68 protein-coding genes (2 of these 68 cut by a window edge) are annotated in these 52720 nt (G+C 71.4%); 51 read left to right on the top strand and 17 right to left on the bottom strand.

The annotated features are described in order from the left end of the window. From ACLQ2R_RS03265 to ACLQ2R_RS03090, 36 genes are all read left to right on the top strand, one after another. Positions 1–48, top strand: the 3' end of a protein-coding gene (locus tag ACLQ2R_RS03265; protein ID WP_425957755.1) for a hypothetical protein. 120 nt of this gene lie to the left of the window's left edge; the window shows 48 of its 168 coding nt (coding positions 121–168); its start codon lies off the left edge, out of view; it ends in the stop codon at positions 46–48. Between the two features lie 101 nt (positions 49–149). Beyond that, on the top strand, positions 150–509 hold the full coding sequence (locus ACLQ2R_RS03260) for an HNH endonuclease signature motif containing protein (RefSeq protein ID WP_425957754.1): 360 nt from the start codon (positions 150–152) through the stop codon (positions 507–509). Positions 510–534: 25 nt separating this feature from the next. After that, positions 535–906 (top strand): hypothetical protein, encoded by a 372-nt coding sequence (locus ACLQ2R_RS03255; protein WP_425957753.1) that lies wholly within the window; start codon positions 535–537, stop codon positions 904–906. Positions 907–910: 4 nt separating this feature from the next. Continuing rightward, positions 911–1210 (top strand): hypothetical protein, encoded by a 300-nt coding sequence (locus ACLQ2R_RS03250; RefSeq protein WP_425957752.1) that lies wholly within the window; start codon positions 911–913, stop codon positions 1208–1210. Then, positions 1207–1446, top strand: coding sequence for a hypothetical protein (locus tag ACLQ2R_RS03245; protein WP_425957751.1), 240 nt, complete (start codon positions 1207–1209; stop codon positions 1444–1446). The genes ACLQ2R_RS03250 and ACLQ2R_RS03245 overlap by 4 nt, the downstream gene beginning before the upstream one ends. Before the next feature lie 128 nt (positions 1447–1574). Next, on the top strand, positions 1575–2096 hold the full coding sequence (locus ACLQ2R_RS03240; RefSeq protein WP_425957750.1) for a phage terminase small subunit P27 family: 522 nt from the start codon (positions 1575–1577) through the stop codon (positions 2094–2096). Positions 2097–2151: 55 nt separating this feature from the next. Next, positions 2152–3843, top strand: coding sequence for a terminase large subunit (locus ACLQ2R_RS03235; RefSeq protein ID WP_425957749.1), 1692 nt, complete (start codon positions 2152–2154; stop codon positions 3841–3843). A gap of 10 nt (positions 3844–3853) precedes the next feature. Continuing rightward, the gene (locus ACLQ2R_RS03230) at positions 3854–4150 is read left to right on the top strand and encodes a hypothetical protein (RefSeq protein WP_425957748.1); all 297 of its coding nucleotides are present in this window, start codon (positions 3854–3856) and stop codon (positions 4148–4150) included. Next, positions 4150–6213, top strand: coding sequence for a phage portal protein (locus ACLQ2R_RS03225; RefSeq protein WP_425957747.1), 2064 nt, complete (start codon positions 4150–4152; stop codon positions 6211–6213). Before ACLQ2R_RS03230 ends, ACLQ2R_RS03225 begins: the two co-directional genes overlap by 1 nt. Before the next feature lie 12 nt (positions 6214–6225). Then, positions 6226–6876 (top strand): hypothetical protein, encoded by a 651-nt coding sequence (locus tag ACLQ2R_RS03220; RefSeq protein WP_425957746.1) that lies wholly within the window; start codon positions 6226–6228, stop codon positions 6874–6876. A gap of 72 nt (positions 6877–6948) precedes the next feature. Continuing rightward, entirely contained in the window at positions 6949–8190 is a 1242-nt protein-coding gene (locus ACLQ2R_RS03215) for a phage major capsid protein (RefSeq protein WP_425957745.1), read from the top strand. Positions 8191–8230: 40 nt separating this feature from the next. Then, positions 8231–8641 (top strand): hypothetical protein, encoded by a 411-nt coding sequence (locus ACLQ2R_RS03210; protein WP_425957744.1) that lies wholly within the window; start codon positions 8231–8233, stop codon positions 8639–8641. A gap of 83 nt (positions 8642–8724) precedes the next feature. Further along, entirely contained in the window at positions 8725–9114 is a 390-nt protein-coding gene (locus tag ACLQ2R_RS03205) for a hypothetical protein (protein WP_425957743.1), read from the top strand. A 3-nt stretch (positions 9115–9117) separates the two neighbouring features. Continuing rightward, the gene (locus ACLQ2R_RS03200; protein ID WP_425957742.1) at positions 9118–9672 is read left to right on the top strand and encodes a hypothetical protein; all 555 of its coding nucleotides are present in this window, start codon (positions 9118–9120) and stop codon (positions 9670–9672) included. Further along, a complete protein-coding gene (locus tag ACLQ2R_RS03195; protein WP_425957741.1) occupies positions 9669–9998 on the top strand; it encodes a head-tail adaptor protein in 330 nt (109 codons plus the stop codon). The genes ACLQ2R_RS03200 and ACLQ2R_RS03195 overlap by 4 nt, the downstream gene beginning before the upstream one ends. After that, positions 9995–10354, top strand: a complete 360-nt coding sequence (locus ACLQ2R_RS03190; protein ID WP_425957740.1) for a hypothetical protein — start codon at positions 9995–9997, stop codon at positions 10352–10354. The genes ACLQ2R_RS03195 and ACLQ2R_RS03190 overlap by 4 nt, the downstream gene beginning before the upstream one ends. Then, on the top strand, positions 10351–10761 hold the full coding sequence (locus ACLQ2R_RS03185) for a DUF3168 domain-containing protein (RefSeq protein WP_425957739.1): 411 nt from the start codon (positions 10351–10353) through the stop codon (positions 10759–10761). Before ACLQ2R_RS03190 ends, ACLQ2R_RS03185 begins: the two co-directional genes overlap by 4 nt. Then, positions 10762–11175 carry a phage tail tube protein gene (locus ACLQ2R_RS03180; protein WP_425957738.1) on the top strand — a complete coding sequence of 138 codons (414 nt, stop codon included), beginning with the start codon at positions 10762–10764 and terminating at the stop codon, positions 11173–11175. Continuing rightward, positions 11172–11684 (top strand): hypothetical protein, encoded by a 513-nt coding sequence (locus ACLQ2R_RS03175; RefSeq protein ID WP_425957737.1) that lies wholly within the window; start codon positions 11172–11174, stop codon positions 11682–11684. Before ACLQ2R_RS03180 ends, ACLQ2R_RS03175 begins: the two co-directional genes overlap by 4 nt. Further along, the gene (locus ACLQ2R_RS03170; protein ID WP_425957736.1) at positions 11684–12076 is read left to right on the top strand and encodes a hypothetical protein; all 393 of its coding nucleotides are present in this window, start codon (positions 11684–11686) and stop codon (positions 12074–12076) included. The genes ACLQ2R_RS03175 and ACLQ2R_RS03170 overlap by 1 nt, the downstream gene beginning before the upstream one ends. A gap of 50 nt (positions 12077–12126) precedes the next feature. Next, positions 12127–12438, top strand: coding sequence for a phage tail assembly protein T (locus ACLQ2R_RS03165; RefSeq protein ID WP_425957735.1), 312 nt, complete (start codon positions 12127–12129; stop codon positions 12436–12438). Positions 12439–12459: 21 nt separating this feature from the next. Beyond that, positions 12460–14976 carry a phage tail protein gene (locus tag ACLQ2R_RS03160; protein WP_425957734.1) on the top strand — a complete coding sequence of 839 codons (2517 nt, stop codon included), beginning with the start codon at positions 12460–12462 and terminating at the stop codon, positions 14974–14976. Positions 14977–14999: 23 nt separating this feature from the next. Beyond that, complete coding sequence (locus tag ACLQ2R_RS03155; protein WP_425957733.1) at positions 15000–15233, top strand: hypothetical protein; 234 nt, start codon at positions 15000–15002, stop codon at positions 15231–15233. Beyond that, positions 15230–15676: a hypothetical protein gene (locus ACLQ2R_RS03150; protein WP_425957732.1), complete on the top strand. Its 447-nt coding sequence runs from the start codon at positions 15230–15232 to the stop codon at positions 15674–15676. Before ACLQ2R_RS03155 ends, ACLQ2R_RS03150 begins: the two co-directional genes overlap by 4 nt. 1 nt (position 15677) lies before the next feature. Next, positions 15678–16124 (top strand): hypothetical protein, encoded by a 447-nt coding sequence (locus ACLQ2R_RS03145; protein WP_425957731.1) that lies wholly within the window; start codon positions 15678–15680, stop codon positions 16122–16124. Positions 16125–16133: 9 nt separating this feature from the next. Beyond that, on the top strand, positions 16134–16637 hold the full coding sequence (locus tag ACLQ2R_RS03140; RefSeq protein ID WP_425957730.1) for a hypothetical protein: 504 nt from the start codon (positions 16134–16136) through the stop codon (positions 16635–16637). Between the two features lie 18 nt (positions 16638–16655). Beyond that, positions 16656–18440, top strand: a complete 1785-nt coding sequence (locus ACLQ2R_RS03135; protein WP_425957728.1) for a LamG-like jellyroll fold domain-containing protein — start codon at positions 16656–16658, stop codon at positions 18438–18440. 20 nt (positions 18441–18460) lie between these two features. Beyond that, entirely contained in the window at positions 18461–20296 is a 1836-nt protein-coding gene (locus ACLQ2R_RS03130; RefSeq protein ID WP_425957727.1) for a hypothetical protein, read from the top strand. Next, on the top strand, positions 20293–20697 hold the full coding sequence (locus tag ACLQ2R_RS03125) for a hypothetical protein (protein ID WP_425957726.1): 405 nt from the start codon (positions 20293–20295) through the stop codon (positions 20695–20697). Before ACLQ2R_RS03130 ends, ACLQ2R_RS03125 begins: the two co-directional genes overlap by 4 nt. Before the next feature lie 40 nt (positions 20698–20737). Continuing rightward, positions 20738–21040: a hypothetical protein gene (locus tag ACLQ2R_RS03120; protein WP_425957724.1), complete on the top strand. Its 303-nt coding sequence runs from the start codon at positions 20738–20740 to the stop codon at positions 21038–21040. Next, entirely contained in the window at positions 21037–21267 is a 231-nt protein-coding gene (locus ACLQ2R_RS03115) for a DUF7620 family protein (RefSeq protein ID WP_425957723.1), read from the top strand. The genes ACLQ2R_RS03120 and ACLQ2R_RS03115 overlap by 4 nt, the downstream gene beginning before the upstream one ends. Beyond that, the gene (locus ACLQ2R_RS03110) at positions 21264–21629 is read left to right on the top strand and encodes a hypothetical protein (RefSeq protein WP_425957722.1); all 366 of its coding nucleotides are present in this window, start codon (positions 21264–21266) and stop codon (positions 21627–21629) included. Before ACLQ2R_RS03115 ends, ACLQ2R_RS03110 begins: the two co-directional genes overlap by 4 nt. After that, positions 21626–22447, top strand: coding sequence for a peptidoglycan recognition protein family protein (locus tag ACLQ2R_RS03105; protein ID WP_425957720.1), 822 nt, complete (start codon positions 21626–21628; stop codon positions 22445–22447). Before ACLQ2R_RS03110 ends, ACLQ2R_RS03105 begins: the two co-directional genes overlap by 4 nt. Then, positions 22447–22800: a hypothetical protein gene (locus tag ACLQ2R_RS03100; protein WP_425957719.1), complete on the top strand. Its 354-nt coding sequence runs from the start codon at positions 22447–22449 to the stop codon at positions 22798–22800. Before ACLQ2R_RS03105 ends, ACLQ2R_RS03100 begins: the two co-directional genes overlap by 1 nt. A gap of 2 nt (positions 22801–22802) precedes the next feature. After that, positions 22803–23096, top strand: coding sequence for a hypothetical protein (locus tag ACLQ2R_RS03095; protein ID WP_425957718.1), 294 nt, complete (start codon positions 22803–22805; stop codon positions 23094–23096). A gap of 150 nt (positions 23097–23246) precedes the next feature. Next, positions 23247–23888: a hypothetical protein gene (locus ACLQ2R_RS03090; protein ID WP_425957717.1), complete on the top strand. Its 642-nt coding sequence runs from the start codon at positions 23247–23249 to the stop codon at positions 23886–23888. 62 nt (positions 23889–23950) lie between these two features. On the opposite strand, the gene ACLQ2R_RS03085 is transcribed toward ACLQ2R_RS03090, so the two are convergent. Together ACLQ2R_RS03085 and ACLQ2R_RS03080 are read right to left on the bottom strand one after the other, a co-directional pair. Further along, positions 23951–24208 (bottom strand): hypothetical protein, encoded by a 258-nt coding sequence (locus ACLQ2R_RS03085; protein ID WP_425957716.1) that lies wholly within the window; start codon positions 24206–24208, stop codon positions 23951–23953. Between the two features lie 302 nt (positions 24209–24510). After that, entirely contained in the window at positions 24511–24714 is a 204-nt protein-coding gene (locus ACLQ2R_RS03080) for a hypothetical protein (RefSeq protein WP_425957715.1), read from the bottom strand. 133 nt (positions 24715–24847) lie between these two features. Between ACLQ2R_RS03080 and ACLQ2R_RS03075 the strand changes: the two genes are divergently transcribed. Beyond that, positions 24848–25117, top strand: coding sequence for a hypothetical protein (locus ACLQ2R_RS03075; RefSeq protein WP_425957714.1), 270 nt, complete (start codon positions 24848–24850; stop codon positions 25115–25117). Between the two features lie 54 nt (positions 25118–25171). Here ACLQ2R_RS03075 and ACLQ2R_RS03070 read toward each other — a convergent pair whose 3' ends face one another. The 5 genes from ACLQ2R_RS03070 to ACLQ2R_RS03050 form a co-directional block, all read right to left on the bottom strand. Beyond that, on the bottom strand, positions 25172–25354 hold the full coding sequence (locus ACLQ2R_RS03070; protein ID WP_425957713.1) for a hypothetical protein: 183 nt from the start codon (positions 25352–25354) through the stop codon (positions 25172–25174). 145 nt (positions 25355–25499) lie between these two features. Next, positions 25500–27362, bottom strand: coding sequence for an FtsK/SpoIIIE domain-containing protein (locus ACLQ2R_RS03065; protein ID WP_425957712.1), 1863 nt, complete (start codon positions 27360–27362; stop codon positions 25500–25502). Continuing rightward, positions 27359–28414, bottom strand: coding sequence for a hypothetical protein (locus tag ACLQ2R_RS03060; protein ID WP_425957711.1), 1056 nt, complete (start codon positions 28412–28414; stop codon positions 27359–27361). The genes ACLQ2R_RS03065 and ACLQ2R_RS03060 overlap by 4 nt, the downstream gene beginning before the upstream one ends. A gap of 90 nt (positions 28415–28504) precedes the next feature. Continuing rightward, positions 28505–29041, bottom strand: coding sequence for a hypothetical protein (locus tag ACLQ2R_RS03055; protein ID WP_425957710.1), 537 nt, complete (start codon positions 29039–29041; stop codon positions 28505–28507). A 384-nt stretch (positions 29042–29425) separates the two neighbouring features. Continuing rightward, entirely contained in the window at positions 29426–29662 is a 237-nt protein-coding gene (locus tag ACLQ2R_RS03050; protein WP_425957709.1) for a hypothetical protein, read from the bottom strand. Between the two features lie 237 nt (positions 29663–29899). Here ACLQ2R_RS03050 and ACLQ2R_RS03045 point away from each other — a divergent pair, with 237 nt between their 5' ends. Further along, entirely contained in the window at positions 29900–30142 is a 243-nt protein-coding gene (locus ACLQ2R_RS03045; RefSeq protein WP_425957708.1) for a winged helix-turn-helix domain-containing protein, read from the top strand. A 2-nt stretch (positions 30143–30144) separates the two neighbouring features. On the opposite strand, the gene ACLQ2R_RS03040 is transcribed toward ACLQ2R_RS03045, so the two are convergent. Further along, a complete protein-coding gene (locus ACLQ2R_RS03040) occupies positions 30145–30333 on the bottom strand; it encodes a hypothetical protein (protein WP_425957707.1) in 189 nt (62 codons plus the stop codon). Between the two features lie 120 nt (positions 30334–30453). On the opposite strand from ACLQ2R_RS03040, the gene ACLQ2R_RS03035 reads away from it, so the two are divergent. Together ACLQ2R_RS03035 and ACLQ2R_RS03030 are read left to right on the top strand one after the other, a co-directional pair. After that, a complete protein-coding gene (locus ACLQ2R_RS03035; protein WP_425957706.1) occupies positions 30454–31305 on the top strand; it encodes a helix-turn-helix domain-containing protein in 852 nt (283 codons plus the stop codon). 8 nt (positions 31306–31313) lie between these two features. Continuing rightward, the gene (locus ACLQ2R_RS03030) at positions 31314–31523 is read left to right on the top strand and encodes a DUF397 domain-containing protein (protein ID WP_425957705.1); all 210 of its coding nucleotides are present in this window, start codon (positions 31314–31316) and stop codon (positions 31521–31523) included. A 590-nt stretch (positions 31524–32113) separates the two neighbouring features. Here the strand turns inward: ACLQ2R_RS03030 and ACLQ2R_RS03025 are convergent. Beyond that, positions 32114–32392, bottom strand: coding sequence for a tyrosine-type recombinase/integrase (locus ACLQ2R_RS03025; RefSeq protein ID WP_425957704.1), 279 nt, complete (start codon positions 32390–32392; stop codon positions 32114–32116). Positions 32393–32902: 510 nt separating this feature from the next. Between ACLQ2R_RS03025 and ACLQ2R_RS03020 the strand changes: the two genes are divergently transcribed. The 6 genes from ACLQ2R_RS03020 to ACLQ2R_RS02995 all read left to right on the top strand — a co-directional run bounded on the left by ACLQ2R_RS03020 (position 32903) and on the right by ACLQ2R_RS02995 (position 37547). Next, positions 32903–33553 carry a Panacea domain-containing protein gene (locus tag ACLQ2R_RS03020; protein WP_425957703.1) on the top strand — a complete coding sequence of 217 codons (651 nt, stop codon included), beginning with the start codon at positions 32903–32905 and terminating at the stop codon, positions 33551–33553. Then, positions 33550–33921, top strand: coding sequence for a type II toxin-antitoxin system PemK/MazF family toxin (locus ACLQ2R_RS03015; RefSeq protein WP_425957702.1), 372 nt, complete (start codon positions 33550–33552; stop codon positions 33919–33921). Before ACLQ2R_RS03020 ends, ACLQ2R_RS03015 begins: the two co-directional genes overlap by 4 nt. Positions 33922–34527: 606 nt before the next feature. Further along, positions 34528–35238, top strand: coding sequence for an ArsR/SmtB family transcription factor (locus ACLQ2R_RS03010; RefSeq protein WP_425957701.1), 711 nt, complete (start codon positions 34528–34530; stop codon positions 35236–35238). A 74-nt stretch (positions 35239–35312) separates the two neighbouring features. After that, the gene (locus tag ACLQ2R_RS03005; RefSeq protein WP_425957700.1) at positions 35313–36518 is read left to right on the top strand and encodes an MFS transporter; all 1206 of its coding nucleotides are present in this window, start codon (positions 35313–35315) and stop codon (positions 36516–36518) included. 247 nt (positions 36519–36765) lie between these two features. After that, positions 36766–37221 (top strand): SRPBCC domain-containing protein, encoded by a 456-nt coding sequence (locus ACLQ2R_RS03000; RefSeq protein ID WP_425957699.1) that lies wholly within the window; start codon positions 36766–36768, stop codon positions 37219–37221. Further along, on the top strand, positions 37218–37547 hold the full coding sequence (locus tag ACLQ2R_RS02995) for an ArsR/SmtB family transcription factor (RefSeq protein WP_425957698.1): 330 nt from the start codon (positions 37218–37220) through the stop codon (positions 37545–37547). The genes ACLQ2R_RS03000 and ACLQ2R_RS02995 overlap by 4 nt, the downstream gene beginning before the upstream one ends. Before the next feature lie 221 nt (positions 37548–37768). Here the strand turns inward: ACLQ2R_RS02995 and ACLQ2R_RS02990 are convergent, their stop codons facing one another. Continuing rightward, complete coding sequence (locus ACLQ2R_RS02990; protein ID WP_425958159.1) at positions 37769–38794, bottom strand: heparinase II/III domain-containing protein; 1026 nt, start codon at positions 38792–38794, stop codon at positions 37769–37771. Positions 38795–40101: 1307 nt separating this feature from the next. Continuing rightward, positions 40102–40515 carry a hypothetical protein gene (locus ACLQ2R_RS02985; protein WP_425957697.1) on the bottom strand — a complete coding sequence of 138 codons (414 nt, stop codon included), beginning with the start codon at positions 40513–40515 and terminating at the stop codon, positions 40102–40104. 117 nt (positions 40516–40632) lie between these two features. Between ACLQ2R_RS02985 and ACLQ2R_RS02980 the strand changes: the two genes are divergently transcribed. Genes ACLQ2R_RS02980 through ACLQ2R_RS02965 form a run of 4 tightly spaced genes read left to right on the top strand, consistent with a single transcriptional unit; the run spans position 40633 to position 43869 of the window. Continuing rightward, entirely contained in the window at positions 40633–41646 is a 1014-nt protein-coding gene (locus tag ACLQ2R_RS02980) for a helix-turn-helix domain-containing protein (RefSeq protein WP_425957696.1), read from the top strand. A 37-nt stretch (positions 41647–41683) separates the two neighbouring features. Further along, positions 41684–42055, top strand: a complete 372-nt coding sequence (locus ACLQ2R_RS02975; protein ID WP_425957695.1) for a YciI family protein — start codon at positions 41684–41686, stop codon at positions 42053–42055. Then, positions 42052–43317: an RNA polymerase sigma factor gene (locus ACLQ2R_RS02970; RefSeq protein ID WP_425957694.1), complete on the top strand. Its 1266-nt coding sequence runs from the start codon at positions 42052–42054 to the stop codon at positions 43315–43317. Before ACLQ2R_RS02975 ends, ACLQ2R_RS02970 begins: the two co-directional genes overlap by 4 nt. Positions 43318–43332: 15 nt before the next feature. Continuing rightward, the gene (locus ACLQ2R_RS02965; RefSeq protein ID WP_425957693.1) at positions 43333–43869 is read left to right on the top strand and encodes a MauE/DoxX family redox-associated membrane protein; all 537 of its coding nucleotides are present in this window, start codon (positions 43333–43335) and stop codon (positions 43867–43869) included. A gap of 66 nt (positions 43870–43935) precedes the next feature. Here the strand turns inward: ACLQ2R_RS02965 and lepB are convergent, their stop codons facing one another. The 6 genes from lepB to ACLQ2R_RS02935 form a co-directional block, all read right to left on the bottom strand. After that, complete coding sequence (gene lepB, locus ACLQ2R_RS02960) at positions 43936–44412, bottom strand: signal peptidase I (protein WP_425957692.1); 477 nt, start codon at positions 44410–44412, stop codon at positions 43936–43938. Then, complete coding sequence (locus ACLQ2R_RS02955; RefSeq protein WP_425957691.1) at positions 44409–46325, bottom strand: ABC transporter ATP-binding protein; 1917 nt, start codon at positions 46323–46325, stop codon at positions 44409–44411. The genes lepB and ACLQ2R_RS02955 overlap by 4 nt, the downstream gene beginning before the upstream one ends. Next, positions 46322–46870, bottom strand: a complete 549-nt coding sequence (locus ACLQ2R_RS02950) for a TlpA disulfide reductase family protein (RefSeq protein ID WP_425957690.1) — start codon at positions 46868–46870, stop codon at positions 46322–46324. Before ACLQ2R_RS02950 ends, ACLQ2R_RS02955 begins: the two co-directional genes overlap by 4 nt. 130 nt (positions 46871–47000) lie before the next feature. After that, positions 47001–47168 (bottom strand): hypothetical protein, encoded by a 168-nt coding sequence (locus ACLQ2R_RS02945; protein ID WP_425957689.1) that lies wholly within the window; start codon positions 47166–47168, stop codon positions 47001–47003. 527 nt (positions 47169–47695) lie between these two features. Next, the gene (locus ACLQ2R_RS02940; protein WP_425957688.1) at positions 47696–50653 is read right to left on the bottom strand and encodes an AfsR/SARP family transcriptional regulator; all 2958 of its coding nucleotides are present in this window, start codon (positions 50651–50653) and stop codon (positions 47696–47698) included. Between the two features lie 128 nt (positions 50654–50781). Beyond that, the gene (locus ACLQ2R_RS02935) at positions 50782–51408 is read right to left on the bottom strand and encodes a transcriptional regulator (RefSeq protein WP_425957687.1); all 627 of its coding nucleotides are present in this window, start codon (positions 51406–51408) and stop codon (positions 50782–50784) included. 17 nt (positions 51409–51425) lie between these two features. Between ACLQ2R_RS02935 and ACLQ2R_RS02930 the strand changes: the two genes are divergently transcribed. Beyond that, a protein-coding gene (locus ACLQ2R_RS02930) for a pyruvate, phosphate dikinase (protein ID WP_425957686.1) crosses the window boundary here: on the top strand, positions 51426–52720 show its 5' portion. Its footprint extends 496 nt past the window's final position; 1295 of the gene's 1791 nt are visible here — the first part of the coding sequence; its start codon is at positions 51426–51428; its stop codon lies off the right edge, out of view.

Below are 52720 nucleotides of genomic sequence, written 5' to 3'. Positions count from 1 at the left end.
AGGAACATGCGCGACGTGATCGACACGCATCGCCAGCCCAGAAGTTGACGGCTGATCATTTATCTGGCCTAATTCTGTGCCAGCAGAGCTATGCAAAAACCCGGCCAGGAGCGCGATCCGAGCCGGGTTTTCGCGCGTCTGGGGGCCGAATGCCGACCCGCGCACCCCGCCGATGCACTGCCGCCGGCTGCGGAGAAGACGCCGCGATCGGCGGCCGATGCGAGCGCCACCGCCACCCCACCCGCCGCGGCAAGGCCCAGCCCCGGCCGAGCTCCACCGCCCAAGGGTATGACCGCACCTGGCGAGCCCGATCCGAACGCATCCGCCGAGAACGCCCATGGTGCGAGGCACCCGGCTGCGGCCAGCCCAGCGAGCACGTCGACCACATCGACGGCGACAAGACCAACAACCAGGAGTGGAACCTGCAGGCGCTCTGCCGCTCCTGCCACTCCCGCAAGACCGTGAAACACGACGGCGGATTCGGGAACGAGCGCACGCCCAGGTACTGATCCTGCCTAGCAAATGGAGGCTTCCATGGTCAAAGACTGGCCGCACCCCACCGCTCCCACCCTCGGTGACTTCGTCCTCTACACACTCACCGAGCAGGACGCCTACGCGATCAACCAGCGCCGAACCGACGGGGACCGAGCCCGCGCCTCCGACGCGCACAACGGAGTCGTCATCCACAGCGGCAACTCGGTCATCCCGGGCGACGTCTTCCCGGCCCTGGTGGTCCGAGTCTGGGAGTCCTCGTTCAACAGCGTGAACCTGCACGTGTTCCTCGACGGCATCGACACGTACTGGGCTACCTCGAAGTCCGAGGGCGACGAGCCGGGCACGTGGGCCTGGTCTCGCTCCCCTGCCACGGTCCACGTCGAGAACCTCACGGTTAGCCCCGAGCACTGACCACATGACCAGCCGCCCCGATCCCCTCGTGGCCTTCGACATCCGCGACAGCCGTAACTGGTGGAAGGTCACGAACGACAGCGCGTACCACGAGAGCCTGCTGGAGTGGATGCGCGCGCAGGGGATGAACCCGTCCATCACCTACCGGCTGGAGATCCACCTGATCGACTGCCCGTCAGCGCGGATCTACGAGTACGACCTGAACAGCGACGGGCACCGCTACTCCGTGGGCAATGACCTGGCTCGGCGCGAGCCGTACGAGGTGATCCTGCCCAGCCTCCCGCCTGAGCGCACGCTCCGGTGAGCGAGCAGAACCGAGCGGACCTCGATCGCCTTGGTGCCGTGTTCAGCTTCATGCTGGCCGCCCGGCTCGACGCTCCTGCCTCGTCCTCGTGGCGTTGCAGCCATGTCCACGCCGTGCCGGTCCGATCGGTCGTCGATGACGAGCTCCTCGCTCGGCTGTGCCCCGACTGTGACGAGCAGCTTCCTGCCTCTGGCACCGATGCTCGCGTGCATTACGTCCTCTATCACGCATCGTGATCGGGCCTCGGGGGAGGGGGGTCAAGATCACCATGGGAGGGGGTGGCGAACGCGCGGGGGGGAGAGCACAGAGAGCGTGACAGGTTTCCGGGTCCGTTTTTCCAGCTGATCTTGAGGGGGTGGTGACGGTGGGTGCTCGCGGCCCAGCGCCGAAACCGACGAAGCTCCGGCTGCTGCACGGCGACCGCGCGGACCGGACCAACACCTCCGAGCCGGTGCCGGCCGACGTCGAGATCAAGCACCCGACGTGGCTCAGCGCCGCGGCCCGCACCGTGTGGCGCCAGTACGCGCCGGACCTCCAGCGGACCGGCGTGCTCACCGGCTGGGACGTCGAGAGCTTCGCGATCGTCTGCGACGCGGTGGTCCGCCGCCGGGCCGCGGTCAAGGCCCTGCGCGCCGAGGGCGAGGTGGTCGGGATCCCGCTGATCGGCGAGGACGGCGACGTGGTGCGGATGCCGAGCACCGGCGACAAGCCCGGCGCGATCGTCATGAAGCGCTGGGTCAAGAACCCGTGGACGCTCGTACTCAACGAGGCGGACGCGCAGATCCTGCGCTGGGGCGGCCGGTTCGGCATGACGCCGTCCGACCGCGCGCAGCTGTCCCTTGAGGGAGGCGGGCGACGTGACCCGGCGGAGGACCTCCTCACCTGAGCGGCGGCCGCCGAACCACGATCGGCGGTGGCGCCCCAACGACCGCAAAGGCCCGGTGTGCGGGTTCACCCTGCGCGGCAAGACCTGCCCCAAGAAGGGCGCGCACTACTGCGAGCCGCGCGCCGACCGGTTCGTGTTCTTCTGCGCCGAGCTGCTGGTCCACACGAAGGGCCCGCACCGGCGCCGCCCGTTCCTGCTGAAGTTCTGGCAGGAGCACGAGATCGGCCGGCCGCTGTTCGGCGAGGTCGTCTGGTCGGCCGAGTGGGAGCGCTACGTCCGCCGGTACCGGATCGCGCACATCGTCGTCGCCAGAAAGAACGGCAAGTCCGAGATTGCCGCGGCGATCCAGCTCTACATGCTGATCGGCGACGACGAGGAGTTCGCGGAGGTCTACTCCGCGGCCAAGGACAAGGGACAGGCCGGGAAGGTCTTCGAGCCGGCCATCCGGATGGTGCAGCTGTCACCGGTGCTGCGGGCCCGGCTGAAGCACCTCAAGGACGCCCAGCGCCTGGTCGACGAGAAGAGCCACTCGCACTACGAGGTCATCACCTCCGACGCCAAGTCAGAGCTGGGCCACAACCCGCACGCCTTCAACCTCGACGAAGTCTTGAGCCAGCTCGACGGGTCGCTGTGGGAGGCGATGACCACCGCGGCGGGCGCCCGCGAGCAGGAGCTGATGTTCACCACGACGACCGAGACGAACGACTCGGCCAGCTTCGGCGCCGTCATGATCGACGACGCTGAGAAGGTCCAGGAGGACCCGGCGCGCGCACCCCACGTGTTCACCTTCGTGAGGAAACTCCCGGCCACCCCGGAGGCCCTGGAGCGGCTGCAAAGGATCTTCGCTGGGCACCCGGACCTACCGGTCAGCACCGATCCGTGGGACGAGGCGAACTGGAAGTGGCCGAACCCCGCCCTGGACGACTTCAAGAGCCGCGAGGCGATGCGCCGCCAGGCCCTGGAGGCCCGGGGCAGCAAGATGAAGGAGAACGGCTTCCGGCAGTTCCAGATGAACAGCCGGGTCCAGCAGGCCACCCGCTACATCTCGATGGACCTGTGGGACGCCTGCGTCGGCGAGGTCGCCCCCACCCCGGACTGGCTGCTGCCGCACATCGAGGGCCGCCGCTGCTGGGGCGGCCTGGACCTGTCGAGCAAACTCGACCTCACCAGCTTCTGCCTGGTCTTCGACAACGGGTGGGCGCGCTGGCGGCACTGGCTTCCCGAGTCCATGGCGCCGATCCTGGCCGAGCACACCGGCGGGAAGTTCGACGAGTGGGTGGCCGACGGCTGGGTGACGCTGACCGAGGGCGACACGATCGACTACGACACGATCTACGACGCCATCGCCGAGGACAACGACCGGTTCCGCATCTCCGACATCACCTACGACAAGTGGTGTGGCGAGCCGGTCCGGCAGGCCATCGAGAAGCGCACGAACCTGACCATGCACGAGTCGAACACCACCTACGAACGCATGACCGACCCGATGAAGGAGCTCGCGAGGCTCCTCAAGGCGAAGGACGGGACGCTCCTGCACGGCGGCGACCCGGTCGCCCGATGGATGGCCGACTCCCTGGAAGCGAAGACCCCGACCGACGACCCCGACCGCTACCGGCCGGTCAAGCCGGACCGCGACAAGTCCGGCAAGCGCATCGACGGCATGGTGACCCTGCTCTACGGGATCGACGGCCGCCGCCGCCAGCCCGCCGCGAGCGTGTACGAGACGCGCGGCCTGACCGTGCTGTGAAGGGGGACGCATGACCATGCTGCCGACGCGGCCGGGCCGCCTGGCGGTCGCGGCCGCCGCCGTCGGCCAGGCCGTGATCGATCTCGACCTGGACCGGTGGGATGTGATCTGCACCCTCGGAATGGTGAGCCTGTTCGCCGGGCTCTGGGTCTGGGCCGGGCTGGGCATCGCGCTGAGCGCGGGCGGCGCGCTGCTGCTGGCCCTCGGCATCGCGGGTGCCCGGGCGTCGGCGGCCGCCGACACCCGCGCCCTGGCCCCGGCCACCCAGCCGGCCACCCAGCTGGCCGCGGCCCGCCGGAGCGTCTGATGGGACTCATCCGCTCCGCGATGCGCGCGAGCACCCTGCCCTCCGACGAGCCGGGACGTCCCTCTGAGACCGCGCTCGCCGGCGGCTGGTGGGCGGGCGGGGACACCTCGGCCGGGGTGTTCGTCTCCGAGGAGACCGCCCTGCACTACTCGCCGTTCTTCGGCGGCGTGCGCGTGCTCGCCGAGGACGTCGGCTCGCTGCCGCTCATCACCTACGAACGGCAGCCGCGCGGCAAGAGACGGGCGACCGAGCACTCCTTGTACGGGGTGCTGCACGACCAGCCCAACCCGTTCATGTCGAGCGTGAAGCTGCGCGAGACCCTGCAGGGCCACGCGATCACCTGGGGCGACGGGTTCGCGTCGATCGTGCGCAACGGCGCCGGCGACGTCGTCGAGTTGTGGCCGCTGCACCCGGGCCGGATGCGGGTGGAGATCACCCGCCTGGGCCGGGGCCGGATGACGCTCATGTACCGCTACACCGACCTGACCAACGGCATCGCGGCGCTGATGTTCCCGGACGAGGTGCTGCACGTGGCCGGCCTGGGCGGCAACGGCATCCGCGGCTACAGCATGGTCGGCCTGGCCCGCCAATCCATCGGCATGGGCCTGGCCACCGAGGCCTACGGCGCCAAGTTCTTCGGGTCCGGCGCGCGGCCCGGCGGCGTGCTCAAGCACCCCGGGACGCTCGGCCGAGATGCCAAGGCGCGGCTGCGTGAGGACTGGGAGGACATGCACCGCGGCCTGGACAACGCCCAACGCGTCGCCGTGCTGGAGGAAGGCCTGGAGTGGGAGTCGATCGGCATCCCACCCGAAGACGCGCAGTTCCTGGAGACCCGCCGCCACAACGTCACGGAGATGGCGCGCTGGCTGCGCCTGCCGCCTCACAAGATCGGCGACCTGCAACACGCGACGTACTCCAACATCGAGCACCAGGCGCTGGACTACGTCACCTCCTCGCTGCGCATCTGGCTGGTGCGCTGGGAGCAGGCCATCACCACCCGGCTGCTCACCTCGAGTGAGCGGGCCCGGTTCTTCGCCGAGCACCTGGTGGACGGGCTGCTGCGCGGTGACATCAAGAGCCGGTACGAGGCGTACGCGATCGGCCGGAACTGGGGCTGGTTGTCTGCGGACGACATCGCCGAGATGGAGAACCGCAACCCGCTGCCCGATGAGCGCGGCTCGGTGTACCTGGTGCCGCTCAACATGGTGCCGGCACCGTCTCCGAAGGAGATCGAGGAGGCCAAGGAGGCGGCGAAGAAGGCCCCGCCGCCGGCGCCCGCTCCGGAGCCGCCGGCGCCGCTGCCCGAGGACGAGGACGAGCCGAAGGAGCCGCCGCGGCGGCTGGGACTGCGCGGCCGCGGCATGGAGGGGCGCCAGCGCATCGCGCAGCGGTTCGCCGCGCTCCTGGCGGCCGCCGACGCCGACCTCGCGACATGGGAGGAGGCGGAGGTCGCCGCTCTGGCCGAGCGGCACCTGCCCGCCAACTCCTCGGCGTTCCTGGCCGCGATCGAGGAGCTGTACGGGGTCGGCGGGCCGGTCGCCGAGCGCACCACGGCCGCGTGGGCGCCGATCTTCGCCGAGTTCGCCGCCGACATCGCCGAGGACGCCGCCGCCGACGTCGCCTACACCGAGCCGGTCGACCTGGCCGACTGGGTGACCTCGTACGTGGCCAGCCACGTCGGGTACCGCATCGCCTCCGAGCTCGGCCAGCTCGCCGCTCAGGTGACGGCCGCCGATCCGCTCGCCGCGGTGCTGGCCCGCCTCGCGCGCTGGGTGGTCGAGCGTCCCGGGCAGATCAGCCGGTGGCAGGGCACCCAGATGGCGGCGGCCGCCGCCCGGGAGACCTGGCGGGCCGCCGGCGTCGAGTCGCTGACGTGGGTGACGTTCGGCTCCGACGACTGCTCGCTGTGCGGATCCCTGGACGGCGCCGTGGTCGGCATCGCCGAGCCGTTCGTCGCCAAGGGCTCCGACGTCGGTGACGGCGAGGAGAAGCTGACGGCCGCCCGCTCCATCCACCACCCGCCGCTGCACGTCGGGTGTGACTGCCAGATCGTCCCGGCCTGAGAGGAGTCAGATGTGAAAACGGTTCACGTACGTGGCTACGCCGAACTCGAGCGCGGAGCCGCCGGCGACGGCCCGGTCCCCTTCGTCGCGGCCACCGCCGGGGCGAAGAAGGACGGCCTGGATCTGCAGATGAGCGGCGTCGACCTGGAGCGCTACCTCGCCAACCCGGTGATCATGTACGACCACGAGTACTGGGGGCGCAACGCGCTGCCGATCGGCCGGGCCGAGAACGTCCGCGTCGACGGCGACGCCCTGCGCATGGACATCGTGTTCGACGTCGACGACGAGTTCGCCCGCACCGTCGACCGCAAGGTCCGCGGCCGGTTCCTCAACGCCGTGTCGATCGGCTTCGGCGCCTACAACATCGACGACGCCGGCGTACCCGAGCGGTGGGAGCTGTACGAGACCAGCGTGGTCCCGCTGCCCCTGGACCCGAACGCGATCGCCGACCCCGACCGCGCCGCGGCCGCCAGGCAGCTCACGCTCGCCCGCGCGCTCGGCCTGGCCGGTGGCCGCATCCCGGCCCTGGCCGACCTCGACCCGGACACCGTCCGCCAGGCGATCGCCTCCCTGGAGGCACTGCTGCCCACCACCCCGCCGACGCCGGCCCCGGCGGCCGCCGACCGGGCCCGGCGGCTGCGCCTCCTTGAGGCATCTCTCTAACCACCGATCTCCGCCACAGGGCCGTCCCGGTCCTGCGCTGGCGGCTGTCCGCATCACGAACAGGAGACAGGCGTGGACATCAACGCCATGCGACAGGAACGCGCCCGGCTCGCCGCCGCCGCGCGAGGCATCATGGACGGCGCCCAGAGGCTGGCGCGCGGCCTGACCAGCGAGGAGGAGACCGAGTTCGACCGGCTGATGGCCGACGCCGACACGCTGGAGCGGACCATCGAGCGCGAGGAGCGGCTGCGCGAGCGCGAGCGGATCATCGCCGACCTCAACCCGCCGACGAACCCCGACGACCCGGGGCCCGGTACGCGGACCGCCCACGAGCTGCAGACGGAGGCCTGGCGCTCCTACCTCCTCAACGGGCGCAGCAACCTGTCCACCGAGCACGCCCGCGCGCTCAACATGGGCAGCGACCCCGAGGGCGGCTACCTCGTCGCCCCGCAGCAGTGGGTGCGCCAGCTGCTGCAGACGCTCGACGACCAGGTCGTCATCCGGCGCCTGGCCACCGTCATGCAGCTCACCGAGGGCGAGTCCCTCGGCGTGCCGACGCTGGAGACCGACCTGCTCGACGCCGAGTGGACCTCCGAGGTCGGCACCGGCTCCGACGACGAGGCGATGCGCTTCGGCGGCCGCGAGCTGCGCCCGCACCCGCTGGCCAAGCGCGTCAAGATCAGCCGCACGCTGCTGCGCCGCGCGGCGATGGACCCGGAGAACATCGTCCGCGACCGCCTGGCCTACAAGTTCGGCGTCACCGAGGAGAAGTCCTTCCTGACCGGCGACGGCAACCAGAAGCCGCTGGGCCTGTTCACCGCCTCCTCCCAGGGCATCTCCACCAACCGCGACGTCGTGGTGGGAGACATCTCCTCCGATGCGTGGGACATCAACGCCGAAGGCCTGATCGACGCGAAGTACACGCTCAAGGCCGGCTATCACGCCCGCGCCCGCTGGCTGTTCCACCGCTTCTCCATCGCGCGGATCCGCAAGCTGCGCACCGACGCCGGCGCGGGCCCGGGGACGGGGGACTTCATCTGGCAGCCCGGCCTCACCTCGGACCGGCCGGACACGATCCTGGAAGTCCCCTACGAGATCAGCGAGTTCGTGCCGTCGACGTTCGCCGACGGCGCCTACGTCGGGATGATCGGCGACTTCTCCTACTACTGGATCGTCGAGGCCCTGCGCCTGGACGTGCAGCGCCTGGTGGAGCTGTACGCCGAGAAGAACCAGGTGGGGTTCATCGCCCGCGCCGAGGTCGACGGCATGCCGATTTTCGAAGAGCCTTTCGTCCGCCTGAAGGTCCAGGCCTGATTCCGCAATCACGAATCTCACGACGTAGGAGGACAGACCCGTGTCCAGACTGGACCTGAGGAACAACGCCGCCATCAGCCGGTCGCTGGCGCCGGCCAGCGTGGCCGACCCGAGCGTGCCGGTCAACGGCACGTCCGTCGACCTGGCGGGCTACGACGACGCCCTCGTGGTGATCAACGCCGGCACTATCTCCGGCGCGAGCGCCTCGCTGACGTTCGAGGTGCAGCACAGCGACGACAACTCGGTGTTCGTCGCGGTGCCCACCGAGGAGCTCGACGGTGCCGAACCGGTCGTCGCGGCCGCGAACGACGAGCAGCTCCACACCATCGGCTACAAGGGCATCAAGCGCTACGTCCGGGTGTGCATCACGGCCAAGGCCGGGACGGCGCCCACGATGATCTGCGACGCCCTCGTGCTGCGCCAGCGCGGCCGCAAGCTGCCCCGCACCTGAGCCCCCGACCCTGACCCCCGCGGCCGGGCGGGCCCCTTCTGCCCCGGCCGCGGGCACCACCGATCACGCACGAGGAGGCACCCATGTGGGTGGAGATGATCCGGCAGTACGCCGACGCTGAGCGCAGCCTGGCGCCCGGCGACCGCGCGATGTTCCCGAACGCCGATGCCGAGGCGATGATCCGCGACGGCGCGGCCGTCCAGATCGACGGGCCCGACGGGGAGCGCACCGACCGGACCGAGCTGCGGACCCGGCCGGTGCCGCAGCCGCCGCGCGGCCGCCGCGCCCAGGCGCCCAAGCAGGAGGGCCAGGGCGACGGCGGCGCAGCCGGGCAGGACGGCCAGGGCGACAGCACCGGCACCGGCGGCGACGGCGACACCGGCGGCGACGGCGCGGTCAAGGACCCCATCGGCCCGGCCAGCAAGGGCCCGTCGAAGGACTCGGCCGGCAAGACCACGCCGCCGGGCAAGTAGCCGATGGCCTACGCCACCGCCGAGCAGCTCGGCACGCTCATGGGCCGCGGCCCGGAGGGCCTGGCCGCCGACGAGATCGCCCGCGCCCAGCTGCTGCTGCAGCTGGCCGCCGGCGTGATCGACACCGCGACCGGTCAATCCCTGACGCTGGCCAGCGGTGAGGTCACGCTGGACGGCAACGGTGGCCACCGGCTGCTGCTGCCGCGCTGGCCGGTGGTGGCGATCACCTCGGTGACCGTCCTGGACGAGCACGAGGAGCCGACCGAGCTGGAGCACGGCACCGACTACCGGTGGACCCGGTACGGGCGGCTGCGCCGGGTCGGCGGCCGCTGGCCGCATCAGGAGCAGTCGATCATCGCCGACGTCACCGCGGGCTGGGACCCGATCCCGGACGACGTGGTCGGCATGAACCTGCGCCTGGCGCTGGCCGGGTGGGAGAACATCTCCGGCAAGGAGTCCGAGCGGCTCGGCGACTGGAACGCCAAGTGGGCCGTCCCGGGCATGCTGCCGACCACCGGCGAGCTGAACATGCTGTCGGCCTACCAGGCCCGCTCGTGATCGCCCACCTGCTCAACCGGAACCTCGGCATCGAGCGCCGCGAGGAGATCGCCGACGGCGGCGGCGGCCACTCCATCACCTGGCTGCCGGCCGGGACGGTCCGAGGCCGCCGCTCCCAGCCCACCAGCACCGAGCGCGAGAGTGGCGACCAGCACGGCGCCGACCTGACCGACGTGGTCTACCTGCCGCCCGGCGCTGACGTACACCGCGGCGATCGGCTCCTGGACGGCGCCGAGGTGCTGGAGGTCCTGGCCACCTACAGCCCGTCCGTCGCCAAGTACCTGCGCGCCGACTGCAGGTCCCGCGACAGGGAGGAAGAGGCGTGAACGTCGACGTCGACGCCCGCGCGCTGCGCAGGCAGATGTACCGGATGTTCCACGACGTCGACGCCGCGGGCGCCGACGTCGCGACCGAGTGGGCCGACCACGTCCAGGCGCACGCCGTCGCCGACGTCGCGGTGGACACCGGCTGGCTCGGCGAGCACATCGACAAGAAGGTCAACCCGGGCCGCATGACCGCCTCCGTCGGCGTCTTCGACCCCAGGGGCTACTACGGCGAGTTCATCGAGAAGGGCACCGAGTCCATCACCGCGGATCCGTTCCTGGAGCCCGCGGCCGAGGACGGCAACCGGCGCCTACCCGAGCTCACCCGGCGGGCGCTGGATCGGCACCTGCCCTCATGAGCGCGCTATGGCCGGTCCAGCAGGCCCTGTACGCCCGCATGACCGCAGACGCGCCGCTGGTCGCGCTGGTGTCGGGCATCTACGACGAGGTCCCCGAGAAGGTCCCCGCCGGCAAGCCCTACATCGCGTTCGCCGAGCTCACCGAGAAGGACATCAGCGACCACGGCCGCCGCGCGTTCGAGGTCATGGCGACGCTCAACATCTGGTCGGCCTACCGCGGGTTCGCCGCGAACGCCCGGGTGCTGGCCGAGCTGGACCGGGTGCTGCACCGCGTCGCGCTGGACGTGCCCGGCTGGGAGCTCATCAGCATCGCCCGGATCGCCGACGGGGTCCGGCGGGTCAACGATCCCAACATCCGACAGGGCCAGGCGCGCTTCCGCGTCTGGGTGCAGGAACAGGAGATGTAGATGGCCGGAGTGGACGGGTACGGCTGCCAGCTGCTGCGCAGCGACGGACAGGTGACCCCGGTGTTCACCGCGATCGCCGGGGTGACCAACCTGGGCGGCCCGGAGATCGAGCGGGAGGCCTACGAGTCGACCCACCACGGGTCGCCGGACGGCTGGCGCGAGTACGTCGGCGGCCTGAAGGACGGCGGTGAGATCTCGATCGAGGTGCGCTACGACCCGCGCGTCCACGACGCCCTCGTGGACGACTTCGAAGACACCGAGGCCCGGGATTACCGGCTGGTGTGGCCGGCCATCACCGGCGCGCAGTGGGACATCTCCGCGATCCTGACCGGCTTCAGTCCGGAGGGCCCGCACGATGACCTGCTGGCGGCCGAGCTCACGCTGAAGGTCACCGGGAAGCCGGTGCTGTCGTGACGCTGCAGACCAAGGTCATCGTGTCGATGAACGCGTTGCTGACCGGCGTGCAGGACCTGGCCTCGGCCGAGGTGCCGCTGTCGCTGCGCCAGGCCCTCGTGCTCGCCGACGGCGCCGGCGCCGGGATGGCCGACAGGATCTTCCACGACCGGCGCACCATCGCCGCCTCCGGGAGCGACTCCCTGGACCTGGCGGGCGGGCTGAGCGATCCGCTCGGCGTCTCGCTGTCCTTCGCCCGCCTCAAGGTGCTGCTGGTGCGCGCGGCCGCCGCCAACGTCAACCAGGTCCTCGTCGGCGGCGCGGCCTCCAACGCGTTCGCCGCCCCGTTCGGCGACGCGACCGACAAGATCAAGATCCCGCCGGGCGGCACCCTGCTGCTCGCCGCCGGGCAGGCCGACGCCACCGGCTACGCCGTCACCGCCTCGACCGCGGACCTGCTGCTGATCGGCAACGGCGGCGCCGGGTCCTCGGTCACCTACGACATCGTCCTGATCGGAGCATCCGCCTGATGGCAACCACCTCCAGCCCCGCCGCCGACACCACCACCCCGGCGTTCCTGACCCGTGACCAGATCCTGGACATCTCAGACCGCCGGGTGGAGCCGGTGGCGGTCCCCGAGTGGGGCGGCACCGTGCGGGTCCGGTCCCTGACCGGCCGCGAGCGCGACAAGTTCGAGGCCTCGCTGTTGGACAAGCAGGGCAACGCCCGCCGGACCCTGGACGCCCGCGCCAAGCTCGCGCAGCTGTGCATCGTCGACGAGCGCGGCCAGCTGCTGTTCGGCGAGGACGACATCCGCGCCCTGTCGAACAAGTCGGCGGCCGCGCTCAACCGGGTGTTCGAGAAGGCGCAACAGCTCGCCGGCCTGACCGAGGAGGACCTGGAGGAGCTGGAGGGAAACTGAGGCGGCGCCCCGAGCGCCGCTTCTACTTCCGCCTGGCGAGCCATCTGGGGATGACGGTCGGCCGGCTGCTCGGCGGGATCGACTCCCGGGAGCTGACGGAGTGGATCGCCTACGAGCAGATGACCGGGCCGCTCGGCCCGGCCCGCGGTGACCACCAGGCCGCGCAGATCACCGCGACCCTCCTCAACGTCAACCGCGGCAAACGCCGGCGCCCCCGGACCATCAGCGACGTGCTGATGCGCTGGGACGACCAGGAGCCGGTTACCCCGCAGGAGCTGTATGCGAAGGCGCAGCAGCTCAACGCCGCCATGGGCGGCACCCTCCGCGAGCGCGAACCCGTCCACGACGACGCGCCTTCATAGCTGGTCGGAAGGGGGTGGACGGTGGCCACCCTCAAGACCCTGCTCGTGCGCCTGGGCATGGACACCAAGCAGTTCAAGTCCGGCGTGAACCGGGCCCTGGGCGGTCTGGACTCGCTGGTCGCCGGGGCGTCCAAGCTCTCCAGTCTGGGCAAGGGCGCGGGCCTGGCGGTCATGGCCGGGCAGGCGATCAACCTCGGCGCCGCTCTGGCTCCGGCGGCCGGTGCGCTGCTGGCGCTGCCCGCGGCGATGCTCGCGGTCAAGGCCGCGAGCCTGACGGCCAAGGTCGGCATGACCGGGGTGGCCGAGGCCATGGCCGCGGTCGGCGGCAAAGACGCGGCCGCGGCGAAGGAGGCGCTGGACAAACTCTCGCCGAGCGCGCGCGCCTTCGTCACCGAGGCGGCGAAATTTTCGGCCCCACTGAAGTCGATCAAGCAAGCCGTCCAGGAGGCCATGTTCAGCGGCCTGTCCGGACAGCTCAAGCCGCTGCTGGGCATGTTGCCCATCGCCAAAAGCGGCATGGTCGGCATCGCCACCGGTCTCAACGGCATGGCACGGGAGGCCATGGCGGCAGCGAGCACGCCGTTCTTCTCCGGCAAACTCAAACAGATCTTCTCCGGCACCCAGGGCATCATCACGACCCTGACCGGCGCGGTGCGGCCGCTGCTGACCGTGGTGATGACGCTGGGCGCGGCGGGCATGCCGCTCGCGCAGCGGATGGCCGAGTGGGCCACCAACGGCGCCAAGGCGGCGGCCGCGTTCCTGACGAGCGAGGCGGGCGCGTCGAAGCTCGCCGGGATCGTGCAGCGCGCGGGCGACACCCTGGCATCCCTCGGCCGGACCGTGAAGAACGTCGCCATCGGCCTGGGCGGCCTGTTCTCCGGGGCCACCACCGGCGGCGGCAACCTGTTGACCACGATCGAGCAGCTGAGCGCGCGCTTCGCCGCCTGGGCGCAGTCCGCGCAGGGCCAGCAGCAGATCGGCAACGTCTTCCAGATGCTCGCGCAGACCGGCGCCGCGCTGGGGCCGGTCCTGGGCATGCTCTCCGGACCGCTGACCACGATCGCCGGCCTCATCACCTCGATGCCGCCCGGCGTCCAGGACACGGTCTCCAAGTTCCTCGCCTTCAGCGTCATCGCTGGGGTGCTCGGGTCGAAGCTCGGCCCGGCCATCGCCGGGATCCGCCTCCTGGCCACCGGCATCGGTGGCATCCCCGGGGCGGTCGCCAAGATCGGTCCCGCCGCGACGGCCGTCGCGGCGTTCGGCACCCGGGTCGCCGCGGCCGCCACGGCCACGGCGGCGGCCGCCGGCCGGATGGTCGTCTCCATGGCCACCGCCGCGGCCGGGATGGTCGCGAGCGCGGCCACCATGGTCGCCACCATGACCGCGACCGCCGCCCGGGTCGTCGCGGGCTGGGTGCTCATGGGCGCCCAGAGCCTCGCCCAGGCCGCCCGGGTCGCCGCCGCGTGGGTCCTCGCGATGGGCCCGATCGGGTGGATCACCGCCGCCGTGATCGCTCTGGTCGCGCTGATCGTGGCGAACTGGGACACGATCAAAGAAGCGATCGGCTCCGCGTGGGAGTGGGTGCAGCAACAGACGGCCGCCGTCTGGAACAGCATCACCTCGACCCTGTCCGGCATCTGGAACAACATCAAGGCCGCGGCGGCGGCGACCTGGGCGTGGATCAAGTCCAAGATCGACGCGTTCGTCTCCGGAGCCATCGCGATCTTCCAGAACTTCACTCTCCCCGGGCTGATCATGAAGCACTGGGACAGCATCAAGGCCGCCGCGGCGGCGGCCTGGAACTCGCTCGTGGCGCAGGTCAAGACCGCCGTGGCCAACATCATCGCGGGGGCCGAGCTCCTGGCCTCGCTCCCGGGCAAGGTCCGGGCCTGGTTCGCTGAACTCGTCAAGGGCGCCATCGAGAAGGCCATAGAGCTGGTGACCTGGATCAAGGGCCTGCCCCCCAAGATCGCCGCCGGGCTCGGAAACGTCGGCACGCTCCTCCTGCAAGCGGGCAAGGACGTGATCAGCGGCCTGATCAACGGCGTGAAGGCCATGGCCAATCAGGCGATCGACGCCGTCAAGGGCGTCGTCGGCGACGCGGTCCAAGGCGCGAAAAACCTGCTCGGCATCAAGAGCCCCTCGACGGTGTTCCTGGCCATCGGCCAGCAGACCATGCAGGGCTGGATCAACGGCGTGATGTCCCAGGAGTCCCTCGCGGTCACCGCGGTGCGGCAGATCATGGGGGCAGCGCGGGCCGCGGCCTCAGCCGACCCGTTCGGCGACAACCGCGTCGGCATCGACAAGGCGATCAGCGCGGCCGAGAAGAAGGCCTCCCAGCAGTCGGTGGAGATCAAGGGCTCCGCGTACGGCACCTCCGGCGTCGCCCTGGAGGGCGGCGGCGGATGGGGCAGCCCCTCCGGAGGCGCGGGCGGGGTGACGGTCAACATGCACGGCACCACCGTTCACGAGGCCGCGGACATTCCGAAGATCGGCGCCCAGTTCGGCTTCGAATACTCGCTTCGCGGCGCCGTCTAACCCCACACGAGAGGTGGTTCCCGATGGGCCTCAAGGGCTACGGCCCCGCGGACCTGGCCCGGCTGGCCAGCGTCCAAACCAACGCCGGCCGCACCGTGCCGAAGGTCATCGAGCGGCGGGTCGGACTGCGCATGGTCCGCCTCATCCGCAAGACGACCGACAGCGGCGCGATCGTGCTCACCAAGGAGTACTGGCGGCGCGGTGACCACAAGGACGTCACCGTCGCTCCGCCGCACCTGATCGGGAGGATCGGATGAGGGATCGTACGGCGCTGCGCGGCCGGGCCCGCCGCGAGCTGGAGGTCCGGGCCGCCTGCGAGGCCGAGGAAGATGCGCTCCTGGCGGCGAAGGAGGCCGCGGCCGCGGACCCGTCGCCGGAGAACGTCGCGGCCAAGCGGGCCGCGATGGAGTCCTACGCCGAGACCCGGGCGTGGCTGCGCGCGGTCGCCCGCATCGCCCAGGCCCGGCGGGAGGTCGTCACGTACGCGACGGCGACCGACGCGAAGGGGACGGCGAAGCGGCTCAAGGCGGAGGCGGACCTGGAGCGGCTGCCCCGCCTGTACGGGCCGCTCATCGCCGCCATGGAGGAGCTGGCCGGCACCTCCCCGGCGGTGGACCCGCCGGACGAGCCGCCCGGGTCGGTGGCTGTCACCCCGGCGCGCGCCCGCGGCCGGGGTCGCTTCGGAAAGGACGGTGCCTGAGATGGCGTGGACCGCACCGGGCTGGTTCGTACAGACCCACATCGACCAGTGGGACCCCAGCGCCCTCTCGATCGACCTCACCTCGGACAGCGACTTGAAGGCGGCCTTCTGGGGGCCGAGCATCACGCCCGCGTACGGGACGGACACCGCGTACGGGACGGCGCCGTGGAACAGCGGCGAGTCCAACGGCGCCGGCTACACCACGGGCGGCATCGCGGTCGTCGGCACCACCCTGGCCGTCGTGTCGGGGGCGATGAAGTTCGACGCCGACAACTTCAGCATCCCCAACAGCACGATCGAGGCCGAGGGCTACGTCCTGTACGACGACACCACCGGCGACCGGCTGGTCCTGGCCATCTGGTTCGGCGGCCCGGAAGAGACGCAGGACGGCACGTATCTGGTCACGCACGACGCCGCGGGCATCGCCTCGCTCGACCTGACCCCATAGGAGGCGCCCGTGTCCACCGTGAAGCAGCTGCTGCTGCCCGAGGAGTCCATCGGCGCGGCGGCGACGTTCGCGCCGGTCGACGTCATCCAGGGCACGAACTTCCCCGTCCCCCGGCTGCTGTTCGACGCGGCCACCGACGAGGCGCGGCACTGGAAGACCACCGCGTTCAACTTCGGGTCGGGGTCGTGGACGTTCGACATCATCTGGTACGCCACCAACGCGACGACCGGCACGGTCCGGTGGGAGATCGCGATGGCCGCGGTCACCCCCGAGAGCGACAGCCAGGACATCGAGGCGAAGGCGTACGCGACCGCGACGACCGTCGATGACGCGCACCTGGGCACCACGTCCAAGAGGTTGCACAAGGCCACGGTGGTCGTGTCCAACACCGACAGCGTCGCGGCCGACGACGACGTCCGGATCCGGCTACGACGCATCGGGTCCAACGGCGCCGACACCCTCGCCAACGATGCCGCCGTGGTCGAGGTGCGGGTCTCCTACAGCGACACCTGACCGGGAGGTTGAGCTGCTGTGGCGGTTCGTTTCAGTGCTGACAGCCAGGACTACACGCGGGCCCTGTCGCTCGGCGCCGTCACCCAGTGGAGCATCTCGTGCTGGGTGAAGATCAGCGTGGACCGCAACGCCTACAGCACCATCTGGTGCCTGGACGGCGAATCGGGGGCGAGTTACTACCTGCTGCAGACCGACACCGACGGCGTGAGCCTGCAGGTGTACACCGACGCGGTCAGCGGGATCAACCCCACCGGCGGTGTCCTGACCGCGGGGACCTGGTACCACATCGGGGTCAGCGTCAACGGCGCCAACGGCACCGCGGTCATCCGCGCCGCCGGGGCCGCGGCCTCCACCGTCACCACGTGGAGCACCGGCGACGCCTCGACCAACATCGGTACCCTGCGTCTGGGCGAGTCGTCCTTCAACGGCGAGTGGCTCAACGGCGCCATGGCCGCGTTCAAGATGTGGACCGGCGCGACCCTGACGCGCGACGAGCTCGATCAGGAAGGCCTTTTCACCGCGCCTCGCAGGACGGCCGGGCTGCGCGTCTGGTATCCGTTCAGCCAGGCGGGCACCGCTGACGCCTCTGGTCTCGGCAATACCCTGTCCGGCGGCACCGGGGCCGCGACGGAGGACGGCCCGCCGATCGCCTGGCGGCCCGCGCGGCGCCGCACCTGGACCCGCCTGTCGCTGAACGCCGACCTCACCCCGCCCACGCTGACCGGCACCACGTCCATGCCGACGCCGGCGGTCTCGACCGGGGTGACGGTCGGCCCGTCCCTGCTGACCGGCACCACGTCCATGCCGACGCCGGACGTGTTCGTCGGGTCCTCGCCACCGACGAACGTGCAACCGGGCCTGCTGGCCGGCACCACGAGCATGCCGACGCCCACGGTCACCACCGTGAAGAACGTCACCATCACCCCGGTGCCGCTCATCGGCCGCGCCATCATGCCGATGCCGGATGTCGGTGTGCCCATCAATCCCGGCGACGACCTCGACTCCCCCGGGCAGCTCACCTACAACGGGTTCCGGATGGGGTCCGGCACCCCGTACTCGTGGAAGCTGCTGACCGGGTGGTGGGTCGACATGCCCACCCTGGACAACGGCGACACGGCCGACCCGACCGCGCACGGCGCCATGCCCGGCGCGAAGTACGCGCAGTCGCGGATCGTCACCTACGAATCCCTCATCACGGTGCCCCGCGCGGAGATCGAGCAAGTCGCCGCCGACTTCCTCGCGGGCCTGCCGGTGCCGGACGCCGACGAGCAGCTCCCCATCGCGGTCCGGATCAGAGATCAGATCCTCATCGGGTACGGGGCATGCACGGCCAGAGCGGCGCCCATCGACGTGTACGAGAGTCTGGGCATCCTCAAGGCGACCGCCCAGTTCACATTGGCCCGGCCCGAGTTGTACAGCCGGGAGCTGTTGTCGGCGACCATCGACGACGGCGGGTTCGTCGAGGTCACTAACCTCGGCAACACCCGCACCAAGCCGCTCCTGCGCTGCCCGGGGCCCGCGAACGGCCCGCAGCTGATCGTGGAGCGGATCCTGCCGGACGGGTCCACGGACCTGAGGGTCATCGAGTTCGACCTGGAGGTCCTGGCCGGGGAGATGCTGATCATCGACCCGGCCAACGGCACGGTGACGATCGGCGACGTCTCCAAGCTCCGCACCCGCACCGGCGCCTCGGTCGGGGTCCCGGACTTCGTGCTCGGCCCCGGGGTGTCTGAGCTGTCCTACAGCACCGCCGACGGCGATGCCCCGGCCGCGACCGCCCTGTGGCGCCACGCCTACCTGTAACCACCGTGAGGAGGTGAGCTGTGGCCGCAACTCCCCGCTCCGTCGCCGCCAGCCAGGTTGACGGCGAGACCGGCACCGCTGAGCGCGGAGACGCCCAGCCCGGCGACGTCCTGCTCGCCTTCCACTCCGCGGACGAGCTCGGCGGCCTGGCCGGGATGACCATCTCCGGCGGCGGCACCTGGACGCCGCTGGAGGAGCTGGCGGCGTCCAACTGGTCCGGGTCGCGGATCTGGCGCAAACCCGTCGGCGGCTCCGAGCCTGACGAGTACGACATCGCGCAGGGCACCGCCGACACCGCGGGCGTCGTCATCATCCTGGTCATCCGGGGCGGCGACCCGAACAGCATCGTCGTCACCAAGCAGGTCGGCTCTGTCGCCCCGGCCGCGACCCCGGCGTCTGCGTCGGGCCTGGAGATTCGCTACAGCGCGGGCGCCCCCTCGCTTCCCACCTCGTGGGCGCAGCATCCCGGCTATGACGGCCTGGACGTGCAGAACGGGGCGTTCACCACCGCCGGTCTCGCGGTGCGCCCGTACCTGTCGTCCGGCGCGGTCGGCGAGCTCGACATGGCGCCCTCGCCCCCGCTGGACGACGCGCACTCGCATGCGTTCACGCTGCTGATCCGGTCCCTGGGCGGGTCCGCGCCGGGCGGCGGCGAGATCCCGACCCCGCCCTCGTTCCCTGCGTTCACCCCGACCAAGGGCGTCGCGAGGACGTCGTACACGGTGCACGACGTCCTCACCGGCTCCTACGTCGGCGACATTCACCCGGCCGCGGGCCTGGCATACGACCGGCGCGACGGGGAGGCCGGCGGCTGGTCCGGCACCCTGCCCATGCCGAACCGGCGCGAGGCCGACCGCATCGCCGAGATCATCCCCCGCGACCCCGAGGACCTGTCGTCCGGGCCCGGACGCCTGGTGATCCACTCCTGGCGGGAGGGTGTCCCGTGGGGGGTGCACTGGCTGCACACCACGGAGGTCACGCGCACGGCGCGCGGCGGCCTGGCCATGCAGCTGCAGGGCACGACCCTGGACGGCTACATGAACTCGGTGTCGCTGGAGGAGGACGTCGCGTTCGGCGACGACCAGATCGTCAACGCCCGCGACTTCATCGCCCACATGAGCGCCGACTCCAGATCCAACCCCGGGTTCGCCCTGCAGGGCGGCACGTCCGGGCTGGTGCGGCCGCTCATCGCCGCCCAGGCCGACAACACCACCTACGGCCGCGTCCTGCGGGACTACTCCCAGGTCGACGGCGGGTTCGGGTACGTCATCGACCCGACCCTCGTCGGCTCCACCCTGGAACGGCGCTGGCGGTGGGGATCACCGCGCCTCGACCTCGACCAGGAATGGATCTTCACCGAGAGCCGGGAAGGCGCCGGCGAGATCACCGGATGGCGGGAACTGCGGTCCGCGCTGTCCGGCGGTACCCGGATCGGTGTCATCGGCGGGGTCCCGGAGGCCGAGGACGCCACCCAGGACCGTACCGCGGTGCGCTCCGAGCTGATCGAGACGCCGCACCTGGCGGCCGGGTGGCCGATCATCGACCTGCGCCTCAATCGTGCCAGCACGGATCTGACGGAGCTGGAGCGGTACGCGCTCCGGTACGCCGCCACCGCGGCCGGGGCGCCGCGCGTGTTCAGCATGGACGTCATCCTCGGCAAGGGCAGTGACTTCGATCCGAACGGGATCGGCGGCTGGGTGACGGCCGTGATGAACAACGACTGGCATATCCGCACCGCGAGCGGCGGCGCGTTCGCGATGCCCGCGCAGCGGCTCATCGGGTGGGCGCTCACCCCGGGCGGGCGCGGCGCCGGCAAGGACCGATTGCAGGTCGTCACCGCACAGGAGGCCGCGTGACCCCGGACCAGTTCCCGCCCGACCAGAACCGCATCATCGCCGCCCTGGAGCGGCGCATCGCGGACCTGGAGGGCCTGGTGCGGCAGACGAAGGGCGCCCCGGTCACGAAGGCGAGCGGCCCGTTCTTCCTGCCCAACAGCGGCACCCCGGACAACCCGGTCGGCGGCGCCCTGATCTACGCCTCCGGCGGGGACCTGCGCGCCCTCACCGCCGGCGGGCAGGTCCTGCAGATCCCCGGCCAGGGCTACGCGGTAGCGGATCCGGCGTTTCCGTTGACGAACGCCACGCCCACCTACACCCAGGGCCAGGTGCAGACGATCGTCAACACCGTCGACAACCACCAGACCGCGATCTTGTTGCTGCTGGCATCGCTGCGCAGCGCCGGGCACATCGACACCTGATCGCCGTCCCCTTTTCCAATTTCCTAGTGAGGAGGTGTCGGTGCCAGACCTCGCAATCCCCGACCCCGGGCCGCTGCTCGACTACGGACTCGTCGGCATCATCTTGTTCCTGATCATCCGGGGATGGCTGGCTCCGAAACCAACGATCGACCAGCTCAAAAGCGAGGTCGCCTACCTGCGCAAGCTGCTCGCACAGAGCGAGGCCGCGCACGAGAAGACCAGAGAGGCCCGGCACCTGGAAGCGGCCGGCGCCAACGCCGCGGCGCTGGCCACCGCACGAGCCAACGAGGTCCTCCTGACCGATCTGCGGGATCTCCACGGCGATCCGGAGGAGCCGACATGACGTGGTGGCGACGCGAGACCGACGACGATCAGCCCGAGCTCGACGAGCTCGCCGCACAGGTGCAGCGCTCCGACGAGCAGGCCGACCAGGCGCTGGCCGACGCACACACGATCGCGTCGCACGCCTACGCCGTCGCCTCCAGGCTCGACAGGTTGACCGCGGCGAACGGATTCGGGGACTGGGTGCTGCGCCGGGTCGCGGCCGCCAGACGAGAGGGGGAACGGTGATCATCGCCACGGTGCTGCTGTGGGTCGCGCTGATGCTCGGCATTGGGCCGATGCTGTGGTTCAGCGCGCAGTTCCGGCCGAGCCGGCCGAGGGCTTGGCCGATCCCCGAGGAGCGATGGCCGGCCTGGATTATCTGGGTGCTGGTGTCGGCGCTGCTGCTCAGCTACCTGCGCATCGCCGTGGTGCTCGTGCTGCGCACCGGTGGCATCTCTCAGGCGCACGGCTGGGTGGACGCCGCGGCGTCGGTCCTGCCGCTGTTCGTCATCGACGCCGCGATCATCCCGCTGCTGCTGCTCGCCCGTAAGTACCGGGCCTACTGGGCGGCCTACCGACAGACCCCTGACGACAAGGAGCTGCCATGACGACGATGGTCACCCGGGCCGGGTGGGGCGCCCAGCGGCCGACCCGCGCCCTCACGCCGCTGCCCCGGGCGCGCGGCGTGAAGGTCCATTACACCGGGGGGCAGGTCAGCCCGAAGATCGTGACCGATCACGCGATCTGCCTGCAGCTGATGCGGACCTTCCAGCATCAGCATCAGCGGGTCAATGGCTGGTCGGACTTCGCCTACAACCTCGCCGCGTGCCCGCACCGCCGCCTGCTGGAGGGGCGCGGTCTCGGCATCATGAGCGCGGCCAACGGCGAGGGGCAGAACAGCGGCCACTACGCGATCCTCGCCCTCGTCGGCTCCGCGGGGTTCACCCGGCCGACCGACGACCTGCTGCACGCGGTGCGCGACGGGATCGAGCTGCTGCGCAAGCACGGCGCCGGCACCGAGATCAAGGGCCACCGCGACGGCTACGCGACGAGCTGCCCGGGCGGCCCGCTGTACGCGTGGATCCAGCGCGGCGCCCCCCGCCCCGCGGCGGCCGCGGCGAAGCCCAAGCCGAAGCCGCCGGCCAAGCCCACCCCGAAGTCCACCCCCACGGAGGCCCTGGTGAAGAAGCTGCCCACCCTGCGACTCGGCGACGGCCGGGACGGCAAGGACATCCGCTGGCACGTCAAGACCATGCACTACCTGCTGCTCGCCCGCGGCTACGGCGGCCTGGACAACCTGCAGGACGACACGGTGTTCAGCCCCGAGCACGAGGCCGGTGTGAAGGGCCTGCAGGACGCGGCCGGGATGAAGCCGACGGGCGTCGTGGACGACGCCACGTGGGCGCTGCTGCTCCGCGTCGCGTAATGAGACGTACCGACCCCACCCGCGCCGGCCTGTCGGTCGAGCGCTCCCAGAACCCCCCGCCGTGGTGGCGGGCCGTCCCCAAGGAGGGGCACATCATGCACGGAGAACCTGTCACCGAGTCGCGGCCGCCGATCGAGCGGAAGGTCACCGCGAGCACGGTAGGCGCCTACTTCGGGTCCGTCGCGGGCCTGGCCGTCCTCCAGGCGCTGGGCGCCGACGTGTCGATTCTCGGCCCGCTGCCCGACCTGCTGGAGTCGCTGATCGTGTCGCTGCTCCCCGGCGGCATCGCGTTCATCGCCGGGTTGAAGGCCAAGCACACGCCGCGCCCGGACCTCCCCCAGTCGCAGCGATAGCTGTGCGCTGGAACCTCTTCCGCACCCTCGCGGAGATCCACGACCGGCTCGCGGACATCGAGCTGGCGCAGTTTCACCTCAACAGGAAGGCAGAAAAGATCATGGCCAAGCAGGACACCCTCAACGCCCTCGTCACCCGCATCGACACCGCCGTCACGGGCCTCAAGGCCGACATCGAGGACCTCAAGGCGCAGCACGAGGACGTCGACTTCAGCGGCCTGGAGGCTCGCGTGCAGGGCCTGGAGGGCCTGGACGCGGAGTACCCGGTGGCCGCACCGCAGGAGCCGCAGGAGTAACCCGGCAGGAGCCGGACGCCCCGCCGCCCTCCGGGGTGGCGGGGCCTCTTTTTCATCACATGCCCGGCGTGCCCCTGCGCGGTCCGGTTCCCCCCTGCCACGGTGGTCACGCCGCGCCACGGCCCCATCCCACTCTCCAGGAGTCCCCTGATGCGTTCCACCATGCCCGCTGTGCTGGCGACCGCCGTGCTCGCGGTCGGCCTGACCGGCGTCACCCCCGCCTCGGCCGCGCAGGCCGCCCCCGGCGACGTGGTCCACGCCTGCGTCCACAAGCAGACGCGCAACGCCCGGATCGTGAACGCCGGCGCGAAGTGCCGGACCACCGAGACCCGGATCTCGTGGGGCGGCGAGGGGCAGAGCACGGTCGCCGGTCCCGGCGCCCAGGGCCCGCAGGGCGAGCGCGGCCCGGTCGGCCAGGCCGGCCCGAAGGGCGACACCGGCGCCCAGGGCGCGCGCGGCTTCCGTGGCCTGCCCGGCAAGACCGGCCCCGCCGGACCGGCCGGGGCGCCCGGCAAGAACGGCGTCGACGGTAAGAACGGCACGGACGGCAAGGACGGCAAGGACGCCGCCGCCCTGCAGTACCTCACCATCGACCTGGCCGTCCTCGGCATCCCCGGCGTCAAGGGATCGATCACCTGCGTCGACGCGGCCGCCGACCCGGCCGTGTTCAAGATCAAGGCCGACAAGTGCACGAAGGGCGACGCGCCCACCCCGACGAGCTCGCCCACCCCGGCGCCGTCCTCCTCGTCGACCGGCGGCCAGGGGATCCCGACCCCGGTCCCGGCGCCGTAGCCGGTAGCCGCGCACACGAGAGCGCCGCCCTCCCCTGCCGGGAGGGCGGCGCTCTTTCGTGTTCAGCGGTAGCCGAGGGCGGCGAAGAACTTGGTAGCGGCGGGGGCGGCGAGGGCGGCGGCGACGGTGCCGAGGCGAATGATCTCGGCGTCGGCGGTGAGGTGCTGGCGCTCCTGCGCCTCGTGGAAGTCGCGCAGGATCTCCGCGGCCTTCTCAGCGTCGCGGGCGGGGTAGGTCTTGGTGACGATGCCCTCGGCGGTGGTGAGGGTGCCGCGGACCGCGAGGCGGGCGATGGAGGTGGAGGTGGCGGTGGCGGTCATGTCGGGCTCCGTTCGTCGTTCCTGCTGTCACGTATGACTGTACTAGAAAAACGACGATGACTGTACTAAAAAGTCTAAGTTCGAGCCGTCTGTTACTCGACTGTGACTGTCACTTATCCGGCACGCTCGTCGCTGCTGGACGGGGCACCTGTCCAATGAGACGACAGGGGGTGTCGCCTCATTGGACAGGTGCCCCGTCCGGTGATTCCCCGGCCCAGGCACCGCCCGCGGCCGAGAGGAGCGCCGCACCGGCCGGGCCGGGACCGCCCGCCCCGCCGTGGTGGCGGGGCGGGCGGTGGGGGTCAGCCGCGCAGCTGGGCGATCAGGGCGGCGTAGTTCGGGTCACTGGGGTGGGTGACCTTCAGGGCGGCGTAGGCGCGGGCCTGCTCGACCGTGCCGGGGTAGGAGACGCGGTGGAGGGGCCGGCCGGTCCTGGGGCAGATGACGTGGACCTTCTGGATCGGGTAGCCGGGGCGGATGATCTCGGCGGGGACGGTGGTGGTCATGTCGGGCTCCGTTTCTCGTTCCTGCTGTCATGTATGACTGTACCGGAAAAATGACAGTGACGGTACTGAAAAAGTGAATGTCGGGTCATCTGTGACCTGATCGTGACTGTCGTTTATCTGGTACAGTCGCCGCATGGCAGACACCGCACTCGACATCGTGGGAGCCCTGGAGATCGCCGCCAGGGCCCTGGAGAAGCACGGCGTGGACGTCAAGGTCGGCACCGTCCGCAGCTGGGAGAAGCGCCGCGCCGCCTGGGTCGAGGCCGGCCGCCCCTCCCGCAACGCCTCCCGCCCCCGCGAGGAGCCGATGCCCGACCCGCTCGGCGAGGTCAACGGATCCCCGGCGTGGTCCTGGGCCGTCATCGAGCCGTGGATGCGCCGCTCCGGCAAGCTCGACAAGTAGGCCCCGGACAGCACGACGCCCGCACCTCGGCCGAGGTGCGGGCGTCGTCTCGTCTCAGCGGCGCACTTCCCCCCTGCCCGCGCACCGCCGGCAGGCGCCGTACGCCTGCCCGTTCCAGCTCGACATCTTCCGGCCCGGGTTGGACCGGCAGGCGCGGCACCGCTTGAGCGGGTGGCGGCGCCGGTCCCAGCTCCACCAGATCACGGCCGCCGTCATCCCGGCGAGGAACAGTTCCATGCGTGTCCTTCCGCCCCCGGGCGGGCGCCTGGGGGGCTGTTTCAGGGGGTGGGGGAGATGGCCCTACCGCCCCTACCGCACAGGTCAGGCGCGGTAGGGGCGGGGTAGGGCCTGCCGGGCGGGTAGGGGCCCGGTAGTGCCAGGGTCAGACCCCGGCGAGGGCGGCCGGGATGTCCTCGCGCCGGTAGCCCTGCAGGACCCGGCCGTCGATCTTCACCGACCGCGGCGCGATCCCGTACGGCTTGAGCACGGCGGCGATCCGCTCCGGCGTCCACCCCTCGCCCAGGGCCTCCATCAGGTCGGCGGTGTGCAGCCGCCCGACCCGCTCGATCGCGGCCAGGATCTCCTGGGCCGGGTCGACCTCCTCGGCCTCGGCCGCCGTCGACGTCTCCCGGGCGGGCAGGGTGCCGGCCGCGCGGCGCAGCTCGTAGGCCACCGCGGCGACGTCGACCAGATCCGCATCGTCGAGGTAGTACGAGCGCAGCCGCGCCGGGTCGGCGCCGTCGGCGTCCAGGATGCCGACGCCGCGGTGGCTCCGGGGGATCTCCGAGGCGTCATACCCGGCGCCGACCGCGCCGGGGCCGAGCACGGCGTTGGAGGCGGTGCTGTCGGCGCACCGCATCGCCCACCGCAGCGAGCAGACGCCCTTGAGCGCCGGCGGGATGCCCTCCTTGGTGGTCCGCTGCGTCGCGAGCACCAGGAGCACGCCGGCGGCCGGGCCGCGCGAGGCGATGTCCACCAGCGCGTCCACGATGTCGGGCCCCTGCGGGGAGGCGACGTAGTAGCGCGTCTCGTCCACCACCGTGAGCTCGATGTCGATGCCGAGCTGGCGGCACAGCTCCGGGGTCAACTTCGTCGAGCCGCCCGCCTCGTCGAGCAGGTCGAAGACGCGTTCCATCTGCGCCTGCATCCGCTGGAGGTGCGCGAGCAGCCCAGCGGCGTTGCGCTTCTGAGCAGTGTGCGCAATCTTCCTCCACGGCCGGTGGTCACCGGCGCCCTTGCCGTCCCACAGATGGATGCGGACGGTGGGCGCCAGCGCGGCGGCCGAGAGCAGCCCGTTGACGGCCGCGCTCTTCCCGGCACGCGGTTCGCCCGCGACGATCAGGGAGGCGTCGACGACGCGCAGCCACTCCTCGTCCCCGCGGCCGTTGCGGCCGGCCGGGACGCCGGTCCAGAAGTCCCACGGCTCGGTGCGGCCGATCAGCGGGTGCGGGTACACCTTGAGGAACGGGTCGGTCTTGGCGACGAACACCGACAGCTGCCCGGCGTGCTCGTCCAGGGCCCGGAAGAACACCTGGCTCTCGCCCGTGCCGAGGGCGCTCGCGAAGTTGCCCTCCTTGCCCAGGCAGGCGCGCGCCTTGTCGCCGCCCGTCAGCTGCAGCACGGTGGACCAGCCGCCGTCCTCGGCCAGCACCGGCGTCGCGAGCTTCATCCCGTCGGGCCGGCCGAGCTTCGCGTCGACGGCGGCCTTGACGACGACGCCCTCGGCCGGGGTCCGGCCGGTGCCGCCGAGCCCCGGGAAGCGCAGAGGCGTCGGGCGGGCCTTGACGCGGCGGTGAACCTCGGCCGCCGTGCCGACGCTCACGACGGCGCCGGCCGCCAGGAGCGCGGCCGACCCGCCGACGGTGTAGGCGCTCATGGCCGAGGACAGGACGTACCCGCTGCCGACCCACCACGCGGTACGGCGCCGCCGGGTCCGTACCCGCTCCAGGAACTCCAGGCTCTCGGCGCCGGCGTACTCGTCCGCGCGTACCCACCGCCAGTACCGGCGAGCGAGCAGGGCGGTGCCGTCGACGGGCGCCGTACCCGCCCGCCACACGACCCGCCCGGCGCGTACCCCGTACCGGCCCTGCCGTACCTGGCGCGTGGTCGTGCGTACCCGCACCCACGCCTGGCGAGTACGCCCCCGGGTACGGGGCTGCCAGACCTCCGGTGACGTCCGCGGCCGGACGAACTCCTCGGTCGGCGCGGCCAGGGCGGCCGGCCGCTCGATCGCGGGCGCGCTCACGCCTCCACCTCGCTCCGGGTACGGGCGGCACCGCGCGGCTTCTCGACCAGGTCGGTCAGGTACGCCTGCACCCCCTGGGCCCGGGGCTGTCCGCACCCGAGCGTCTTCTTGATCGTCTGGATCGGCGGGACCTCGGCGAGCTCACCGCCGGGCGCGAACGTCTTCACGGCGCGCAGGTACAGATCGCGCGGCTCCGGGACGTCCAGGGGGAGGGTGTCCGGCTCCTTCGGGTCAGCGGGCACGCGGTCCGCGGAACGATCCGGAACGTCCGGGACGGCCGCGGTCCACTCCGGAGCGGCGCCCAGGTACGGCGGCGCGTCGTCGGGCGCGGGAGGCGCGGGGGCGTACCCGGGCGGGTACGGGCCCGGCTCGGCGACCGGCGGGGCGAGGTCCTCGCAGAGCTCTCTCCACAGGGCGTCGACGTCCAGGGCGGCCGGGACCGGGGCGACGCCGGACGGCAGGAGTACGGTCGGCGCGGGCGCGAGTACGGCGGGCGCCTGGCGTACCTCGGCGGGCGCGTCCTCGGGTACGACGTCGGGCGCGCGTACCTCGGCGGGTACGGGGCCGGGTACGTCGGTGCGGCCGATCATGCCGAGCAGGTGGACCAGGCCGCCGAGCGCGATCGGCGGGATGACGGATACGGCGACGATCAGCACCCACGCGTGGGTGCCCAGGACGATCACCTTCGCCGCGAGGAGGTGGTAGATCGCGTTGCCGACGATGCTGACGGCCACCGCGGCGAGCGCGTGCCAGAACGCGTGTCGGCGTACCTCGGCGCTGTACCTGTCCTTGTTCGTAGAGATCCTGGCGGCGCCGACGCCGTAGGCGTCCACGCTGAGCGGCACGAGCCAGCTCATCGGGACGTCGGTGCCGGCCACGTCGAAGACCTTCGTCCAGCCCGCCAGGAGGCCGAGACCGGCCAGCGCGGTGAAGGACGCGATGACGGTGGAGCTGGCGACCATGCCGACCGTGATGATCACGGTCCAGTCGCGGCGGTATGGGGTGGTGCGAATCGGTGGCGCGGTGCGGGCGCCGTGCTGTACCTCTTGCATGCGGTTTCGGGCTCCTCTTATCCAGGAGGTCGTGATCGTGAGATGGGGAGCCCCCGCCTGGCCTGTCCGCCGGGCGGGGGCTCTACTGCGTCAGGGGGCGGTCTGGTCGTCGTCGTGGCCGAGGCGCTCGACGAGCGCTCGCATCGGGCCGTCCGGGTGAGTCTCCATCTCGTCCAAGAGGGCCTGGACCATCGCGTCGGCCTCCTGAGCGTGGGCCAGGGGATCGGCGTCGGGTTCGGGCACAAGACCTCCAGCGGGCGTGACGGGCGTGACGGGTGAGAGAGGCCCCGCGCTCTGCCCTCCAGAGCGCGGGGCCCGCTGATACCGGCTCCTGGCGGCGCGCAGCGCCAGATGCAAGAGCCGGGCCCGGCAGGCAGAGGGGGGCCTCCGCCTGCCGGACGCCTGTGAGGGGGGCTGGTCCTGCGGGCGTAGCTCCCAGGGCCCGCCGGGGAGGCGGCGGACCACGATGGCGTCGGGGACGCGATGCGGGAGGAGCGAGAGCTGCACGCGCCGCAGCGCCCTGGCCACCTCCTCGGCATGGGCCTCGCTGCCTAGCACCCGGGTGATCCGCTTCTTGCCGTGACCAGGTGTGCGCTCGACCGCGTACTCGTAGTCGTCGGTGCTCATCCGCTCCTCCGCTGTGTCTCGTTGGGTCGGCGGGGCCCCCACCCCTGTCGGGGAAGACGAAGACAGGGCAGGGACCCCGTGGCGCTCCAGAACCTCGCCGCGCCTGGAGAGGATCTGGAGCTCGACCCCGCCGGCGCAGGCACCTGCCGTGCCTGCTGCCGGGGGTCTGCACCGGCCGCCGCCACCGTGATCGGCAGAGGCGACCGGCTGATCATGAGCGCCGGGACGGCCGCGGTTCGTGCGTCCCGAGCGGGGCGCCTGGGCGAGGGCAGCGCTCGCGGTCGGGAGCGGCGAGGTTCCACGCGAGGTAGGCCAGCCCGTGCAATCGCCGCCTCACTTCAAGCGCACCACCGCAGTGGCAGCAGGTTGCGTGAGGCTCGCTGATCATCCCGCCGCGCGCCGCTGCTCGTCCTGGTCGAGCTTGGCTCCGAGTTCCCAGGGGTGATCGGCGCACTCGGTGTGTCCGGGCTGGGTGCCGTACCAGGCGCCGGGGCGCTCGCCGCCGTCGCTGCGCCAGATTCGCCACCGCTTGAAGCGCTCCTGCAGGAGCATCTTCCAGTCTTCATCAGTGAGCGGGGGTGTGCCGGCCGTCTCGTTGGTCGGATGAGCGGGAGTGATCATGTAACCCTCCGGGTGTGTGGGTGGCGGCCCCTTCGCCGGGGACGAGCGTGGGGTCTCGTCAGGGGCCGCCACAGTCCGATCTGTCGCCCATCTGCATGAGGGGCGTAAGGGCGGCAGATCGGACAGTTTTTGAGCGCATTTGCTCCGGTTGGATATGGGCCTGCCTGGGCCTGCCTGGACATGCCTGGGCCGGTCCCGGCGGGGCGGGGGCGGCTGGGGCCCACTACGGTCTGCCACATGATCAACTGGGAGCCAGAGCGCCCCATATGGGAGCAGGTGGCCGAGATAATCCAGCGCCGCATCGAGGACGGCACCTACCCGCCTCGCACCCCGATCCCGAGCGTCGAGAGGCTGCAGCAGGAGTTCGAGGTGGGCCGGAACACCGCGCGGCACGTGGTGAAGCACCTGGCGGACGAGGGGTTTGTGCGGCCCGTGCCCAGCCTGGGCACCTTCGTCCTGCCGCGCGCCGACGAGGAGTAGCGTCACCGAGCACCTCCGGCGATGCCGGATGTCGCGATCTCGGCCAGGGCCTGATCGAGATCGCTCAGGCTCGCACGGCTCAGCGCGAGGTCACCTCGCTTGGCCCAACAGGTGCCGGTGGACAGCCGCCAGATCAGCCACTCCGTGTGAACGGCACGGAGGCCGTCCGGCGTGAGCAACGATCCAGTCATCGGGTCTACACTCCCTGTGAGCGGTGGGGGTTCCTATGTTGCCCGCCAACAAGCTAGGTTGCAAGACCTAAATCTGCAAGACTGAAATGTCTTGTTTGGCCTCAACCCCGGGAGGCGGCGGTGACGACCCACAGCCCGACCGTGAGACGCCGGCGCCTGAGCTCGGCCTTGCGCCGAGCTCGCGAAGCTTCCGGCATGACCGCCGACGCAGCGGCCAAGCAGCTCGGATGGACCCCGTCGAAGGTCACCCGGATCGAGCGGAACGAGTGGAGACGGCCGACGGTCTCCGACGTGACCGATCTGCTCGACGTCTACGGGGTCACCGACGATGCCGTTCGACAGGCCATGGTGACGCTGGCCCGCCAGGCCAAAGAGCGGGGTTGGTGGGAGGACTTCCGGGAGGAGCTCGGCGGGAGCCTGGCGGAGTTCGAGACGGAGGCCTCGCGCATCAGGACCTTCGAGGCCTTGCTGGTCCCCGGGTTGCTCCAGACCGCGGCCTACGCCGCCGCGGTCTTCCGCGGTGGGGAGGTCACCGACGAGGCGGTGGTCGAGCGGCGCGTCCAGGCCCGGCTCGCCCGTCAGCGAATCCTCGACCGGCCGGCCCCGCCGATGCTCTGGGCCGTGATCGACGAGGCGGCGCTGACCAAGCACGTCGGCGGACCGATGGTCATGAGAGCTCAGCTGTACCATCTGGCCGAGATGGCAGCCCGCCCGTACGTCGGCATTCAGGTGCTCCCTGATGCCGTTGGGGCGCATGCTGCGATGGTTGGGCCGTTCACGATCTTGTCGTATACAAATCCGGACGACTCGGATTTGGTTTACGTCGAGACCGGAGCGCAAGGTGACCTTTACATGGAGAGCCCTGAAGAGGTAGCCCGATATACGCTCCGGTATGACCACGTAGGCGCGGCGGCATTGAGCGCAGCCGACTCTCAGTCCTACCTGGTTGACCTGGCAAAACAAATGGAATAGAGGCGATCATGGACCTTACCCAGTCCCACGATCTCACTTGGCGCAAGTCGTCCCTCTCCTCAGCCGATGGAGGGAACTGCGTTGAGGTGGCTGCACTGCCCGACGGCGACCAAGCGGTGCGCGACAGCAAAGACCCCAATGGTCCGGTGCTGAGATTCACCCAGGCCCAATGGGGCGCATTCGCAAATGGAATACGTCACGGCAAATTCGAGGTGTAAAAGCGAAGCGGGCCCCAGCTGTTACGGGACCCGCTTCGTTACCTTACCCAGGTGAGAACACAGTATCTCCTGACAGACGTGACTGTGATCCTGTGTAAGAAGAGAGGGCCGTCCGCGGCCGGCTCCCCACGAGCCCCCGGCGGACGGCCCTCTCTCCCTCGGCCTCCTAGCAGGTGGAGGCCTCACGGCCTTGCCCCTCATGGGCGGTGCCACTGGTATGACGCTTTCCAGGCCCAACCGGTGTACTGGACCACCTGTAAACATCATGTGTCTTCGGGGGGTTCCGGTGGGGGGAGTGGGGGTCACCAGGGGGGCACAAGACTCCCAACGATTCCCATGAACGGCCATGGTCAGCCATAGACGGGATCGTCCCATCGGCCCTGCTGTGCAGCAGACTCAACGATTCCCAACGATCCTCATGGGTCAGCAATGATCATGGTGAGGAGACTGCTAATGCGGTTTGGGTTTACCGCCCATCCGGGGTTCAAATCCCCGAGCCTCCGCAGATCAAAGGCCCTCTCCCGAGACTTGGGAGAGGGCCTTTTTGATCTCTGAGGGCTTCATAGTTGCAGTCCTAGTGCAACGAGGGGTCAGGACTCCCCCCAGAGCGCCGCGGCCAGACGTTCGCCGGCGTCGCGCATGAGCGGTGTGGACACATGTGCATAACGCTCGGTCGTGGTCACCCTCGTGTGGCCCAGGACCTCCTGAACGACCCGGATGTTCACCCCTTGCTCGATGAGCAACGTCGCGGCGGTGTGGCGAGCGTCGTGCACCCGGACGTCTCGGAACCCGGCCTGCTTGAGGATGGTTTTCCACACCTTCCAGTCCTCGGTGCGCTCGATCGGGCCGCCGTGGCGGGTGGCGAACACGAGGTCGTGATCTTCTCAGCGGTCCCCCGCCTTGAGACGCTCCGCAGTCTGGTTCTTGCGGTGCGAGGCAGGCAGTCAGTTGATCACCTTGTCCCGACGGGCTGACTTCTTTCCACTCCCCATGGAGGGACGCTACCGGCGCACTCCCGCCATGTAGGGGTTTTTGCAGGTGGCATGCCTGCGCGCGATCGCGGCCCGGGTTCGACCGGCGCTCACTATCAACGACACCCGAGAGGATGCAGCGGCCCTCATGAACCCCTCAGTTGGAGCTTCAGGTATCGACGATGGCAACCACGAGCGGTAACGTCACGTCCAATTTTCGCCAAGAGATGAGCTGTTCAGAGGTTCGCCAGACTGATCCCCTAGTCATGTGAAAGAGTTCACCAGCTTTCCGTGGACGGGTCGTCAGGGCCCGAGAAGGCGGGAAAACAGAACTATCGGGGGCGATAGTGTCTACACCTACCGCCAGAAGGTAGTTTTATGTCGAGATGGAGAATGCGAGGAGGGGGCATGGACCTTCAATCCCAGCCCTCCGGCCCCTTGGTCTCCTCCACCCTTGCGATCTTGAAGGCTGCGCGTGAGTACGGCTTCGAGATCAACAAGACGAAGCTCGCCAAGCTCCTGTACATGGCCGACCTGTCCGCAGTGGAAAGTGACGGGGTCCAGTTCACCGGAGCCACCTGGCGCTGGGACAACTACGGCCCCTACGACTCGGCCCTGGCCCGTGTCGAGTACGAGCTGAGCAACAGCAAGATCATCGAGCGCAATGATCATCGCCTGTCCGAAGACGACGGTGGTAGGTGTGAACTCGCCCTGGTTGTCGACATCGATGATCCACTTCCCGCTGGCCCCATGCAGATCATCAGGGACATCGTTCGCCGCTACGGCAACAAAAATGCCACCGGCCTTCGGGAACTGTCTTACAAGACCGCACCCATGATCGAGGCGCAAGCCGGACGAGAGCGGGGAGTGTTGCTGGACCTCAGCAGGGCGCGCCGCCGCAAGCAGGTGAGAGCGATGCTCATGCGTGCTGGCGCTCGTCGCGCCAAGCATCCTCCGCAGGGATCTGACCCCGGGGTCTGCGAGCAGCTACGTGCAGAGTTCATCGCTGATACCGAGTCCATCCGTCGCGCAAACGAGAGGGTACTCGGCGACCTGTGAAATCAGTCATCCGGAAGGGTGGCGTCTACTGGGTGTCCGACTCCTCTCTCACCCTGCCCCCCAACGATAAACGCAAGATCAAACCACGTCGGCCGGTCCTTGTCTTGAGCGGTGATGCGACGAACGAAGATCCACAATGGCCGATTGTGCTTGTGGCACCGATCTCAACGTCTCCGGCGATGAAGACAGACTTCTGCCTGAAGCTCGGGGCGGGGACTGCGAATCTTCCTGAGAAGGGATGGGTCCGGATCGTTGCGTTACAGCCGCTGGTCAAGGAGGACATCGCTGACTACGTCGGCCACCTCCCTGCAGCCATGTTGGCAATCGTGGAAGAGAACCTGTTCGCATACATGGAGCTCATTTCATAACTAGGTGAAATATCGAAGAGCTCCGTTCTCCCAGAGGAGAACGGAGCTCTCGTGTTTTCCAGGCGCTTCGGTGACAATGCGACGGATCTACTTGTAGAGGGGTTACCCCTGCGGGCGTGGGTGGAGTACCGCGTCGGCTGAGCCCGCAGCACGAAGACGCCCCGCTGGTCCGAAGACCAGGCGGGGCGCTCTCACCAGTGACGGAGTATTACTCCTTAGGCGCCTGCAGATAGTTGCCGTGGTCACGTCCAGCGAAGTGGTGTGTAAGCCGATCTCGCGTGATCCTGTTTCTGCGGGTTTATCAGTAGGTGTCTGCGGAACCGGGTGCTGCTGCGGTGTATCTCCGTCGGCGGTGTCCTCGTCGGAAGGGGTGCGTACTCGCGAGGCCGTACGGAGAGTGGTGGGGTTCGCGTTCGTGAGCACGTCGGCTTTCTGACGCCGTCGCTCGCGCAGGGTTTGGCGCTGGTCCTGTCGTGTCGCCACCTTCCGATCTTGTTCAAAGATCGATCGGCGGTGAGCGGGGGCATTGCGAGGGTGGCTCGGATCGCGAAGACTTGTTTGCGAAGGAGTCTTTGCGAAGGAGTCTTCGCGGTTTAGGGTCACGGTATGACTGATCCGAACGAGAGGCCGAACTGTCCGCCGACCGAAGCGGACGCGGTGGTTCTGGATGCCAAGGGGTTGCGCGCCCTGGCGCACCCGGTACGCGTGCAGTTGGTCGGGCTGCTGCGGAAGTACGGGCCGTCCACGGCCACCCGCCTCGCGGAACGGCTGGGCGTGAACTCCGGCACGGCCAGTTACCACCTGCGTCAGCTCGGCGCGGCCGGTTTCGTCGAGGAGGACACGGAGCGCGGTAACGCGCGAGAGCGCTGGTGGCACTCGGTGTACCGGACGACCTGGTTCAACGACCCGGACCTGGCCGACCGAGAGCCCGAGGCCACGCTGGCCTACCTGCAGTCCGTCGCCGCCATCTACACCCTGCGCACTCAGCAGGGGCTGAACGAGTTGCAGACGATGCCGCGCGCGTGGCGGGATTCCTTCGACATGAGCGACTGGGCCCTTCGGCTCACGCCCGAGGAGACCGTCGCTCTGCACGGGGAGTTGCAGGACGTCGTCGCCCGCTACCGGCGCGACACGCCGGAGGCTGCGGCGAGGGCCCCCGAGGGAGCCGAACGGGTCGCCCTCATCACCTATCTCCTGCCCGAGCTGGACGCGCCCGCGACGACGGAAGTCGACGGCGGTCCGGAGAATGCCGGTCCCGAGAACGCCGATCCCGAGAACGCCGGTCCGGAGAACGCGTCAGGAACGGAGAGGTCGTGAGGGAAGGCGCTCCGGACACCGAGCGCTTATCCGGCAGGCGGTCCTCACGGCCGCTGGCCGGAGTGCTGGCGGCCATGGCCGTGTCGCTGACCGGTACCCGGATCTCGGCCGTGGCGCTGCCCTGGTTCGTGCTCGTGACGACCGGCAGCGCCACCCAGACCGGGCTGGTCGCCTTCTTCCAGATGGCTCCGTACGTGCTGGTCAAGGCGTTCACCGGGCCGCTGGTGGACCGGATCGGCCCGCGGCCCGTCTCCTGGACCACGGATCTGGTCAGCGCGGCCGCGGCCGTCCTGGTTCCGCTGTTCCACGGCCTGCATCTGCTGTCCTTTCCGCTCCTGCTGGCCCTGGTCGCGGTGATCGGCGCGGCCCGTGGCCCGGGGGACCTGGCCAAGGAGGTCATGGTTCCGGAGGCGGCCGAGCGCGGCAGGGTGCCGCTGGAGCGGGCCACCGGTCTGGCCGGTGTGATCGAGCGGCTCGCCTCCACCGTCGGCCCGGCGGCCGGCGGCTCGCTGGTGGCGCTGCTCGGCCCCATGACGGGGCTCGTCGTCAATGCGGGCTGCTTCGCCCTCGGATCGGTGATCATCGGACTGGCGCTGCCGCGGGGTATGGGACACCCGGCCGTGGAGGCCTCGTCGCAGGAGGACGGACCGGGGCCGGGCTACTGGCGACGGTTCGGCGAGGGCTTCACCTTCCTGCGCGGCGAGCCGTTGCTGCTCACCGTCATCGTCATGGTGGGGATCACCAACCTGCTGGACGCGGCGATCAACGCGGTGCTTATCCCGGTCTGGGCCAGGGAGTCCGGCGGCGGGCCGACCGCGATCGGCCTGATGGGCAGTGTGATGGGGGCCGCGGCGGTCGCCGGGAGCCTGATCGCCGCGGCGGCCGCGCACAGGCTGAACCGCAGGACGGTGGTTCTCGTCGGATTCCTGCTGGCCGGAGCACCGAGATTCCTGATCCTCGCCTTCGACGTCCCGCTGTGGGCGGTACTGGCCGTCTTCGCCGTCAGCGGGTTCGGTGCCGGCTTCATCAACCCCGTACTGGGGGCCGTCCTCTTCGAACGGGTGCCGCGCCGCATGCTCGGCCGGGTCAACGCGCTCGGTGACTCGCTGGGCTGGGCCGGGATTCCCTTCGGTGGCCTGCTCGCCGGGGCGGCGGTGACCGCCGTCGGGCTCACGCCGGTACTGCTCGTCTGCGGGGCCGCGTACTTCCTCACCACGAACCTGACGGGACTGCGGCCGGAGTGGCGTGAGATGGCCGTACGGGCGGGCGGGGCGGCCTGAAGCCGGCGCCCGGCACGGGCGCCGACACCCCTCGCCGGCCCCGGGCGGAACCGCTGATTTCGAGACCGTGGCCTCCGGACGCCCGACGGTTCCGGATGTTCCGAACCGGGCGACGCCCATGCTCCGCGGCGGACGCGGTCATCACCTGAACCAGGATCCGACGCTTCCGATGTGTAACCGCCGGGTTGCACTTGCCGGATCCATGTGTAACCTTTGGGTGACACAAGACGTGAGGGGACGAGAAGCCATGGACCGCATCGAACACGAGATCTTCATCGACGCCGGCGTCGAGCACGTATGGGAACTCATCACCCAGGCCGAGCACATCCGGGCATGGTTCGCCTTCGACGGGGCGGACATCGACCTGCGCCCGGGGGGGACGCTGGTCCACACATGGAAGGAGCACGGCTCCTTCCGGGGAGTCGTCGAGCGGGTCGACCGCCCCACGGTCTTCTCCTACCGGTACTCGTCGGTGCCGGACGAGGACCCACGGCCGGGATACCAGACCCTTGTGACGTTCACCCTGGCCGCCGCCGACGGCGGCACGCGTCTCGTCGTGACCGAGAGCGGATTCGACGAACTGGCCGTGGGGCCCGAGCAGCGGCGCATGCACGTCCAAGGTGCGACCGGCGGATGGACCGGCGGCCTGCCGGCGCTGCGGGATCACGCCGCGTCGCTCGACCGCCTGGCACCGCGACGGTGACCCAGCCGCAATCGGAGGTACTGGCGGCGCTGGCCGACCCCACCCGCTGGCACGTTCTGCAACTGCTCGCGGAGCGGGGTGAGCAGACGGCCACCCAGCTGGCCGCCCCGCTGCCGGTCAGCCGGCCGGCCGTGATCAAACACCTGACCGCACTGCAGCGACATGGTCTGGTGTCCAGTCGCCGGCTGGGGCGCGCGAGACTCTACAGTGCGAACCCGTCCCGGCTCGCCGAGACCGCGCGGTGGATGGCGAACGTCGCGGCCACCTGGGAGGCCGGCCTGCTGCGACTCAAGAAGCTGGCGGAGGACACCCGGGACATCACATGAAACCCGGGGCGCCTTCGACGCGTCACCGGCGTCGGTAACGGTCGTCGGAGGTGCCGGACGACGAGCCCGCGGTGATCGACTCGCCGTGCCGGACCATGACCGCCTACGCGGTGAACGTCGAAACCTGCAGGGCGAGGGGCTTCTTCCATGTCGTCCTGCCCGGCCCTCCTGGGGCGCCGTGACCTCAGACCTCACAACGCGGCGCCGCCCTCTCACTGTCGTCACCGGTCGAGTGAGAGCGGGAAGGAGACCGGGCCGCCGGGGGTGTGGACGGTCACGTGCCCTCCGGAGCAGGTGATCCCGGGGTCGCCGGTGCCGGGGACGATCAGGGTCAGCACGGAGCGCACAGCGGGGGACAGGACCGTCGCCGACCACGCCGTACGGAGGTGGCCGGTCGCGATCTCCTGGAGTTCCACCTCCTGCCCGTCGAGCGGCAGGCCCGAGGCCGGGTGGAGCTGGACCAGCGTCACCCGCCGTTCCCCGTCGGCCAGCACCACCCGGCCGTCGCGGACGGAGATCGCGGTGAGCGACGGGTCGAAGTGCCACAGGCTGCGCAGCGCCGACCCGGCCGGGACCTCGTCCAGCACGGCCATCAGGTCGGTGCCGTGGCAGACCAGGACCGAGCGGGTGCGGCGGACGCCGTAGGCGTCGTCGGTGAGGCGGAAGCGCTGGCGCCCGGGTTCGACGGACGCGCTCACCAGGTGCGTCGCCGTCCCCTCCCGGAACGTCGCACCCACCACGACCGGGACGTTGTGCGCCTCGGGCGAGGCCGTCCACCGCTGGTACGGCATGCGCTCGTAGGAGTGGAAGCCCGCCTCGACCAGGACGGCGCGGCCCCGGGCGTGGTAGGTGAGGCCCAGGTGGTCCTCGTGGCCGTGCAGCCTGCGCCCGGGGCCGAACCTGATCGAGCAGTACGCCGAGGCCGGGTCGTCCCAGGCGGTCCTGGCGAAGACGTAGCCGGCGTCGAACACCTTCACCGTCTCCCGCCGGGCGGGGATGCCCGTCGGGCGCACGTCGGCCGGGCTGTCGCCGATCGGCACCAGGCGGCCGTCGGGCTGGGTGGCGTGGGCGATGTAGGACTCCAGTGACGCGCGCCGCGCGGCCAGGCCGGGCGGGACCTCGATCCCGCACGCGGCGATCGTCTCCAGCGCGGCCCCCAGCCGCCGGTGGACGTAGAGGCCGTAGCGCGGGGCCTGCTCGTGCAGCGCGCCCTGCTCGTCGATCGCGACCAGGGCCGAGGCGGTCATCCGCCGCACGGCCAGCTCCCGCCACGGCCGGTGGCCGAGCCGGGTGGCCCATCGTCAGCAGCGCGATGTCCTGGTCCAGGCCGTGGTTGTGGCCCTGGCGGTAGAGCGCGGGATCGGCCAGGACCTGACCGTGCTCGGTCAGGCTCCGGCGCAGCCAGGCGGCGCGCACATGCCCGCTGAGGCGGACCAGGGCCGGGCCGCGCAGCGCGACCGGGTGCTCGGCCCAGGCCCACGGGCTGACCCCGGCGCCGTCCCGGGGGTTGTTCCGCACCCAGTCCCCGGCGATCGCGGTGGCGCGGTCGAGGAACTCCCGTCTCCCCGAACGCTCGTACTCCACGACCAGGCTGCCCATCCAGCGCAGCGCGTGCAGGTTGAGCGCCCAGGAACGGCTGCGGTGCGGGTCGAGGTGCCAGTCGATCCTCCCCGTGCCGAGGTCGACGGGCGGGAGACCGACGAACGTGACCCGGCCCCGCAGCACCTCGGACACCTCGACCGCGGGAAAACCGCCGGGCACGCGGACGGCCGGGCCCTCCCCCGGAGGGAGGGACGACCGCTCCCCGAGTACCCGCGTGAAGGCCCGTCGCAGGAGCGCCGCGCCCGTGAGGACCCACGTGCGGGCCCGCCGTAGGGGAGCCGTACCCGTGAAGGCGCGGGTGCGGGCCCGTCGCAGGAGAGGCGCGCCCGCGAGGTTGCCGGGCCGGTACGGCGGGCCGGTGCACGACGGGACCGGGCGTCCCGATGAGGTCTTTGAACAAGTGCTTGCTCCAAGCAGGGATGCGGACGGCCTCGCGCTCACGGATCTCGCTCGCCGGTGGACGGTCCCGTGCTCACGGGCCCGGCTCGCCGGCGGACGGTCCCGCGCGCTCGCGGACCTCGTTCACGGGTCGCCGAAGACCCGCGCGGGCGGTTGTCGAAGAGCCCGCGTGGACGGGGCGGGACAGAACCGGGGGCTCACCCGGTGATGTGCGTCAGGGAACCCGGAGCTCGACGGTGGTGTGGGTCAGGGAACCCGGAGCTCCCGGGCGGAGCGGGTCAGGGAAGCTCCGGGGCGGCCGGTTCGTCGTCGGTCCAGCCCGCCGCGAGGACCAGCTCCATCCGGTCGCCCCCGGCCCCGGGCAGGCCCGTGGCGGTGCGCTCACGATGGTCTCCCCGGCATGGTCGTCCTTCCGCGGCGATCGACGGTCCCTTGTTGTCGCCCGATCCCCCGATTCGCTTTCACGGTCCACGACTATGATCTGCGTCACTTCTCCGCGCCGCGCCGCGCCGCGCCGCGTCCGGAACGGGCGACGGCCCCGCCGCCGGTACGCTCACCCCTCGATGAACTGGTGGTCGGTTCGGATCCGGCCGTCCTCGTCGAGAACGAGGATCTCCAGGCCGACGCCCGCCGGCTCACCACCGCCCGTGGGCACCATCTCCCAGTTGAACTTGACGATGTCGCCGAGACGGTCGGCGTTGTCCCGCGACCTGAAGAGGAACGCCCCGGGCGCGACGAACTCCTCGTACGAGCGGGTCACCCTGACCTCGAGCTCCTCGTGCCCGCGCGCCTCGAGGACGGCGGTGAGGCCCAGCGCCCCGGCAGCGTCCCGGATCTCCCGCGGTGGCTGGAGCACCTGGACACCGTCCTTCGCCCACAGCCCGGCGACGGCCTCGCGGCGCAGCTCGGGGTCGGGTTCGTTCCAGACCGCCACATAGCGGCCGACCAGCTCCTGAATGTCGATCACGGTTTTCCCCTGTCGTGGCGTGTTCGTGAACGCGGCCGATCCTGGGCGCGGCGCGACGGCCCGGCAACTCCCTCCGGGGAATGGCCGTGCGGCGCCCACTGCGTTAGACAGGGTGCGGTGACCGGTACTTCGGAACGCGACGGGCTCGCCGGTGTCCTGCGCGAGTGGCGCGGGCGCCGCGGCGTCAGCCAGCTGGACCTCGCCCTGCGGGCCGGGACCACACAGCGGCACGTCAGCTTCATCGAGAGGGGCCGGTCGATCCCCGGCAGGGCCATGGTCGTGCGGCTGGCGGAGTCGCTGGAGATCCCGCTCCGGGAGCGGAACGCGCTGCTGCTGGCCGCGGGCTACGCGCCCGCCTACCCGGAGACCCGGCTCGACGACCCCGGGCTCCGGCCGGTCCGCGCCGCGCTGGAAGACGTACTGCGGGGGCACCAGCCGTATCCCGCGGTGATCGTCGATCGGCACAGCGACCTCGTCTCGGCCAACGACGCGTTCTGGGCGCTGACCGAGGGGGTGGCGTCCCCTCTCCTCGCGCCGCCCCTCAACGTCCCACGCCTTTTCCTGGACCCGCGGGGCATGGCACCGCGGATCGTCAACCTGGACGTCTGGGCCTGGCACGTGATCGACCACCTCCGGCTGGAGGCCGCGCGCAACCCTCGCGACCGGCTCGGGGAGCTGCTCACCGAGCTCACGGCGCTGGTCCCCGAGCTCACGGCGCTGGTCCCCGAGCGCCCCCGGAACCCCGGACCGGATCACCTCGGGTTCGCGGTCCCGCTGCGTCTCCGCCTCGGCGACGGCGAGCTCCGGCTCCTGACCACCCTGACCCACTTCGGGACCGCGGTCGACGTCACCGTCGCCGAACTGCGGATGGAGGCCTTCCTGCCGGCCGACGCGGAGACCGCCTCCGCCCTCGCCGCCCTCGCCCCACCCGGGCGGCCCGCGCCGGCCGCGCCCGCGGAACCGCCCGGCGGCGTCGCCGGTACGCGCCGGGGCGCCGGGGCATCGGGTGGAGAATCTCGTCCGGAGGTCCTTCCGGCCGATGTGAGGACCGGAGCGCCGGGTGGAGAATCTCCCACGGAGGTTCTCCCGACCGATGTCAAGACGGGGACGCCGGCTCCGACCATCCGGTGAGAGGACCCGCCGGGGTCCGTGACCAGGGAGAAGCGCGATGAAGTTCCTGCTGAGCATGCACATGAATCCGGCCGTCTGGGAGTCCCTGACCGAGGACGAGCGCAACGAGATCATGAGCGGGCACGGGACGTTCATGGAGACGGTCACCGCGTCCGGGGAGATGATCATGACGCAGGGGCTGGCCGATCCGTCGCAGAGTGCCGTGGTGCGGGTCCGGGGCGGGCGGCCGGTGGTCACCGACGGGCCGTACCTGGAGGCCAAGGAGTACCTCGGCGGTTTCTACCTCGTCGACTGCGACAGCAGGGAGCGCGCGATCGAGCTCGCCGCCATGATCCCCGATGCCAAGGTCGAGGGCATGGGCATCGAGGTGCGCCAGGTCATGTTCTCCGAGGGGCGGCTGGACGTGTGACGGTCGCCGGTCACGCGACCGAGGACCTGCTGCGCGAGCTGGCGCCGCAGGTCCTCGGCGTGCTCGTCCGCCGCCACGGCCGGTTCGAGGAGTGCGAGGACGCCGTGCAGGAGGCCGTCCTCGCCGCTGCCGTCCAGTGGCCCGCCGAGGGCGTCCCGGGCAACCCTCGCGGCTGGCTGGTCGCCGTCGCCGCGCGCCGGCTGGTCGACCAGGTCCGCAGCGACACCGCCCGCAGGGCCCGGGAGATCAGGGTCGTCGCGCGGGAGAGCGACTCCGAGCCCGAGGTCCCGGACGCCGACGACACGCTGGCGCTGCTGTTCCTGTGCTGCCACGCGTCGCTGACCCCGGCGTCCCAGACGGCCCTCACCCTGCGGGCCGTGGGCGGCCTGACCACCGCCGAGATCGCCCGCGCGTTCCTCGTCCCCGAGGCCACCATGGCCGCCCGCGTCAGCCGGGCCAAGCAGCGGATCAGGGCCGCGGGGAGCGGCTTCGCCATGCCCGCTCCGCACGAGTGGCAGGAGCGGCTGGGCGTCGTGCTGCACGTGCTGTACCTCATCTTCAACGAGGGGTACACCGCCACCTCGGGCGGCGACCTGCACCGCGCCGACCTGTCGCGCGAGGCGATCCGCCTGACCCGCGTGGTCCACCGGCGCCTCCCCGAGGACGGCGAGGTGGCCGGGCTGCTGGCCCTGATGCTCCTGACGGACGCGCGCCGCGCCGCGCGCGTCACCCCCTCGGGAGACCTGGTCCCCCTGGCCGAGCAGGACCGTACCCTCTGGGACGGCGGCCTGATCGACGAGGGCACCGCCCTCGTCACCGAGGCGATGGCGCGGGCCACCCTGGGGCCGTACCTGATCCAGGCGGCCATCGCGGCGACCCACGCGAGCGCCGAACGGGCCGCCGACACCGACTGGCGGCAGGTCCACGTCCTGTACCGGATCCTCGAACGGATCGCGCCCAACCCGATGGTCACGCTCAACCGGGCGGTCGCGCTCGCCGAGACACAGGGCCCGCGCGCCGGGCTCGACCTGCTGTCCACCCTCGACGGTGACGACCGGACGGCCGGCCACCACCGCCTGCACGCCGTCCGCGCCCACCTGCTGGAGAAGGCCGGCGACCTCGCGTCCGCCCGCGAGAGCTACGGGCTGGCCGCGCGCGGCACCGCCAGCCTCACCGAACGCCGCTACCTGGAATCCCGCGCCCGCCGCCTGCGGTGCGACGCGTTCGGCCGGTCCCCCGAAAATCCGGCCGATGATCGGTAGCATGGGCGAATCGTGATGAGTTACGTGATTCTGGGCTGCCGTCTGCTGCTGCTGGGGATATTCCTGGCGTCACTGGCCGGCAAGGCGCGGGGCCGTCAGGCGTTCCGGGAGTTCGTCGCGGCGACCGCGACCCTGCTGGCCGTGAGATCCGTTCCGGCGCGGCGGCTGGCGCTGCTCGCGATGGCGGCGGAGGCGGCGATCGTGGTGCTGCTCGCCGTGCCGGCCACCCTGCCCGCGGGTTTCGCGCTGGCGGCCGTCACGCTCGGCGGTTTCGGGTACGCGCTCGCGCGCGCCCTGAGGCAGGGCAGGGCGGCCCCCTGCCGCTGCTTCGGCTCGTCGTCGGCGCCCGTCGGCGGGCGTCACGTGATCCGCAACCTGGTGCTGATCGCGGCGGCGATGACGGCCCTGGTGGCGACGCTCGGTGGCGCGCCGCAGGCCGTCGAGACGCCGGGGGTGATCGTCACCGCGCTGGCGGCGCTGGTCTGCGTGGTGCTCGTCACGCGCCTGGACGACATCGCGGAGCTGTTCCGCCCCGCGGTCGCCGGGCGCTGAGCCGCCGTCACACCGGCACGCCGTGGTCACGGGCGGGCGGACCACCGCCACGCCGGGACACCGGGGTCACGGGCGGGCGGACATGGCGCGGTGCACCACGCCGAGCAGGTGCTCGCCGGTGACGTACCCCCAGTGCCGGGAGTCGGCGCTGCGCGCCCGGTTGTCGCCCAGCACGACCAGGCACCCGGCGGGCACGCGGACGTCGTGCCCGCCGGCCTCACCGGCCTCACCGGCCTCACCGACGGCCGGGCGGACCTCAGGGGGCACCGGCTCCCCCGCCACCGCGACGACCCGCTTGATCAGCCAGGTGGCGGTGACGTCCCCGGCGTCGCCCGGGGACGGCCTCCGTGCCACCATCAGCTGCCCGGTACGCACCCGCCGCAGCGGCACCCGGCGCACCAGCACCCGGTCCCCGTCCCGGAGGGTCGGCTCCATGCTGGGCCCGTCGACGGTGACCACCACCAGGCGGCGTCGCACCCACAGCCACGCCCCGGCCGGCGGCAGGAGCAGCGCCCCGAGGATCCCCAGCAGGGTCGCGGTCATCCCGGGGTCACCGCGGGCACCTCGCCGGCGTACCCCCGCGCCTGCAGCGCGAACAGCCGGGCGTAGACGCCGCCCTCCTCCAGCAGCTCGGCGTGGGTCCCCGTCTCGGTGATCACGCCTCCCTCCAGCACGACGAGGCGGTCGGCGTCGCGAAGCGTGCCGAGGCGGTGGGACACCAGCAGGCCGGTGCGGTCCGCCCGGTGCGCGCCGATGCTCGCGTGGATCCGTGCCTCGGCCTCGGCGTCCAGGCCCGAGCTCGGCTCGTCCAGGATCAGCAGCTCCCGTTCGTCGCGCAGGAACGCCCGCGCGAGCGCGAGCCGCTGCCACTGGCCGCCCGAGAGGGTGACGCCGTTCTCCGTACCGTCGTCCGGCTCGGGGGAGAACATCCTGCTGAGCAGGGTCTCGTACCCCCGGGGAAGCGCCGCGACCGTGGAGGCGACCCCGGCGCGCCGCGCCGCGTCCTCGATCCGGGACCGGTCGTGCAGGGCGTCCAGGTCCCCCAGGCCGATGTTCTCGCGCGCGGTGAGGTCGTAGGACATGTAGTCCTGGAAGACCACGCCGACGCGTTTGCGCAGGACCGCCGGATCCACGTGGCGCAGGTCCACGCCGTCCCACAGGACGGCCCCGCGCGTCGGGTCGTAGAGCCGGCACAGGAGCTTGACGAGCGTGCTCTTGCCCGCGCCGTTCGTGCCCACCAGCCCCACCGACTCCCCGTGGGGGATCGTCAGGTTCACGCCCCGCAGCACCCACTCGTGCTCGTCGGAGTAGCGGAACCACACGTCCCGCAGCTCGATGCCCCGGCGCAGCGCGGGCAACGGGGCCGGGGGGAGGGCGACCGGCAGGTCCGGTGCCATGCGCGTCACCTCCAGGTAGTGCTCGAGGAGCAGCAGGTGCTGGTGGGTGCCGGCCAGGTGCTGGATCAGGCCGCCCAGCGCCGCCTGCACGCCGGCCACCGCGGCCACGAACATCGCGATGTCGCCCGCCGTCAGCGTCCCCCGCCCCGCCGCCAGCACCGCCCAGACCAGACCGGCGCCGGCCACACCGGCGCCCAGCAGTCCCAGCCCGCCCTGCACCGCGGCCTCGCGGCGGTCGGTCCCCCGTTGCGCGGCGTGCGCGGTGCCCAGGTGCGCGAGCATCCGGCCGCGCAGGAAGTCCCCGAGGCCGAACAGGCGCACCTCCTTGGCGGCACGGGGGTCGGACAGCAGGGCGGAGTAGAACAGCCGGCGGCGCTCGACGGGGCCGAGCCGCCACATCATGCCGGCCCGCCGCCGGGACAGCGCGAGCTCGGCCAGCAGCATGGGTACGGCGGCCGCGACGACCAGGATCGTCATGACGGGGCTGAGCAGGAACAGCGAACCGAGGAAACCGATCCCGGTGGCCAGTGACTGGACGAGCCCGAACGTGCCCGTCACCACCGCCGCGGGGGTGCCGTCGGCCGCCTGCTCGGCGAGCTGGAGCCGGTCCAGGAAGCGCGGCTCCTCGAACCTGCCCAGGCCGGGAAAGCGGTTGACCGCCGCGTACAGCCGGTCCTGCGCGAGCAGCGTCACCCGTCGCCGCAGCTCGGCGCGCAGGTACTGGGTGACCTGCGGAAGCGCGGCGGACGCGGCACCGGCGAGGGCGAGGGCGAGGGCGAGGTGCAGCAGGGGCGGACCCGGCGCCGGCGTCACCACCCGGTCCAGGACCAGCTTGGTGAGCCAGGCCACCGTCACCGGCAGGGCCGCGGCGATCACGGTCGCCACCAGTTCGAGCGCGACACAGTGCGGAGCCGCCCGGACCGCCAGCGCCCACGCCGGCCGCAGTCCCGCCGCGACCGCGCGGCGGGAGGGCTGTCCGGTCGTCGTACCCGGGTCGTGGGGGGAGGGCTGCCCGGTCGTCGTACCCGTGGACTGGCGGGAGGGGTGTCCGGTCGTCATACCCGGGTCGCGGCGGACAGCGCCTGGAGGGTGGAGCCGTCGGCCACGACCGTGTCGTCGTCGACCAGTGCCAGGGTGGGGAAGGCGCCGACCGCGAAGGCGGCGGCGATCGGCCCGTCGTACCGCTCCATCACGACCCGCGCCACGGGCCGCGCCCGCGCGATGAGGTTCACCGACGCCTCGTCCGGCTGATCCGCGACCACGACGACGAGGACCCGGTCACGGCCCCCGGGGAAGGTGCGCGCGTACTCCACGAACTCGGGGAGGAGGTCCAGGCACGCGGCGCAGGTCGTGGAGAAGAACCCGACCGCGTTCCGGCCCGCGAGCTGGGCGCGCGTGAACGGGTCGCCGTCCACGGTGATCGCCGTGAAGTCCGGGATCCTCCCGTCGGGGGAGAGGCGCAGGTTCGCGGGCCCGGCCGCCGAATGCGAGGCCAGCGATCTGTCGTGCTCCCGCAGGCGGCGGATGACGCCGAACGTCAGAACGAGATTCAGTGCCCCGACAATTCCCACGAGCACTACGGCGGCGAGCAGGTACGGCGTCACTGAATTCCTGTCCTTTTCGGCGATCGAATTGTCGGCCTTTGAATTTCCCCGGGGCGCGAACCGGAGGGATCGGTCGCGGCGCGGTGCGGGACGGCGTCGTTCCCGGTCGCCGTCCCGCACCGGATCACCTCTACTCGCAGCGGGCGACGCGCCAGTGGCAGCCGTTGCAGCAGTGGTAGCAGTTGGCCACCCACTTGCAGCGATAGCCGGTGCAGCTGCACAGGTCGGCCTTCGCGGTGACCCGCGGGGCGAACGCGCCGAGGAGTCTGTCGGCCATTCTCTCGATGGTTCGTGTCATGATTCGGGGATCCTTTCGATAGGTGTCGGAAATACTCGGACGCCGAGTTCCTTTTATGGAACCCCGGGGAACCGTAAGACTTTCCATCCGTTCCCGCAAGCCTCTTTTTCCCGGGCTTTTCCCTGCTGTTCAGAAAGGATTTCCCGGTGAAAGGCGGCATGCCGGGACCTGCCGGCCGACCCGGTGAACGCGACGAGGAGGACGCGGGGATTCCGCCGTACCGGCCCGGCGGCGACCGCTGCGGAAGGTCGCCGCCGGGCCGGTTGTCACGGTCTCTCACGTCTCGACGGTGCGCGGCGCCCCGATGGTCGCGCCCCGTCACGGCACCGCGACCGGGGTGTCGGCCCGGCCGGGCTCCCGGGCGGTCGAGGACCGGGCATCCGGCCGCCGTGCCGATATGATGATCATGATTTTTCCCGAGAGGCCGATCGAAGGACCGGCTATCGAGATGGTGTCATCGGCCCGGATACGCGCCGTATACGGCGCGTATATACGGCTGACCGCAAAACCGGTCCTCGGGGGGACGGTCAGCCGGTCGCGGTGGCACCGAGCCGGTCGAGGTGGTCGCGTACCACTGCGGTCCTGCGATGCCCGAGCTCCTCGTAGAGGGCGAGGGCCGCCTCCAGGTGGGCCATGCCCTCCTCGGTACGCGCCGGTGAGGTGCGGGCGAGGCCGAGCGCCTCGTGCGCCTCCGCCCGCAGCAGGATGTCACCGCTGCGGACGGCGAGCGCGAGGGCGCGCTCCCCGCACGACACGGCCTCCTCGGCGGCGCCCATGTCGCGGTGCAGCGCGCTCATGCTGACCAGGATCTGGGCGATGTCCCGATCGCCGCAGCCCGTCTCGCTGATCCTCAGGGAGGTCCGGTAGTGGCTCATGGCCCGGGTGAGGCGCCCGGCGAGGTGGTGGGCCTCACCCAGGTTGCTGTGCAGCAGGGCGGTGAAGTGGTGGGCGTCCGGCAGCCGCGCCCCCAGGGCCCCTGCCTCCTCCAGCCACCGGATCGCCTCCTCGGGCCGGCGGGCGTTGACGTACGCGGCGGCGAGGTTCAGCAGGGCCGTGGCCGCTCCGAGGGTGTCGCCCAGCCCGAGCCGGAGCCGGTGCGCGCGGTGACAGGCCGAGACGGCGCGCTCGGTGTCGCCCAGCAGGCTGTGCGCGATGGCGAGCCGGCCGGTGACCATCGCCTCGCCCACGGTGTCCCCGGCCGTCGCGGCGGCCTCGGCCGCGACGGTGTAGAGGCCGGCCCACTGGCCGGTGTGGTGGCGCCGGTGCAGCCATCCGAACATGGCCGCGGCGATCTGCCAGGCCAGGGCCGGGTGCGACTCCGCCGCCCGCCGTACCGCGGCGTCGAGGTTCGCGGCCTCGGCGTCGAACCAGGCCAGGGCCGCCGCGTCGTCGGCGAACCCCGTCGGCGGGGCCGGGGAGACGAAGTTGGGCCGTTCCTTGGGCCGCAGGACCCGGTCGGCCGCGTTGGCGACGTCGCGGTACCAGGTCAGCAGCGCGGTCGTGCACCGCTCCCGCTCGCCCGCGCTCTCCTCGGCCAGGAACCGCTCACGCGCGTAGATCCTCACCAGGTCGTGCATCGTGTAGTGGTCGCCGGGCACGGGCGCGAGCAGGTGGACGGACACGAGCCGGTCGAGCAGGTCCCGGGTCTCCCCGGCCGGCCTGCCCGACATGACCGCGGCGACGGCCAGCGACGGCTCGGGGCCGGGGTGCAGCCCCAGCAGCCGGAACATCGCCCGGACCGGCTCGTCCAGCGGGCGGAGCGAGGCGCGCAGCACCGCCCGGATCGATATCTCGTTCTCGTCGACGGCAAGCCTGTCCAGGCGCACGCGCTCGTCGGCCATCTCCGCCACCAGCGCGGGCAGGGCCTCCTCGTACGCCGGCATCTCCAGCCGGGAGGCCGCGATCCGCAGGGCCAGGGGGATCCGGTCGCACAGCTCGGCGAGCTCCTCCACGCCCGTGGCGTGACCGGCGGGGGCGAGCCGGTCCCGGATCAGGGCGACGGCGTCGGCCAGCGGAAGCGGTCCGAGCGGTACCCGCGGAACGCCGTGCGTGATGGCGAGCCCGTCCAGGCGGAGCCTGCTGGTGATCAGTGTGAGGCTCGGCGCGCTCCCCGGGAGCAGCGCGCGTACCTGCGCGGCCGAGGCGGCGTTGTCGAGCACGATCAGCATCCGCCGCCCGGACATCCGCGAGCGGAACACGGCTGCCCGCTCCTCGGGGTCGGCGGGGATCCCCCACGACGGGACGTCCAGGGCGCGCAGGAAACGCTCCAGCACCAGGCCCGGGTCCAGCGGCCCGCCGACCCCGAACCCGCTCAGGTCCACGAAGAGCTGCCCGTCGTCGAACAGGTGACGCGACAGATGGGCCCACCGGACCGCCAGGGCCGTCTTGCCCACGCCCGGCGGTCCCACGACGGCGGCCACCCGGGCCTCCTCACCGGCGTCCGCCGCGATCCCGTCCAGGCGCGCGAGCTCGCCGTCACGTCCCACGAACCCCAGGGGGCTCGCCGGCAGCTGGGCGGGCACCGCCCGGTGACCGGCCACGGGCGGACGTGCCCGTGTGGCGCGGTCGTCCGTCCCGGGCGGGCGATCCTCGCCGGTGTTCCGTAATCGCGGGCCCGCGGTGTTCCACGGCCGCGGGTCGGTGGTGTTCCACGGCCGCGGGTCGGTGGTGTTCCACGGCCGCGGGTCGGTGGTGTTCCACGACCGCGGGTCGGTGGTGTCCCACGACCGCGGGCCGGTGGTGTCCCACAGTCGCGGGTCGGCGGTGAGGATGGCCCTCTCCATCGCGCGCAGCTCCGGGCTGGGCTCCAGCCCGAGTTCGTCCGCGAGGATCGTCCGCGCCCGCCGGTAGGTCTCCAGGGCCTCCGCCTGACGCCCGGACCGGTAGAGCGCGAGCATCAGGTGCGACCACAGCCGCTCGCGGAAGGCGTACCGGCTCACCAGCGCCGTCAGCTCCGCCACCAGGCAGGCGTCCTGCCCCAGGCACAGATCCGCCCTGATCCGCTGCTCGACGGCCACCATGTGCCACTCCTCCAGGCGGGATCGCTCCTCACCCAGGGCGAACTCGCCGGACAGGTCGGAGAACGGGGGCCCCTGCCACAGCTCCAGCGCCTCGCCGAGCGACCGCCGGGCCCCCGCCGCGTCGTCCGCGGCCAGGGCCGCCTGCCCGTCCTGGACGAGCCCGACGAACCGGCAGGCGTCGACCTCGTCGCAGCCGGCGTCGAGCCGGTAGCCGGCGTGGCCCTCGCGCAGGATCCGGCCGGCTCCCAGGACCAGGCGCAGGCCGCGCGCGTAGAGCCGGAGGTTGGCCTCCGCCGACGGCGGGGGCGCGGGGCCCCACAACGCGTCGACGAGCCGGTCGACGGAGAGGAAGCCGTGCGGGTGGCCGAGCAGCACCGCGAGGAAGAGCCGCTGCTTGGGCGGCCCCAGCGCCGGGACGGTGTCACCGGACCGGACGCGTAACGGACCCAGGATCTCGAACTGCACGATGACGCTCCTTTGCGCACCACGTACGGAAGCACCCCGTGTGCCCGCCGCGGCGCGACATCACGGAGGCACGGTCGTACGGACGCGCGCACGATCCGCAGGGTCGGCTCGGCGGTGAGGCGAGTGGGTCAGTGGCGGGGGATGCCCAGGGTCACGAGCAGGTCCTCGTGAAGGTGGAACCACACGCTGTGGTAGGACGCGAGGTCGTCCGTCACGTACTCCAGCGCACCGGCCTGGGCCTGGGCGAGCGCGTCGGCGAGCCGGGTCCGGTACCGCCGGAACCGGAGCATCGACGCGTACAGGTCCGCGCAGGTGGCCTCGGCACGCCGGTGGAAGTCGGCGAAGCGGTCCAGGACGCGGGCGTCGTAGGCGGGGTCGTCGTGCTCGTTCGGGACCACGACCCCGTCGGCGGAGCGCATCTGCCACGCCGTGCACAGATCGAGCAGCTCCGGGTTGAGCACGAGGAAGCCGTCGTAGGCCTTGGTCACCGTGTCCCTGGTGCCCGCCGCGTCCAGCTCCGCGGAGACCCGCTCGGCGTCGGCGGCGCGCCCCGCCTCGGTGATCCCCCATCCACCGAAGACGCCGGGGGTACGCGTGACGAGACCGGCCACCGCGAGGTCGATCAGCTCGGACTCGACATCGGACTCCGACATCCCCGTCGCCTCGGCGAGACGGTCGAGCTCGACGAACCCGATGCAGCGGAGGGTGTGAAGCGTCAGCAGGTCCACGCTGGTCACGTGGGGCAGGTTCGACACGCCGATATGCTACCGCGATGGCCTGGATTCACCCGATCTCGGCGAACGTCGGGGAGACCGCGGACGTCCTCGGCGGCAAGGGGTACGGCCTCGTCGTGCTGCGCCGTCTCGGCCTGCCCGTGCCCCCCGGATTCGTCATCGGCACCGGGGCGTGCCGCGCCTTCCTGCGTGACGGGCGGCTTCCCGAGGGCCTGGACGCCGAGCTGGCGGCCGCCGTCCGCGATCTGGAGACCGTCACGGGACGGCGCCTCGGCGGAGGCGAGCGGCCGTTGACGGTGTCGGTCCGCTCGGGCGGCAGCGTGTCGATGCCCGGCATGATGAACACCATCCTCAACCTCGGCCTCACCGCCGGGACCACGGCGGGGCTGGCCGCCGAGACGGGCGACCCGCGGTTCGCGCTCGACGCGCGGCTGCGGTTCCTGTCCGGCTTCGCCTCGGCGGTCCACGGCGTGGAGCCGGGAGTCCTGGAGTCCGTGGCGCGGGGGGCCACCGGTGACGAGGCCGCCGGACGCGAGACCGCCGGTCGCGGAACCGGTGGCGCGGGCGAGGACGAAAAGAGCGGTGACGGTGGCGAGGAGGCACGTCTCGCCGGGATGATCCGGGCCGTCGAGGCCGTCGTCCGCGAACGGGCCGGCGAGCCGGTGCCGGACGACGCGACCGCGCAGCTGGAGCCGGCCGTCAGGGCCGTGTTCTCCTCCTGGGACACCCCGCGCGCCGTCACCTACCGCGAGCTGAACGGCATCCCGCACGACCTCGGCACCGCCGTCGTCGTCCAGGTCATGGTGTACGGGAACCGCGACGGCCACAGCGGCACCGGTGTCGCGTTCAGCCGCGACCCCAACACCGGGGAGAACGTCCCGTTCGGTGAGGTCCTGTTCGGACGCCAGGGCGAGGACGTCGTCTCGGGAAGGTCGGCGACCAGGCCGCTGTCCGAGCTGGCCGGACGGGAGCCCGCGGTGTGGGCCGGCCTCCTGGACGCCGTGAACCGGATCGAGGAGCACTACCGCGACACCTGCTACGTGGAGTTCACGTTCGAGGCGGGAACGCTGTGGATCCTGCAGGTACGGCCCGGCGGCCTCGTCGGCCGCGCCGCCGTCCGCGCCGCGGTCGACCTGGCGGACGAGGGCGTCATCGGCCGCCGTGACGCGCTGCTCCGGGTCTCCCCGCGGCACCTGCGGCACGTTCGCACGCCCCGGCTGGACGTGACCGGCGCGACCGACGTCCTCGCCCGGGGTACGGGCGCGTGCCCGGGGGTCGCGACGGGCAGGGTGGCGACCACCGCCGACCGGGCGGCGCGGATGACCGCCGACGG

The organism is Streptosporangium sp. DT93 (genome assembly GCF_049844535.1).
Lineage (GTDB): Bacteria > Actinomycetota > Actinomycetes > Streptosporangiales > Streptosporangiaceae > Streptosporangium.
This window is presented reverse-complemented; position numbering and strand designations above follow the sequence as displayed.

Excerpts from the sequence above, each read along its gene's own strand:
- ACLQ2R_RS03260 (WP_425957754.1), top strand. The coding sequence starts at position 150 with ATGCCGACCCGCGCACCCCGCCGATGCACTGCCGCCGGCTGCGGAGAA.
- ACLQ2R_RS03255 (WP_425957753.1), top strand. The coding sequence starts at position 535 with ATGGTCAAAGACTGGCCGCACCCCACCGCTCCCACCCTCGGTGACTTC.
- ACLQ2R_RS03250 (WP_425957752.1), top strand. The coding sequence starts at position 911 with ATGACCAGCCGCCCCGATCCCCTCGTGGCCTTCGACATCCGCGACAGC.
- ACLQ2R_RS03230 (WP_425957748.1), top strand. The coding sequence starts at position 3,854 with ATGACCATGCTGCCGACGCGGCCGGGCCGCCTGGCGGTCGCGGCCGCC.
- ACLQ2R_RS03225 (WP_425957747.1), top strand. The coding sequence starts at position 4,150 with ATGGGACTCATCCGCTCCGCGATGCGCGCGAGCACCCTGCCCTCCGAC.
- ACLQ2R_RS03205 (WP_425957743.1), top strand. The coding sequence starts at position 8,725 with ATGTGGGTGGAGATGATCCGGCAGTACGCCGACGCTGAGCGCAGCCTG.
- ACLQ2R_RS03200 (WP_425957742.1), top strand. The coding sequence starts at position 9,118 with ATGGCCTACGCCACCGCCGAGCAGCTCGGCACGCTCATGGGCCGCGGC.
- ACLQ2R_RS03185 (WP_425957739.1), top strand. The coding sequence starts at position 10,351 with ATGAGCGCGCTATGGCCGGTCCAGCAGGCCCTGTACGCCCGCATGACC.
- ACLQ2R_RS03180 (WP_425957738.1), top strand. The coding sequence starts at position 10,762 with ATGGCCGGAGTGGACGGGTACGGCTGCCAGCTGCTGCGCAGCGACGGA.
- ACLQ2R_RS03170 (WP_425957736.1), top strand. The coding sequence starts at position 11,684 with ATGGCAACCACCTCCAGCCCCGCCGCCGACACCACCACCCCGGCGTTC.
- ACLQ2R_RS03165 (WP_425957735.1), top strand. The coding sequence starts at position 12,127 with ATGACGGTCGGCCGGCTGCTCGGCGGGATCGACTCCCGGGAGCTGACG.
- ACLQ2R_RS03155 (WP_425957733.1), top strand. The coding sequence starts at position 15,000 with ATGGGCCTCAAGGGCTACGGCCCCGCGGACCTGGCCCGGCTGGCCAGC.
- ACLQ2R_RS03150 (WP_425957732.1), top strand. The coding sequence starts at position 15,230 with ATGAGGGATCGTACGGCGCTGCGCGGCCGGGCCCGCCGCGAGCTGGAG.
- ACLQ2R_RS03145 (WP_425957731.1), top strand. The coding sequence starts at position 15,678 with ATGGCGTGGACCGCACCGGGCTGGTTCGTACAGACCCACATCGACCAG.
- ACLQ2R_RS03115 (WP_425957723.1), top strand. The coding sequence starts at position 21,037 with ATGACGTGGTGGCGACGCGAGACCGACGACGATCAGCCCGAGCTCGAC.
- ACLQ2R_RS03105 (WP_425957720.1), top strand. The coding sequence starts at position 21,626 with ATGACGACGATGGTCACCCGGGCCGGGTGGGGCGCCCAGCGGCCGACC.
- ACLQ2R_RS03100 (WP_425957719.1), top strand. The coding sequence starts at position 22,447 with ATGAGACGTACCGACCCCACCCGCGCCGGCCTGTCGGTCGAGCGCTCC.
- ACLQ2R_RS03090 (WP_425957717.1), top strand. The coding sequence starts at position 23,247 with ATGCGTTCCACCATGCCCGCTGTGCTGGCGACCGCCGTGCTCGCGGTC.
- ACLQ2R_RS03085 (WP_425957716.1), bottom strand. The coding sequence starts at position 24,208 with ATGACCGCCACCGCCACCTCCACCTCCATCGCCCGCCTCGCGGTCCGC.
- ACLQ2R_RS03080 (WP_425957715.1), bottom strand. The coding sequence starts at position 24,714 with ATGACCACCACCGTCCCCGCCGAGATCATCCGCCCCGGCTACCCGATC.
- ACLQ2R_RS03075 (WP_425957714.1), top strand. The coding sequence starts at position 24,848 with ATGGCAGACACCGCACTCGACATCGTGGGAGCCCTGGAGATCGCCGCC.
- ACLQ2R_RS03070 (WP_425957713.1), bottom strand. The coding sequence starts at position 25,354 with ATGGAACTGTTCCTCGCCGGGATGACGGCGGCCGTGATCTGGTGGAGC.
- ACLQ2R_RS03060 (WP_425957711.1), bottom strand. The coding sequence starts at position 28,414 with ATGCAAGAGGTACAGCACGGCGCCCGCACCGCGCCACCGATTCGCACC.
- ACLQ2R_RS03055 (WP_425957710.1), bottom strand. The coding sequence starts at position 29,041 with ATGAGCACCGACGACTACGAGTACGCGGTCGAGCGCACACCTGGTCAC.
- ACLQ2R_RS03050 (WP_425957709.1), bottom strand. The coding sequence starts at position 29,662 with ATGATCACTCCCGCTCATCCGACCAACGAGACGGCCGGCACACCCCCG.
- ACLQ2R_RS03045 (WP_425957708.1), top strand. The coding sequence starts at position 29,900 with ATGATCAACTGGGAGCCAGAGCGCCCCATATGGGAGCAGGTGGCCGAG.
- ACLQ2R_RS03040 (WP_425957707.1), bottom strand. The coding sequence starts at position 30,333 with ATGACTGGATCGTTGCTCACGCCGGACGGCCTCCGTGCCGTTCACACG.
- ACLQ2R_RS03030 (WP_425957705.1), top strand. The coding sequence starts at position 31,314 with ATGGACCTTACCCAGTCCCACGATCTCACTTGGCGCAAGTCGTCCCTC.
- ACLQ2R_RS03020 (WP_425957703.1), top strand. The coding sequence starts at position 32,903 with ATGGACCTTCAATCCCAGCCCTCCGGCCCCTTGGTCTCCTCCACCCTT.
- ACLQ2R_RS03010 (WP_425957701.1), top strand. The coding sequence starts at position 34,528 with ATGACTGATCCGAACGAGAGGCCGAACTGTCCGCCGACCGAAGCGGAC.
- ACLQ2R_RS03005 (WP_425957700.1), top strand. The coding sequence starts at position 35,313 with ATGGCCGTGTCGCTGACCGGTACCCGGATCTCGGCCGTGGCGCTGCCC.
- ACLQ2R_RS03000 (WP_425957699.1), top strand. The coding sequence starts at position 36,766 with ATGGACCGCATCGAACACGAGATCTTCATCGACGCCGGCGTCGAGCAC.
- ACLQ2R_RS02990 (WP_425958159.1), bottom strand. The coding sequence starts at position 38,794 with ATGACCGCCTCGGCCCTGGTCGCGATCGACGAGCAGGGCGCGCTGCAC.
- ACLQ2R_RS02975 (WP_425957695.1), top strand. The coding sequence starts at position 41,684 with ATGAAGTTCCTGCTGAGCATGCACATGAATCCGGCCGTCTGGGAGTCC.
- ACLQ2R_RS02965 (WP_425957693.1), top strand. The coding sequence starts at position 43,333 with ATGAGTTACGTGATTCTGGGCTGCCGTCTGCTGCTGCTGGGGATATTC.
- lepB (WP_425957692.1), bottom strand. The coding sequence starts at position 44,412 with ATGACCGCGACCCTGCTGGGGATCCTCGGGGCGCTGCTCCTGCCGCCG.
- ACLQ2R_RS02955 (WP_425957691.1), bottom strand. The coding sequence starts at position 46,325 with ATGACGACCGGACACCCCTCCCGCCAGTCCACGGGTACGACGACCGGG.
- ACLQ2R_RS02945 (WP_425957689.1), bottom strand. The coding sequence starts at position 47,168 with ATGACACGAACCATCGAGAGAATGGCCGACAGACTCCTCGGCGCGTTC.